Source organism: Streptomyces sp. NPDC051909, from assembly GCF_040681095.1.
Lineage (GTDB): Bacteria > Actinomycetota > Actinomycetes > Streptomycetales > Streptomycetaceae > Streptomyces.
The window spans coordinates 1-55,419 of the sequence record NZ_JBFAYA010000030.1 but is presented as its reverse complement, the minus strand read 5'-3'; the positions used below and the strand labels follow the sequence as shown (position 1 = coordinate 55,419).

The window sequence follows — 55,419 nt, the reverse complement described above, 5'->3', positions numbered from 1 at the left end:
GGGATCGAACGCTTGATCAGCTCCGCCTGCGCCGCGTCGACGTCGCCGGAACAGGCCGCGAGGACCTCGTGCACCCGGTCGGTGATCTGCTCGACCAGGCTGCCGGAGGCGTACCCCGGAGCACTGCGCACCGGCCGCGCCGGGGCGGGCACCACCGGCTCGGCCGCCGCGGGTGCCTCGGGTGCTGCGACCGGCTCGGCGGCCGCGGCCGGGACGGGAGCCAGGAACACCGGGGCGGCGGGCGCCGGTGCGGGCGGCGCCGTCTCCGGAACGGTGGCGGGCGGCGGACCGTCGGCGGGCGCGGCCGCTACGGCTGCCGCGCACTCCTCTGCCGTCAGGTGCTGCGGGAAGCCGTCGACCTCGAGGACCGCCGGCTGCCCGCACAGCACACACGGCCGCGCCGGCTCCTGCAGGACGAGACCGTCCGGCAGCGTGGTCTGGCCTGTCGCCGCGGGCGTCGCGGTGTCGGCGGCCGGCTCATCGGCGGGCGGGGAGGCGAGCTGGACCGGGTGCGGTGCGGCGGGCGCCTGCGTGCTGGTGTGCAGGCTCGGCAGCGTGCCGTGCCGCACGCCGACCGCGTGGGTGGGCCCGGCCAGCAGGTCGAGCACGTGCACCCGGTAGTGCGCGGCGAGCAGATCCACGTCCTCCAGCGACCAGTGGGCCCGGCCGGACTGCTTGCGCGAGACCTGCGCCTGCGACTGCCCCAGACCAGCCGCCAGGTCGCCCTGCCGGTCGCCGGTCAGCGTCATCAGCGCGGACACCGTGAGTCTGAGGAGATCCTCTGTACCCATCATGACTGCAACCCTAAATTCGATATGCGGAATCCGCATAGACATTGCGGAAATCGACTACTTGGGGCGCCGTGAGCATCTACGGGGCGCCCAGCGGGCTCCGCGACACAAGCCGCAGGCCCCGGCACTCCAACGAAAGTCGCTGTACGGCGATCTGACGGCCAACCAGACCGGGCTGTGCCCCGAGAGGCGCAGCAGCCGGGAAAGATCGTCAGAGGGGCGCAGGGGTGGCTTCCTCGGCCTGCGCAGCGGCCACGGCGGCATTCCGAGCGGCCTCCCACTCGGAATCACTCGCAGTGCGGGTCATCTCGGCCTCGATCTTGCACCGGCCGCACAGGCCCTCGGTCTGCACCGGTCGGCCGCAGGGGATGTCTCCGTGTCCCGGGCACTCCCCCGAGATCTCGGGCCCGTCGCAGACGATGCAGAGCGTCCCGTGCATGAGTACGTTCCGCCCGCAGCCGTTGACGCACTCGGGCCGCTCGGACCCGGAGCAGACCGCGCACAGATCCTCGCCCGGGACGGCCAGGGACTGGCACATGCCGTCATCTCCGGCACAGGGCCGATGCCGCCCCTCGCCGGAAGCCTCCGCCTCCAGCTGCTCACGGCGCTTCGCCCACGAGTCCGGGGTGTACGTCGAGTCCTCGTCCCCGGACGCGTCGAACAGGCTGGGGGCGCCGCTCTGGGCGGGGATCCGCGGGATGACGCTCGCCGGGCCCATCGCGAGGAGATCGCGAAGACGGCGGGAGACGATCGCGGCAACCGTGGTGCGCAGCGGGTCGGGCAGTTGCTGGGATACCAGCGCGTGCCGGATCTCCTGCGCGGTGAAACCGGACTCCAGCATGCCGGTGACCACCAGGCCCTGATCCTTCAGGGACTTGGCGTGTGTGATGGTCCACTGGGGTGCCTCCGCCGCAATCGCCCGCAGCACCTGCACCCCGGGCGTCGGGTCCACCGGCATTACGTCAGACATCGAGGCCGCGCTACCACCGGTCTCCTCGCTGCTGCCCTCCGGCGCGGCGTCAGCCGCTGCCGGCCTCTCCCCCGCCGGCAGCGGCCCGTGCTCCTGGTCTCCCTCGATGCCGCCGCCCCCGTCCGTCCCTCCGTCCGGGGTCTTCGCGTGTGCGTCCTCTACCTGCAGGGACGGACGGACGGGGGCGGAGTCCTGGGCTGAGCGGGAGGACTGAGCGGAAGGACTGAGCGGAAGGTCGTGATCTTGCAGGTCATCCCAGGGATCCGGGTTGGATTTCTGACCCGGCGGGTTGGATTTCTGACCCGGCGGGTTGGATTTCTGACCCGCCTCCCTCGCCGGAGAGGCCGGGTTGGATTTCTGACCCGCCTCTCCAGGGGTCCTCTCAGCCGCCTTCTCAGCCCGCCGCTGCGCCGCCTGCTGTGCCTCCCGGGCGATGGCCTGCTGCGCGGCCTCCGCTGCCGGGGCGCGCACGGAGTCGAGCAAGGCGAACGCGTTGCGCGGGCCGGTGTACCCGGGTCCCGGCCTGTCATGGATGCGGATACGCAGAGGGCGGCTCGCCGCGCTCGCCCGCGAGGACGTCTTGATCTCCTCGCCCTCCGGGGTGGTGATCAGCCGGAGCCGCGTCAGCATCCGCATGAGGTCACGGATGCGTCCGAGGCTGGACGGCTCCGCCTTCTCCCCGGGCGTGACCGGCTTCCGCGGGAGCATGTAAGCGAGCTGGAGCAGCGTCAGCTTCCGCACGGGCCCGTGCTTCTCAATCACCAGAGCCCGCATGATCCAGTACAGCCGCACGCCCGAATCGCTGAGGTACGGGCACAAAGGGATCCAGTCGTGGAGCTGACTGGTGTAGAACCCCGCGAGGTCCGGCCCGTCGAGCTCGACGCCCTGGCTCTCGTCGGCGTCCTCGGCGTACTCGTCGTACCCGCTCACCGGACCGCCACCGCCGTCAGCGTCCCGCTACCGGCCACGAGGCAGGCAGAGCGCCAGGCGCCGCTGTCTGGCGTATCCGTGTGGCCGGACTCGGGGCCCTGTGGCGTGTCGCGCCTTGCATCTCGTACGCTCAAGGAGAGCGCACCTCCACTCATCTCGTGTGCTTTGGCCGATCACCGGGCTCCACCCCGGAACCGGCCCCTACAGGCCCCGCCTCGTGCGGGGCCTGCTGCGTTGTGAGGTCCTCATGCTGGTGCACGCCGCGACATGGCCAGGCAACTTTCGAGGGAACCTCAGCGTGTCGCCCCTATGTCGACCGCAGGGACGTGGTCCAGCGCAGGATGGTGGCGCCGCCCGCGACCTTCACGGCCACCTCCACGACCCGGTCGTCCGCCATATAGACGGTGCGGACCACCTGTGTCACCACCACGTCGCCGGCGCTAAGGCCAAGCGCGGTCTTCTCGGCCTCAGTGGCGAGTCGGGAGGTGACCTCTTCCAAGACACGGTCCTGGGCAACGCCGAGACGTTCGGCTGCCAGCTCGCGCGAACCCCCCGTGGACACAGGCTCTGCGAGTTCCGGCGTTACGGCCACTACGTAGGCCGGATAGAACGAACTGCTGATGTGGATCGGCACGCCGCCGCGGCTGACGACTCGTCGTCGCACGTGGACAGGCGTACCCGGGGCCACGTCGAGACGGGGCGCGACCAGCTCATCCGCCCCGACGGTGCCCACCTCCAGGACGCGGGAACTTTCCCCGCCGCCAAGGGCCTTACCCGTGGATGCGTGAAGCGCGACGCGCGCTGCGATGTTGTTGCTGATCGGACCCGCCACGACCGTTCCGACGCCCGACTTCGGAAGCGTCAATCCCTCGGCCTTGAGCACGCGAAAAGCCCTGTTCACGGTCGTCTGCGCTACACCGAAGCGCTCGCCCACCTCGCGCATGGAGGGCATCGTTTCGCCCGGCTTGAGCACGCCGTCTTGGATCTGCTGACGGTAGTGCGCCGCGATCTCCGCGTATCCGACTGTCTGGGCCATCCCGGTCATCTCCTCTCTGATGACTCGTGCCGCCCTCGTCGTCGAGTGCAGCGCTACACGTAGAAGCCTATGCCATGTAAACCCATAGCGCTACCACTAGCGATATCTATCGCTAGTGGTCTACCGTGTCTCTCGGAACACACGGCACTCCACAAGGAGAGTCCGGGGATTTCATGCGCTGACCTGCGAAAACGCGGCAGCCCGCCTAGTGCAGTACTAGGCGGGCTGGTGCTCGGGAGCGTTGCACCGCTCCCGAGCGCTGTCGGCCACATCCAGGGTGATTGGAGAACCGACATGCTGATTGTGACTGACCCCCCAACTTGGAGCGGGGGGGCGCGATGGGCGATCACGTACGTCTACTTCGGCTCCACGTCGAAGACGCGGTACGTGGCGTCGATCGGTGAGGCTGAGGCGCACCAGGTGATCGGTGCGAACGTCGTGGCCGGCTTCGAGCCGGTCGTGTTCACCCACGACGCGACGGACCGGCAGCTGAGGACGCCGAGCGGCGAGCAGATGAAGGTCATGACCCTGAACGGCCTGGTGGGTGTGGTCAGTGCTCTCGTCTTCGTCCGGAGCTCCGGCCGCGAGCACCCGGAGCCGGCCGTAGTCGAGGCGCGCCGTGCGCTGCCGCAGGTCTCGGCCCTGGCGCCCCGCGGTGAGGCGGCGACGTGCCCGGTGCGTGGTGCTGACGAGCTGCGGGTGCACGCCTACCTGGGCCGTCTGGGGGTGGCGCTGTGAGCCAGGACAGGGCGCGCGAGGACAGGTGGCTGTACGCGGTGCCGGAGCAGCGCACCGAGGAGCAGGCCGGTCAGGGCGGCCGGGACGAGTGGCTGGACGAGCTGTGGTCCGACCCGGCATACGCCCCGCTGGACTCGATCGCTGACCGGGCGCCGTCGGACGACGACGCGGTCGACTGGGAGCGGGTGCGTGCGGCGGTACGCCGGGCGCGTCCGGTCCGGACGCTGACCGTGCTCGGCGCGGGCGTGCTGCCCGCCCTGTGGTGGGCGCACGGCGTCGCGGTGCCGCTGTCCGTCGAGATGTCGGTGGACACGGCCTGGGCGGCCGGGGTGCTGGGCACCGGGATCGCCGCGGTGGGAATCGCGACGGGCGGTCGGGTGCGCCGGTGGGTGTCGGCCGCCCTGCTGATGGCCGCGATGGGCGGCACGTTGATCGCTGAACCGACCCGCCAGCTGGTGACGGCCTGGATCGTAGGAGCCTGACGATGGACTTGATCACCTTCACCCACGTCGTCACCCGCGCCGGGGCCGCCTTCGGGTTCTTCCTGATGTGCGTGACCGCGATGGCCGTCTACTACTCCCGGGGCCGCAGCCTCAAGGCCCTGAAGAAGCGCAGGGTCTGGCTCCCGTGGGCCGGGGCCGCGCTCACGATGGTGATGGCCTCCGCCGTCACCGGTGGCCTGCTGGGGAAGATCTCCGGCGGGTTCACCGGCACCGGCAACGCCGCCGGCGCCACCGTCGGCAACGCCGCGATCGGTCAGGCCGGCGCCGGGGCGGTCCCCCTGTCCACCGGAGAGGTCCTGTCCTACTCCGGGAGCTGGCTCGCCCTGGTGATGGTCGTCGGGCTCGGCCTGTTCATCTGGTTCGCCAAGGGCTGGGGCGAGCGCGCGCTGGCCCTGTCCGGCGGCATCACCGGCGCCACCTGGGGCATCACGGCCGCGGTCGGCGGCTGGGCGTCCATGCTCGGTGTCCCGCTGCTGTCCTGGCTCGGGGAGGTGCTGATCGGATGAAGGGCCGCACCCGCTCCGGCGCCCGCCACCTCGCCCTCTTCCTCGCCCACTGGGCGGGCGGACACACCGTCTCCTCCGAGGAACTGCTGCGCCGCATCGTCAAGCAGCGCGCCGACGCCCACCAGGAGGTGCTGGAGGAACACCGCCGCCTGGTCCTCAAGGCCCACCGCAAGGCGACCAAGCTCGCGCGGATCGCGCAGGAGGACGGCGGCCTGACCCCGGCCGCCAAGGCACAGCTCAAGGCCGCCCGCGCCGAGGCCGAACGCCACACCACCGCGCTGCGGGCGCTGGGCGAGTTCGAGGTGCCGGACCTGGACCCGGGGCAGGTGCGCCACCGCCGGCGCCGGATCGCCGCCGCCCGCTGCGCGGTGCTGGCGGCCCCGGCCGCCGGGATCGCCACCCTGTCGGTGACCACCACCTGGTGGGCCGCCCCGGCCGCCACCGTCCTGGGCGTGCTCGCCTCCTGGACCCGCGGCCCGCGCCCCTTCGACCTGACCGTGCGTCCGGTCCCGGCGGACCTGATCGCCGCCACCCCGCTCGTCCTGCTCCCCACCCCGACGGAGTCGGCTCCGCCGATGCCGTCCACCGCTCCGGTCGGCCTCGTCCCGGCTCCGCCCGCGACGCCGCCTGCTCCGGTCGGGGCAGACGCGACGATGGAGGGCGCCGAGGATCTGGTGCTGGCCCTGTCCAAGGCGCTGGGCGCGTGCCGGGTGATCCCGCGCGGTACGCGGGTCACGCTCCTGGCCGCGCCGGAGGTCACCGCGGAGCGGTGGACGGCCGTGGTCCGTCTCCCGGACGACACCGGCGCCACCGTGGACCACGTTGTGGCCGCCCGCAAGAACCTGGGCGGGGAACTCGGCCTGGACCGGGCCCGCCTGCACGTCGAGCAGGTGGCCGGCGCGGACGACAAGACGCTGCGCGTCTCCGGCTTCACCGTGGACCCGTTCGCCCAGCCGAGGCTGTGCACGGCGGACATGCTCGGCGGGGTCGACGTGTGGGAGCAGGGCATCCCGGTGGCGTTCGACGCGTTCGGGCGGCTGCTGTACCTGCGGCTGCGGGACGTGTCGATCCTGCTCGGCGGCTCCTCCCGCTCCGGCAAAGGCGCCGTCCTGCGCCTGATCATCGCCGGGTGCCTGCTGGACGCCCGGGTCCGCCTGCACCTGGCGGACGGCAAGCACCCCGGACAGCACCGCTGGAAGGGGCTGACCGACTCCTACATCTACGACCCGGACAAGCGCGCCAAGCAGCTCGCGAAGCGCCTGGAGTCCCTGGTGGCGGAGATGGGCGAGCGGGCCGGCCGCCTGGCGGCGCTCGGGGTGGAGTCCCTCGCGGAGCGCCCCGACCTGGTCGGCACCGAGGGCCTGACCCTCGAAGTCGTCGTGATCGACGAAGTGTCCGCGTTCACCATGGACCCCAAGCACGGCAAGAAGATCACCAAAGCCCTGATCGACCTTGCCGCGAGGGGGCTGGCGTTCGGGATCGTGCTGATCCTGGCCACGCAGCTGTCCACCGCAGGGGTCCTGGACCGGCTGGTCACCTCGAACGTCGTGTGGCGGTGGTGCATGTACGCCACCGGCGCCGACGAGTCGAACACCATCCTCGGCAAGGGCATGGCCGGGCGCGGCTACTCCGCGCACCTGCTGGATCCCGAACAGCGCGGCTCCGGCCTGCTGCTGGCCGAGGGCCGCGTCTCCACCGTCCGGTCGCTGTGGCTGGACGGGGACGACATGGCGGCCGTCCAGGACATGGTCCGCGCGCTGCGCGCCAAGCCCACCGACCCGGCGCCGGCTTCGTCCCAGGCACCTGTTCCGGCGCCCTCACCGGCTCCGGCCGACGAGGAAGCGGTGGAGGCTGACTGGTCGGTCCTCGAATCCTGGCTCGCCGCCCCGGCCTCCGAGGCTCCGCCGGCTGCCGGGGCGGGGGGCGAGGACGTCCGGGCACAGGCTCTGCGGATCATCCGGCAGGCCGGCCCGGACGGCATCAAGCGGGCCGCCGTCGCCCAGGCGGTCGGCGCCTCCCCGACCACGGTCGGCGGGTGGCTCAAGGCGTGGGCAGAACAGGGGCTGATCGAGGCCCTGGGCAGCCCCCCGCACACCCGCTACGCCGCCGCTACCGACGAGCGTCAGTAGCCGCCAGCAGACCCCGGTACCTACAGACGAGTGCAGGTCAGAGCGCTGCACACCTACTGACGAGCGTCGTCAGTAGCGGGTCGTCAGTAGCTCGCCGGTAGATCCGTCAGTAGATCCCCGACCGCCTGGACGCTGCCTGTCCGTCCCCGTTGCCACCCGGCCCCGGGGACGGGCCGGGGAGCCACCAGACGGCCCCAGAAAAGCCCGAAGCGCCCCCTCCTACCGCCAAGCAAGCGGGGGCGCCCGGATCCCATCCCATCCGGAACAGGAGTTCCCATCATGGCACTTCGCCGACCCAAGGTTGAGCCCAACGACCCCCGGCTCGAGGGACACGAGACCGACTACTCCTCCAGCCGCGGCGGCTGGACGAAGCGGTCCGAGCCCACCAGCAAGCCCGGCTCCGGCAACGGCAGCGGCGGACGCCTCTTCGGGAGGAAGTCGTGAGCCGGCACACCCGGCCGTCCTGCCACGGCCGCCCGATGAAGCTCGACCAGAAGACCAAGCAGTGGGTCTGCCACCGCTGCGGCGGCTGGACCACCCGCCTGGTGGCCTGGATCGGAGGGGCGCGATGACCACCCTCCTCGCCCTGGCCAGGGCCGCACGGCACCTGTGGCAGTGCTCCGGCTGCGGCACCTGGTCCGACACCCCGACCACCAACGGCAAGTGCGCGAGCTGCCACAGCTACTGCGGCGCCTGGAGGCCGAAGTGATCCTCATCCCGCACGACATGCACACGTGGGACGCCGGCGACATCCAGAAGTGGTTGAGCCAGGCTGCGGCCGACCCGGAAGTCTCCGCAGCCGAACTACGCCTCGCCCGCCAGGCCGCCGCCCACGCTGCTGCGCACCTCTCGCGCAGCTGACGGACCGACACCCTGCCGCAGAAGAGCACCCCACCAGGGGCAGGCCACTGCGGCCCGACGGGTCGGGAGCCACTCCCGACCCATCCCCACCTACGAAGCGGGGCCAGGAGATCGCACCCTCCGGCCCCGCCCTACGACCACGGAGGTACCCGTGACGCAGCTCGAAACCTACCCGCAGGCGGTGAACGGGACGGTCCGCCCGGCCGTTCCGCAACCCGCGCCCGCCGTTCCGCACACGACCGGAACGGCTCCGCTCGATGGGGCCGGTGCTCCGCCCGCGCCCGAGACGGGGGAGACTGCCCGGGTGCAGGACTCGCAGACGATCACCAAGAACCCGGCCGCGTCCACCGCCGACCGTGAGCCCGGCGCGACCATTCCGCTCGCCCGCAAGGGCGCTCCGCCGCGCGAACAGGCCGCACCGCCCGAGCCCGGCGCCACCCCGAAGCGCTGGTCGGCCCGCGCCATGCGATGGGTCATCGGCGCCTCTGCCGTATGCGCCGCCGTCGTCGCCGGTATCGGCTTCGTCGGCTCCTACGACGGCCTGCGCAGCCTCGCCCTGCGCCACGGCTTCGGCGACTTCGCGTATGCCTTCCCGGTCGGGATCGACGCCGGCATCGTCGCCATGTACGGCCTGGACCTCGTCCTGGTTTGGCGGCGAATGCCCAAGCCCCTGCTCCGGCTGATCGCGCACATGCTGACCGCCGCGACCATCGTTTTCAACGCCGCCTCCGGCACCAAGCCGGTCGAGGCCGACCCACTCGGCGCGGCCATGCACGGTGTCCTGCCGGTGCTGTTCGTCGCCGTGGTCGAGGCCGTCCGGCACCTGATCATCCGCACAAACAAACTGGTCCTTGGCGCGGAGTCGGACACGGTGCCCCTGCACCGCTGGATCCTGTCGCCCTTCAAGACCTGGAGCCTGTACCGGCGTATGAAGCTGTGGCAGGTCACCTCGTATGCGCGGATGGTCGAGATGGAGAAGGACCGGACCGTCTACCGGGCCTGGCTCCAGCACAAGTACGGCCGGGGCTGGAAGAAGAAGGCCGGCGCCGAGGCCCTGCTGCCCTTCACCATGGCCTCGTTCGGTCTGAGCGTGGACGAGTCCCTGGCGCTGCCCCGCAAGCAGCAGGAAGACGAGGACCGCCGCCAGGCCGCCGAGGCCGAGCGGATCGCGGCCGCCGCGGCCGCCGAGCAGGACCGCGCCCTGGACGCCAAGGAGCGCAACGCAGACGCCCGGATCCGTGAGATGGCCATCGACGCGAAGGTGACGACGGCCGAGCACACGACGACCGCCGGCACCCTCGCCGCCGAGGCCGAGGCGAAGGCCGCCGCTGCCGCTGCCGTCGTGCAGGCGGACACAGCCGAGCACACCGCCCGACTCACGGCGGAGGCCGAACGCAAGGCGGCGGAACGCGCAGCGGCAGAGGCGGAGCGGATCGCGCAGCGGGAGGAGCAGGCTGAGAAGACCGCCGCCGAGGCCGAGGCCGAGGCCCGAACCCTGGCCGCCCGCCGGGCCGCAGAGGAGCACGACCGGGCGATTGCCGAGGCGGCCGCCACGGTGAAGAAGAAGGAGGCGGAGGCCGCCGAGGCCGACCGGAAGCAGGCGGCGGAGGCCGCCGCAGCGAAGTCGGAGGCGGAGCGTCTGGAGGCGGAGCGTCTGGAGAACATCGCCCGGCAGAAGACCGCGGAAAGGGTGGCCGCGGAGGAAGCGGCTGCCGCAGCTGTCGCCCGCGAGACCGCCGCCCGCGCCGAGCTCGCCGCGCAGGAGGCCGAGGACATCGCGCGCCTCTCCCCCCGCGAGCGCGCCGAACGGAAGGTCGCCCGCATGATCCTGGCCGCCCACGCTGCTCTTCCCGACGACCAGCGCCCCGCCGTGCCGGACATGTACGCGGTGTCGCTGGAGGAAGTGGGCGAGGAGATCGGCGTCTCGCGCACCGTCGCCTCAGAGCGTCGCCAGGCCGCCGCTGACCTCATCGCCGGTGGATACGCCGGCTGACCGCACCGCCACACGCCGAGGGGCGGCACCCACCCGGGTGCCGCCCCTCGCCGTTCCAGCGCCTGCCCCGACCCCGGAAAACCGGCTGCTCGGTGTCAGGGGGTCCCGGTAGACTGGAGGTTGCGATCCCCGGCCGGTGAACATCCGGGGAGACCAGTTGTTCTGCGTGTGTCTGCAGCAGTCCGCACATGTCCGTGTAGGAGCCAGACCCCAGGCAGCCAAGCCCACCGTGCGCCTACCGGCAGCGCTCGGCATGACCACCCGCACTTATCCGCGGGGTGGCCAGGCTGGCTGCCGTCACGGCGTCTGTGCGTGGTCACCCCTGATCTCTGGGAGACACCGCATGGACAACCGCAGCACCCGCCTCGTCATCATCGGCCTGATCGCCGGCATCGCCGCGCTCGTCGCCGGAATCTTCTGTGCCGCGACCGGCGACCCCATCAACGACGCCGTGAAGTCCGGCGCCTACACCTTCGTGGTGGTCGCCGGGCTCGCCCTTGCGGCGACCAAGGACCACAACTCCGCGTCGTGACCGGCACCCCGGCATCGGCCCGTGTAGGCGCGGCCCGTCCGCCCCCTACCTGCACCCGGGCCCAAGAGGTGGGGCTCAGCTGAGCCCCACCTCTTGGGCGTGCCCGGGACTGGGTGGGCCTGCTGACCGTTCACCACATGTGTGGCGGGGGAGCCCCCTTGGCGGGCGGCGGGCACCTCGAAGGGATCTTCACGGCGTAAAGACGGTGGGGCGTGACGGGGTGCACGGCCCCGCATCTTTACGGCGTAAAGAGTGGGGAGCGTCCGAGAGCGGTGCCGCGGTCGTTAAGCTCCGGCTCAAGACGGAACCAGTACCACCTTCAGGAGCGACATGGCCGGCGCGCAGAACAGCGGACTTTCCGTGGCGGAACGGCGGAGGCTGCGGGAAGCCGAACGCCTGGCCGCCGCCGGTGGCGCCAACACCGGCGAAGGCGGCGGTGTGGCGGGGCGGGATGTGCCTCTCACAAGCCTCGCATACAACCCGCGGAACGCTCGTGCGAGCCTTGACGCCGTCGAAGGGCTCGCGGCCACCTTTGAGACCAGCGGTGTCCTGCAGCCCTGCGTCGTCATCCCTGCCGCCACCTTCGTAGCTGCCTTCCCCGAGAACGACGACGCCGTCGCCGACGCCGACTACGTCGTCATCGGCGGAAACCGACGCCTGGCCGCGGCTCACCACGCAGGGCTGAAGGCCCTGCCTGTCCACGTGAACACCAAGGCCAAGTCCCGCCGGGACATCCTCATTGCTGCCGCGACGGAGAACCTGGCCCGCGAAGAGCTCAAGCCGTTTGAAGAGCTCGCCACGATCGAGGAGCTGAAGGCCGAGTTCGGGACCTACGATGCGGTGGCCCATCAGCTCGGGAAGTCGCCCGGGTGGGTATCGCAGCGCCGTCGGCTCCACAACCTCCAGCCCGAGGTGCGCGAGGCGCTGGAAACCCGTACCGACGGAATGACGATCGAGCTCGCCCGCGACCTCGGAAAGATCAGGGACCGGGACCAGCAGCTCAAGGCCTGGGAGGACCAGCGCAGGCTCGCCGCCAAGCGCGCAGAGGCCCCCTCGGAGAAGAAGCCGGCCAAGCCGACGAAGAAGGTCCCGCCCCAGGGCGGCGCCGGCACCGGCGCCGCCCTGGACGGCGAGACGGTGGCGCGCCGCGACGCATGCCTCATGGCCGTCGTGGCGCTCACCGGTGATCTCCCCCGCGTGAGCATCATCGCCATGCAGTCACCCGCCGCGCCGGACGAGGCTGTCGCGCTCGCCTCCCACTGGCTCGGCGAGGCCGGCGCCAGCGCCTCGGCCCTGCACCTGGCCACGCTCGCCGGCGCCGAAAGCTCCGAACAGCAGCAGCAAGCCGCCCTCGCCCTCGCTCTCGCGCACTGCGAGCTCCACATGACCCGCACCAACGGCGACGATGCCGCCCACGCCCGCGCGTTCACCGACTGGCTGGAGACGCACACCGACTACCAGCCCACCACCGACGCCGCGCTCGCCCCGACGGCGTAGACCGGAGACGACCGTGACTAACGCCCCTCTGGCACTCCCCGAGGACACCGGCCGCAAGACCCGTGTCCTGACCCTCACCAACGGCTCCGCCGGCTCAGGGAAAAGCACCTTCGCCGCAGCGGTCGCCCACGCGGCCGCCACGCACAAGAAGAAGGTCTGCGTCATCGGGATGGACAGGCAGCGGGACGTCTCGCGCCTGCTGGGCTACGACGACCCGGACGGTGACGAGGAACTGCCCACGCTCTTCGACGTCGTGGACGGCGTCTGTTCGCTGGCCGAGGCCGTCGTGCCCGCCCGGCACAGCCGGACGGGAGAGCCGATCGCCGGCCTCTCGCTCGTCCTGGAGTCGAGCAAGCTCGACCGCCTTGACTTCAAACTGGCCGAGCAGACCGCCCGAGAACTCTGGCTGTTCAAGCTGCTGCCCGAGCTGCGCGGCCGGTTCGACGCCATCCTCCTGGACTGCCCCGGTGACCTGAAGATCGGAACCGTGGGCGCGATCATCGCCGGGGACGAAATCGTCGGCTGCACGAAGAGCCAGGAGAAGGAGGCCCGCGGCCTCACCGAACTGGAAAGCAAGATCGCCGAGCTGCACGCCGACTACCAGTTCATGGGCATGCGCAACGCCCTCGACTGGGTCGTGATCGGCGAAGGTGTCACCAGCGACTCGCAGGGCAAGGTCTACCGCGACATAGAGAAGCAGATCCGCGAGGCGTACGGCACCCTCGTCGTTGACCCGACCGTCCGCAACGACGTCAAGGTGCCCGAGGCCTACTCCGCATCCCTGCCGGTCACCCTCTACAGCCCCAAGTCCGATGCCGCCGTGGCCTACACCAGGATCGGACGGCAGATGAAGCTCTACCGCTGAGATCTTTACGCCGTAAAGAATCGGCAGCTGGCGGGGCCGTGACAGGCTGCGACGCTCGCGCTTCTCCTTGAGGGCATCCCCGACTCGGGGATGCCCTCAAGACGTTGGTCGGCCGAACGAAGTCGCCCCGCTCCGGACACCACCCTTTGTGCTGTGCAGGCCAACACGAACGGCCGACGACGGCTAGGGTCGTCTGCGGCCCGCGCCGGTATGGAGTGCGTGGGTTAGGCCCGGCGCCCGGACACGTGTCGGGGGCAGTACCGCCGGGCCGCCCCTACTTCGAGCCGCCCCCGCCCTCGGCAGGCGGCGGCCACGCCTTCAGGACGCGTTCGGTGCCGTCGGGTAGCACCTTGGCGAGGACGACGGTCACCGTCGACCCGGGCACCCCGTACAGCCCGACCCACTCGGTCCACCGCGTCCGTGCCGGGCCTTCGGTCGCCCATGTGCCAGTGACCCGCGGGCCGCCCGGCCTCCACTGGACGGCGGTCCTGTACTGCGGCACGGCGGCTCCGGTTGGTCAGCGCAGACGGGTGGCGGTGACGACCTGGTGGCGAGTGGTGCCCTCCAGCACCTCCACCACCAAGTCCTCGACTGCGGTCGAGGTGTAAGGATCGCCCGCACTTGTGGCGGCCGGTTCGCCGGGCCCCGCGTCCGCGAGATACGCGGCGACGGCGCGGGCGAGCGCGGCGGGGAGCCGCTGCGTGAGCACCGCCCGGCCGTCCGCGAGGCGGACGGCGAGCATGCGCGGCTGCGTGGGGGTGCCGGTGAAGCCAACCACAACCGCGTCTACCGTCTCCGCGTGCCGGACCTTGACCCAGATCCGGCCGCCCTTGTAAACGCTCGCGGCCCGCTTGGCCACGATCCCCTCGATCCCTTGCGCGCGCAGGGCCTCGTACCAGGTGGTGGCGGTGTCGTAGTCGTCGGTGGCCGGCACCGGCTGGATCGGCGGACGACGTCGGCGAGGACGTCGAGCAGCAGCCGGCGCCGCTCGGTGTACCGGCGGCCGCGGACGTCGCCGAGCACCGGGTGGGCGAGGAGGTCCCACACCACGTACGAGGCGGGCAAGCGCTCGGCGAGCGCGCGTGCCCGGTCGACCGTGGACGCCGCACGGGCCTGCGCGGCCGCGAAGTCGAGCTTCCCGGCATTCCAGATGACGGCCTCGCCGTCGAGCACCGTCCCGGGCAGCAGCCGCATCCCCGCCACCGCTAGATCCATCCACGGGGAGGTGACGACCCGGCCGGACCGGGCGTAGAGCCGTACCGACTCGGCGGTGCGCTCCATGATCATCCGGTGGCCGTCGAATTTGGGCTCGTACCACCACACCCCGGGTCCGTCGTGCGGGAGGCGGGGCACGGCCTGTGCGAGCGCGAGCGGCACGGGCAGCTCCATACCGCCACCCTCACCGCGGTGTCCTCCCGGAGCTCGCCCGGCTCGGCCGGACGGGAGCAGCGGTCACGGCGGCCCGGAGCCGGTACACCTCCTTCGGTCCCCTCCCGTGCGGGCCGGTACGCCTGGTGGATGCTGACGTACCGGCCCGTGGTGTGGTCCCGGCGGAGAGTCCGCAGGGCCGTCATGTCCGCGCGGCTGCCACGGTCTGGTGGTGGAGATGGGCGGCGGAGTCCCTGAATCTCGAGGTGGCGGCTGCCAGCAGGTCTCCCCTGCGCAGCATCGTCCGCCGTCGGAAGGGCAGTGGACGATCGCCAGACTCGTGTGTCAGCAGGCCGTCAAGCTCCGCGAAGAGGTTGTGCGTCGCGGCGTCCAGTGCATCGGTTGCCGAGCCGATGAGCGGGTGCACAGGCGCCTTCGGCCTGGTGGCCCGGGTCCAGGCGTTCAGCCACTCCTTGTGGAGCTTGACGGGCATCCCGCAGCCCTGGAGGAAGGCGGCCATCTGCCGCTCGTCCACGGGCAGCATCTGCCGGTTGAGGATGCGGGAGATGCTGCTGGTGGCGATCATGTGCTTGCCACCGGCTCGGCGCTGCATCTCACGGTAGGACGGCGCTCCATAGTTCTGGTGGATCGCAGTGAGGCCGTCGGCCAGCTGATCGGGCGTGGAGATCGTGGTGGCCAGGACCCTGGTGTGCCCGCCGCGCTCGTCACGGCGGGCCTTGAGCCGGAGGCCCATGGCCGTGGCGACCGTGCGCTGGTCGCTTCCGCAGGCCTTGAGGAAGGCCTCGACAGTGTTCTGCGCCGGGATGGACTTGCCCGACGCGGCACGCTTGAGCGTCGCGGCGGATATCCCCGTCGCAGCCTCCAGCGCGGCGTAAGTCAGCCCGGACGATGCGCGCTCGGCCCGCAGGAGGCCGGCGAGCATCCCCCGGTGCCGCACGGTGTAGTCGACGGGGTTCTCGATGCGTCCCATGCCCGCCGCCTACTGGTTGTTGCCGAGGAAGAAGGCGGCCAGGCCGACGGCAAGGCGCCGCCCGCCGGCAACAAGGACAACCACCGTGACGACGCCGATGGCGGCGCAGTAGCCAAGGAGCCGGACGATTTCGTTCGTCGGCATGCCAGCAAGGGCCAGGACGGCCCCGAGGACGGGGAAGATCGCGATCAGCGCGAACGTGAGCGGCAGCGACAGCCGGGCCTGGTCCGGGGCGGGCGCCGGGACGAGACGGGCAGGAGTGGAACTGGACACGGAAGTGCCCCCTTCGGTGAATCGTCGGGCGAGGACGACACCTCGCCCGACGTACTGGTGACTGCAAAACGTGTGAGCGTGACGAGAGTTGGCGCTCTCCGCTCACATCATGATTCTGTCAGGCCCGGCACCGCTACGCCGAACGGGGATTGCCCGGGGCGCGGGTTTGGTTCACTGGCGTTCCCAGCAACACGCTTGCAGAAATTCGATGGGGATTTCGCCGCCCGAATTCTGATAGGAAATCAGTCCGACCCTCTCACCAGCGGCTCTTCCCCGTAGACCCTCGGCGTAGCCGCCTCCAGGTGTCATGTGGTGACAGGGCCTCGATGTGACATTCCATCAGCACGGTGGGGTTTGGTTCACACACGCTCACCTTGAGTTGGCGCGGTGATGCCCGAGGTATTACACATGTAGCCACGGTGCTTGTGCACCGGACTTGATCCCCCTGAACTACTGGTGACTGCATACCGACTGAGCAGGGATTTCGGCACCCATGTTGGCGCGTGGGAGTCACTGAAGGCCGTCGTCTCGCTGGAGACGGCGGCCTTTTGCTGTTCTCTCCGGCCGATGGGGAAGGCCTGCGCCGAGATCGGCGACGGCCCGCGTATCGGCTGCCGGCTCAGAGTGTCTGGCCTGCTGTGTCCGGCTGATGGTCGGTGCGGGGGGTGTCGTGGGGCCGGTTGCCGCGGATGGTCACGATGGTGTCGCGCAGTTCGGCGGCGGCCTCGTGTTCGTGGCCGGAGAGGCGTCCGGCGATCAGGTAGGCGGCGCGGGCGGCGCACCGCAGGCTCTGCGCGGCGTCTGGGTTGCCGGCGGGGCGGGGGAGCGGGATTCCGCTTGCTCCGGAATTCGAACACGTGTTTGTGTGTAGGGGTGGAAGACCGCACCATCCCCGACGACCTCGTCCGTCTCCAGACCGCGTGGACGGCCACCTACGCCGCGCTCGCGCATGCTGGCTCCGGCAGCACGACCGCGCTGCGGCGGCGCCTCCTGCGCCTGTCCGTGGCGCTGTGGTGGCACCCCTGGTGGGCGACGTCGGGAGCGGGGCCGGCCGCCCGAGTCGAGCTGCGCGACCGTGTCCGCGCCGAGCACGACCAGGAGGTGAGTGCGGCATGACCCCGCCGTCCGTGATCATGCATGTGCGCTGCCACCCGGACACCGGCCCGGAGGCCTACCGGGACCTGCTCGACGTCCTCGGCGAGTTCTCCCCGGTCGTCCAGCCCGTACCGCCCGGTGCCGGCCTCGTCCAGATCGGCGGCGTCCTTCGCCTGCACCGCACCGACCCTGGCACCCTCGCCGCACAGGCCCGGGTCCGCGCCCTGCTGCACGGCATCGACGTCCACATCGGCGTCGCGGACACGATCGCGACCGCCGCGACCGTGTCGGCCCGTACCGGCCCGTCCGGGGTGCTGTGGCTGCCCGACGACCGCGCCGTCCACGCCTTCCTGGCCCCGCTCGACATCGGGGCGCTGTACGGCGTCGGCACCAAGACGGCGGAGGCCCTGCGCCGGTATGGGCTGCATACCATCGGTGCCCTCGCCGCGCAGCCGGAGGACGTCGTGTGCCGGCTCGTCGGCAAGTACGGCCGGACCCTGCGCCAGCGGGCCCGGGGCATCGACCCGCGCCCGGTCGTCCCGCGCCGCCTGCCGGCCGCCGCGACTCTCTCGCACGCCTTCGGCCGGGACATGCTCGATCCCGTCCTGCTGCGCGCCGCGCTCCTCGACCTCGTCACCGAGCTCGCCGAGAAGATCCGGGGCCGCGACCAGATCGCCCGCGCCCTCACCCTCTCCGTACGGCTCGCCGATGGCTCCCGCATCGAGCGGACCCGCCGCCTGCCCGCGCCCTCCGCCCACAGCGACGACCTGCGCACCGCCCTCTGGCAGATCTGGGACGGACTCGCCTTCCAGCGCGCCCGCGTCCGCGGCTTCGTCCTGACCGCCGAGGAGCTGGCCCCGACCGAGTCCGGGCCAGGTACACAGCTGTCCCTCGACCCCGAGCGCGAGGCACGCCACCGCGTCGAACCGGTACTCGACAAGATCAACGCCAAATGGGGCCGGATACTCGTCCGCCCGGCTGGCGCCTACCGGCAGGCCGGCTGAACCGTTCCGGCGGAAGGGGCTGTTCACCCGGAGTCGGCGTGCCGCCTCCCCGATCCGGCTGGGGAGGTGCGGCACGATCGGGTCATGACCGAGGAGGAGTACGACGAGCTGAAGCAGACCGCGGCGGCCGAACTCGGCATGCACTACGCGCCGGAGTCGCGGACGCCGATGAGCTGGACGAGTTGATGGACGAGAACTGACCGGCTGTCCTGTGGAGCCCTGTCCCGCGCGCAGCAGCCACGGCTCGTTGGCTACACCTCGTCGGCGGTGGCGCCGGCGCCGAGCGCGCGGCGCGAGCTGGGGGCCAACGGGCGGCGGGGCCCGAGCACACCGCGCCCGCGCAGCTCGTCGAGGTCGGGCAGATGAACGGACGGGAGCGCGTTCAGATCGGCCTGGGCGGCGCGGATGGGGGCAGAGGCCTGCGGCCCGGGGCCGAGGGTGCGGCGTACGGTCACGCGGCAATCGTATGACCGAGCCCGCCTCGCCCCGCCGGCCGACCGGCGCCCCCACTGATCCGAACTGATCCCGATCGGTGCGTAACAAAACCCGCCCAGCGCCCCATAACTCCCTCACTAAGCGGGAGTTGCGGGCCTTGCCCCTAGACGAGTCATTCCGAAGTGATCAGTGGTCGTAGGCGGTCAGGGAGCGGGTGACTGGCTGGCCGGTCTTGTGGTTGTGCCAGACGGCAGCGGCCAGGGCGAGGACGCGCTGGGCGACCCGGACCGCGACGCCCTCGAAGGTCCGCCCGCCGTGTTGTTCCAGGTCGAGTTGGCCCTTGAGGGTGTCGTTGACCGACTCGATCAGCTGCCGCACCGACTTCAGCAGCGACTCACCCGCCCGCCGGGTCTCCCGCTTGAACGACGGCCGTAGCAACTGGGCTCCTCGCTGGGCCAGATCGGCCTCGAACTCCCGGGAGGCGAAGCCCTTGTCCGTGATCAGCAGCAGGCCCGGGCGGCCAGTGACCGCCTCGGGTTCTCGGTCGAGCATCGCGGTCAGCACCTCGCGCTCGTCCAGTTTCGGGTTCGCCAGCGCCCACAGGATCGGCATCCCGGCCGGGGTGCACACCAGGTACAACCGCAGGCCCCAGAAGAACCGTGAGTGGCTGGCGCAGTACCCGTAGCTGGCCCAGCCCGCCATGTCCGACCGCTTGACCGCAGGACGGGAGCGCGCGCACTCCACCGGCGTCGAATCGACGATCCAGTGGTTGTCGAACCAGAAGTCGGTGTCCGTCGCGAGGAGCCGTATCGCCTTCTTGATCAGCGGCAGGGCGGCCCGCAGCCGTTTGTTCCAGCCCGGCTGCTGGGGGATGTACGGGAACATCGTGCCCAGGCGCGAGCGTACGAACCGCAGCCACCGGGACTCCGAGGCGAAGCCGAGCATTGCCTGGGCGACAGCGAGCGTCACCAGTTCGGAGTCGGTCAGCCGGGGCGGCCGGCCCAGCAATCGGGTGTCGGTGATCTCGTCGTCGATCTTCACGTACAGTGCGGTGAGGAGGGTGTCCAAGTCGGTCTTCACAACCTGATCATGGACACCCTCCTGCTCGCGGTCGGTGGCGGCCGCCACGGCTGGCTACCCTGGCCCGCATGCCCACGCTCTCCCTTGCCCCGCTCGGCTTCTCCCCGCAGGAGATCGCCGAGGTGGTCGATCTCTACGCGACCAACCCCGAATACTGCCGCGCCGCCGGCGAATACGATCCCGAGCACATCCCGGCCGACCGGGTCGAAGCCGACCTGCGGGAAGAGGCCGACACTGAGGGCTGCGAGGTTCTGATCGCCCGCGACGAGGACGGACGACTCGTCGGCCTTCTCTGCCTGCTTGACCGTCATCCCGCCGACGACCAGCCCTGGATCGGACTGCTGCTGGTGCACGGCGACATCCACCGCCAGGGCATCGGCCGACTGCTGGCCGGACTCGTCGAAGAACGCTTCCGGGGCGAAGGCCGGGACGGCATCCGGCTGGCCGTCCTGGAGAACACCCCGACCTCCCTGGCCTTCTGGAGCGCCCTGGGCTGGCAGGAGATCGACCGCCGCGCGGACAACCAGCACGGCCGCCCATGCATCGTCATGCACAAACAACTCGCCTGAGCCCTTCGGAATAACTCGTCTAGCTGTGCTCCAGGCCGTATTCAATACCCCTGACCCAGAAAACCGCAGGTCAGGGTATCGAATACGGCCGTTGTGCTGTCCACGATGACGGGGCTTGCGCGGCTAACCCCCAACTCCGTTTCAGTACGGATCCGCACCGCTCGGTGCCACCCGTCAACCGAGGGAGACCGCCGTGTCCACCACCCACCTGCCCACCCCCGCCTCCGACCCGCGGCCGGCGGCCCGCCCCGCCTCGGAGCCGGCCCGCCCGTGGGCGGCGTACGGACACCGCTTCGTGACCGCCGTCCTCGTCCTGGTCGTTGGAGGTGACCTCCTCCACGACCACCCGGGTCTGCGGGAGGTGACGGCTGCCTTGGCCGGTGTGGTCGGCGCCGTCGCCGGCGTGCTCGCCCTGGCCCGCCGCCGGTGACCGGCATCGGGTGCCGGCAGTCCCGCGACCGCCGGCACCCGACGACCGTTAGCCGGTCATGACCACCGACTACACCGCCCACGCCGACCTCGACCACGAGGACACCGACGCGGCCGCCGCACTCGACATGGAGGCGGCGGCCGCGGCCGAGCTCGACGCGGCCGCCGAAGCCGGCCACCGCGCCGCCACATGGCTCCGCGCCCTACCCGGATCCGCGGACGGATGGGTCGGCGACCTGGCCGACGCCGTGGAAGAGGCGATGTCCAGCCTCGACCCCGACGACCGGGACGACGTCGCCGCATGGGGCCTCGGAGGCGTCGCCGAAGGCCTGCGGGAACGGCTCGACGTCACCTACACCCTGGCCGGAGCGGACTGGCTCACCGCACAGCAGAAAGCTGCGGTGCTCGCCGTGACCGGATGCGTGCTCGCCATCCCCAAGACCCTCGCCAACGACCCGCAAACCACCCTGGACCACGACCTCGCGGTGCTGTGCGACGTCCTTGACGCCGCCACGCGACTTGATCAATGTCGATGAGTGTGGGGATCACTCGCGGCGCGGTGAACGGAGGGAAGGCCACCATCGGCGAAGGCCCGGAGCTGCCCGCGTTGCCGTTTTCCCTCCGCAATGCGGTCGCCGAGTACCCGCCAGCCCGCCGACCGCCAGTAGCAGGCGGCCAGCGCGACCGTGTCAGTGGGCGTTCACCAGTACGTTGAGGGCATGGCCGAAGACGAGACCAGCGAGCCGCCGGGGCTGGTTCGCCGGTGCCAGGAATGCAACGAGAACAGCTGGACGGTGCCGTACGAGTCACCACGTGGGAAACCGAGACTCTTCTGTTCGGAGGCGTGCAGACGGCGCTACAGGAGGAAGTTCACGTTTCAGCCTGAACCAGATGAAAGTCGTGAGTGTGCCCACTGTGAGGGGCGGTTCATTCCCCGAGCTCGGACTGGTCGGCCGCCGCTGTACTGCTCCGCCACCTGCAAGCAGGCCGCCCATCAGCAGCGCAAGCTGGAGGACTACCGCTCCTGGTCTCAGACTTCCGCCATCACCGCGCGGCTGTCAGACCTCCGGGATGACATCCACACGGGGAGAACGCGGGCGTCCATGCAGGAACTGCTGGACCTTGAGGCAGGGCTGAAGTCCCTGCTCACGGTTGTGCAGTACAGGATCCATGCTGCATCCCTGGACGAGCCGCCGGACTAGCCGCTGTTTCGTCAATGACGAAACGACGCCGGATAATTGCATGGCACCCCAGCAGGCCAGAACATCTTTCTAGCTCGCCCCGCGAGCCAGGAGCCCGAACCACTCCTTAAGGAGAGGTGTCGGGCTCATTCGCATGTCAGGAGCCCTGCGCCCCTCCCGCAGGAGTGGCTGGCTCCTGGCACCTCCGCCCGGGGCTTACGAGCAGAGCCTGCTCGCCCCCACCTGGACAGTGCGGCGAGCAGGCCCGAGCCGAAAGGCACAGGGATGAACACCTGGCATCTCGACCTGAACGTCATTGTCTTGCTCCTGGTCGGCCTGCTGGCTGCATACGCGGCCCACAAATGGAAGGAACTGGCAACGCCCATCACGGTGGGCGCGGTCGTGGTGACACTTCTGGTCCTCCTCGTCCAGGGGCAGGGAAGCGGAGCGGCTGACCAGCGCAGCGAACAGCCATCAACCTGCGCCACGGAGCGCTGCAACAACGACGGAGTCGGCGGACCACGCCCACCGATCACGGAGCATCAGCCGTCCCGCGGTGACGAGTCGCCCGGTCAGTGAGCACGCGGGAACCAGGCCGGCATGCGGCATAGGGTCGACACGATCACGGACGAGGGGGACACCGGTGCTGATCGACATTGCGGCCCCGTGGGATGGGATGGACCTGCCCGGCTACGCACTGCCCGGGGGCGGCGGCGTGCTCGCGGCGCTCGCCGTCCTGGCGTACGTCGCCAACGACAAGGGCAAGGGCGGAAGCCGTCGGCCGAACGAGGAATTCAACCGGGCCATCGAGCGCGTCGTGGGCGGCTTCTTCCGCGGCATCGGCCGGTACGTCGCCGGCCGGGACCTGAGCGGCGAGCCGCGCAGCACGGCGACCTGGTGGCGCTCGGGCATCCGGACCGACGGCGGCGACTCGGTCGACGACGTCGCCGCCGTCCCCGCCCCACGCGCCGCCGAGCCCGCAATGTCGCTCGCGAAGCCCGCCACCGGTGCCCGGCCGTCCCCGGTCCTGCGCGCGCTGGCGCTGCCCTTCCGGGCGCTCGGGAGCATGGGCCGTGCCCTGGCGGTGTGGGGCTGCTGGCCGCAGGCGGCCCGCTCCCTCGTACGCCTCGCCCCCCTCCCCGCCGCGTGGGGCCTGTGGCGGCACCCGGACGCCACCGTGACCGTGCTGATCGGCGCCGCGGTCGTCGTGTTTCTGGTCGCGCTCGCCGGGCCCGGCGGATTCGCGTGGTGGACGCCGCGCACGCCGACCGATGACGAATTGCTCGGCCCCGCGGTGTGGGCGGGAGCCCGTCAGGTCCTTCGACTTGACGAAAATGAGCCTCGCGGAAAATGGCTCAGGCTCGATGGTGACCTGTCAGGTGAAGGGGCCCGGATCGTTCTGCGTCTGCCCCTGGAGTGGATGGGCGGCAAGGACTCCATGGGCGCCCTTCAGCATGTGGTCGACACCCGCGTGCCCGGGGAATGGGTGGCGCAGTGGGAGCGCTCGGGGGCGAGCCAGTACGTGCAGTGGACCCGGAAGCCGAAGCCCGCTGAGAAGCCGGTCCTGCCCGCCTACGTGGAATGGAAGCCGACCGGTAACCGGTTCGAGGTCTTCGTGGGTCAGGCCATCGAAGGTAACCGCATTGTGGACGTGATGGTGCAGACGCAGAGCGCCACCCCGCACTGGGGTGTGGGCGGGGATACCGGTTCGGGTAAGTCGACCGTTCTCTACATTCCGATCGTGCACGGCCGGCAGCACGGCGAGCTGATCGACATTCTCGACACTAAGCAGAACAGTCTCATCGAGGCCGAGGGGCATTCCGGTGTCCGTGTGCACAAGACAGTCCGGTCGTGCATCGGTGCGTTCGGCGAGTTCATGGTGTCGATGATGGCGGCCGAGGCCGCGATGGGTAAGGACGCGGCACCGGGTGCGCGGGCGCAGCTCATTCCGCGGCTGCTCGTCATTGACGAGCTTCCCACTCTGATCAAAATGGCCTACGTGTGGTGGCGGTACGGACTCAAGGGGAAGGGAACGCCTCCCTTCCTGGACTGGTTCTCGATCATCCTTCTCCAGGGCCGGTCCAGCGATCACCGTATCGTCGTCGGAACGCAGCAGTTCGCAAATTCGTTCTTCGGTGGCACGATGGAGCGCTCTCAGATCGGCACGAAGATTGTCGTCGGACTTCAGGACCGGATTTCCTGGGGTGTCGCGTTCGGACAGTCCACCCCGGTCGTCCAGTACGACACGACCGTGAAGGGCCGGGGCGCTTTCGCGGACAAGCGGCAGGCTCCCGACGCGGACCATCTGTTCGTTCGGGAATTCCAGCCCGCCTACATCACGCCCCGGGTCGCGGAACACCTCGCGGCGTGCCCGCCGGCGCCCGCGTGGTTCGATGCCGGCGAGATCGCCCCGTGGATCACCGGCGACATCCTGAAGGAGGCCGACCTGGTCGCCGCCGTGGGCGCGTTCCTCCCTGGAGGCAAGTACGGGCCCGACGCCCCGTCCTCGGTCACACCCGCGGCAGCGGCGGGGCAAGCGCCCCATTCGGCCAGCTCAGCGCATGTGACCGCAGCGCCAGGCACGGCTGGTGTGACTGCTCGTGTGACCGTGGCGGGTGCCAAGGGCGAGGCCGCCGAGGACGCTGCCCTGCCCGAGACCTACTCGCTCGCCGAGGCCTGCGCCGCGGGCATCGTGCCGTGGAAGCACTCCACCGCTCGCCAGTACAAGAAGCGGTCGGAGGAGCGGGGCATCGCCTTCCCCGAAGGGGTGACGGACGGCCGGACCACCTACTACACCGAGGAAGAGCTGAAAGACTGGGTCGCCCGCTGGCAGGAAAGCACGCGGGCCTGACACGACATCGGGGACCCGAATCGTGCCGGAAGAGGAAGACGTCACGGCTGCGGCAGAAGCCATCATAGGCCGAGCCTCGAAGCGACGCAGCGCAGCGGATTTGGTGACGTCTGCGGGATCCGCCGTGACGCTGGTCGGATTCCTCTCCGGTTGCCCTTCCGGGTACTGGTGGGGCGGCGACCGCTCCCGCATCCCCGTGATCGGGGAAACGCTCGCATCCTGGGATGTGGAACCCGCCAGTAGTGTCTATGCAGACTTTCCCGGACTCCTCGTCGGATGGGTCACGCTCGGAGGAATGGCGTGTCTGGCAGCCGTCATTCTGGCCACCCTCTGGCCCCTTGCGCTCGATGTGATCCGCAGAGAGAACCCATTGAACCGCTATACGTCACTGCGCCCCATGAAGGGGCGCCGCGGATAATCTCCGGATCGTGACTTCCCTCTGCGCGAAGAGCCGCGCAAGTGTGGGAATCCAGCGCGTAGGAATGGACTGCCGGCCCCGCTCCACATCGCTGTATGTGCCTTTTCCTCTGAGGTGAAGAGCTCTTGCCACATCCGCCTGCCGCAGACCTGCGGCAAGACGGAGACCGCGCAGCGTTGACTCTTCGGATAATTCCTCGATCAGCTGCCCCGGGGAGACCCCCAATAGAGTGGCGAGCCGGGAAAGTCGGTGAGGCAGGGGTAGCGCACGCGACGCCTCCCACGTGGTCACGGTGCTGCGGGAGCAACCCACTGCCAGCGCCAATTCGGATTGTGTGCGGAATCCCTTTTTGCGGCGGAGTTCCCGAACGAGCGAGCCCCGTATTTTCACCGCTACGCCCCCGCTGTCCGGTCGTTGTGCTGCATGGGCCCGCACTGTAGTGCTCGCCCCTCCGGGACGTGAGTGTCCGTACTCATGACGCCCGCCCCCAGGGGAGGCAGAGTCTCCGGAATGCCCTGCTCGGGGCAACTTGACTGCTTACGAACTTCTTTGACCACCTGTCAACAGCAGGTCTAGGGTCAGTGACCCGACGTATACCTAGGGGGAGGTTGCGGGGAAATGCCGCCACTTGGACCGACCGCCCGGCGCGTGCTCGGACTGCCGGACCCGGGGGACTGGGAGCGGAAGAAGCAGCGGAAGAGGGCGAAGCAGGGCTTAGCCCCGCAGAGCGCCGTGCCGCAGCCGGCCGTCAACCCGTGGGAGACCGCGGCCCAGCAACTCTTACAACAGCGCACCGCCCCGACCGCTCCCGCGCCCGCCTTGGACACCCGCCCCGCTGCGGAGCATGCCGCGCCGTGGGCCACCGTCGAGGAGCGCTCCGGCTCGGCGTTCGCCCGCCGGTTCGGCCGCGGCGTGCTGTGGACCCTCGTGGCCGCCTTCGCCCTGCTCGGCGCGAAAAGCGTGCTCATCCCGAAGAAGGCACCGGACCCCGTCGAGTCGGCCGCCCCCGCGCAGCCCGGCCCCGCCTACCCGGCCGACGAAGCCCAGGCCGTCGCCTCCCGCTACGCCCGCGCCTACCTGTCCTGGGACGAGGCCACCCCCGAGACCCGGGCCGCCTTGCTCGCCGCCGTGATGCCCGACGGCGCCGACACGAAGGCGGGATGGGACGGCAAGGGCAAGCAGGACGTCCTGGCCGTCGAGCCGGGCACCGTCACCCCGGCCGCCCAGAACCAGGCCCGCGTCCGGGTCGACGTCCTCGTGCGCCCCGCCGGCCCGGCCGCGCCCCCGAAGCCCGGGGCACCGCCCGCGCCGACGCTCCCCGCCCACTGGCTCGGCCTGGACGTCCCCGTGGTCCAGGCCGGCGGCCGGGTCGTCGTCACCGGCCCGCCCGGCATCGTCGGCGTCCCCAAGACGGGCCCCAAGGCCCCGGAACTCGCCGGCCCCGAGGCGGACTCGGCCTTCGGCGAGCAGACCGCCGAGACCGTCACCAAGTTCTTCACCGCGTACGCCGCCGGCGACACCGAGGCGGTCACCGCCCCGGGAGCCTCCGTGCCCCCGCTCCCGGCGGGCGTCTCGCTGGTCGACGTCGCGTCCTGGACCGCGGACAAGGGCAGCGGCGCCGACCGCAGCGGCACCGCCCGCGTCAGGTGGCAGATCGGCGGCGCCCAGCTCGAGCAGACCTACCGCGTCGAACTGACGCGGGTCGCCTCCGCGGACGCACAGCGCTGGCAGGTCGCCGCCGTCCACGGCGGAACCGCGTGACCGCCGCCCTTCCGCCCTGCCCCGTCTACCGCTCATCTTGAAGGGGAAACCCCATGCACCACGACGTCGTGACGCTCGCCGCCCTCACCGACGGCGCCGCGCTGAGCAGCTGGGTCCTGCTGGTCGTCGGCAACCTCTTTGCCGCGTTCCTCGGGCTGCGGGCCTTCCGCCACTTCCTGAAGGACGACTGGGGCGGCATGATCACCATGGCCGTGGCCGCCGTGTTCGTAGCCGGTTTCGTATGGTTCCCCGGCGAGATGCGCGGCCTGCTCGGTGACCTGTGGGACAAGATCCGGGAAGCCTGAGATGCGCACCGGCACCACCTACACCCGCCACTTCGACATCGAGACCCGACAGCACGAACTCCTCGGGCTCGACCTCGGCGAAGGAGCCCCGCGCCGCGCCCTCGTGCTCGGCTTCGTGCTGTACGCCGTGTGGACCGGCGGTCTGCTGCTGCTCTTCGGCCTGCCGTCCCGGGTCACCTTCACGGCGTACTTCCTGCCGCCGCTGCTGGTCGCCGTCCTCGGCACGCAGCGCAGCCGGAAGAACGACCGCCGCTGGAACATCACGAACTGGGCGCTCGCCATCCGCTACCTGACGCTCGGCCACCGGCCGATCGTGTGCGGCGGCCGGCGCGCCGCGACCCGCAGCGAGTGGATTCCGCGCCGGGCCCGCTGGGGTGCCAAGGGCGATGCGCTGCGCCGTGAGTCGGTACGCCGGCGCCGCGAGTACGAGACGGACACCGATACGCCGGTCATCACGGCCGGCGCACCGATCACGCTGGATGCCCGGCCCCGCCTGTACGGACCGGACGCGGTCTACCGGGCCCGCGGACGCGGCGGACGCACGAACACGGGGGAGACGACGGCATGAAGCTGATCGAACGGATCGGGAACTTCCTCGGGGTGGGCGGCGACCGCAGCGCCCCGGCCCCCCACTACGTCGCCCTCGCGGACGGACTCGTGGTCACCACCACCCACGCGGAGGCCTGGTTCACGCTGTCCAGCAGCAACACCGACCTAATGAGCGAGAGTGCGCGAGACGGCGAACTGGACGAGGCCGCCGCCGCGCTCGCCAAGACCCTTGCGGGCAGTGACGTGCAGCTGAAGGTGCTGTGGTCGCCGCTGGTCGCCGGCGACTACATGGACGAGGCCGCCCGGCTATTCACCGCCGGCGGGTGGCAGGAGTGGGCCGGCATGCGCGTGGAGCGCCTGGACCACATCGCCCTGCCCTCCCGGCACCTGCTGATGGGCGTGCGGATCACCGAGCGCACCGGCCAGGCGGCCGCGGCCGGCCGCCGCAGCGTGGCCGGCGCGCTCGGCGTCGCCTCGACCGCCGTCAGCAACAAGGAACTCGCCCGGCTGGACGCCATCATGCGCCGGCTCGGCCGCCGCCTGGAGGCGACACCGTGGCGGGCGCAGCCGGCCGCCGTCGAGATGCTGGCGTGGATGGTCGCCCGCGAGCAGCACCGCACCACCCCGCTGCCCTCGGCGACCGGGGGCCTGATCACCGGGGCGAAGCTCGCCGCGCTCACCCGCGGCCGCGTCCTGCCCTTCCCCGACCACCTGCGGGTCATGGACGCGACCGGCCAGACCACGGCCTGGGTCGCGATCCTCACCATGTCCGGCTTCCCCGAGACGATGGAGAGCCCGGGCGCCGGCGAATGGCTGCGCGCCCTGTCCGAGATCACCTACGTGCCGGACATCGATGACAGCGACCTCGACGACGACGTCGACCCCGCCAGCCTGATACTGCCCGTGTCGCCCGAAGCCTCGCTGCGCTTCAAGGTCATGCCGAAGCGCGAGGCGATGAAGAAAGCGGACGAAGCTCGCCGCCTCGCCAAGGAGCAGCGCCGCTCGGCCTCGCAGCACTCCGCCGAAGACCCCGGCCGCGCCGTCGAGGAGACCGAGGGCGTGATGGCCGGCCTGATCCGGGACATGGGCCGCGAGGACGTGACCCTGGTGGAGGACCACCCCCGCCTCATCGTCACCAGCACCACTTCCCTGGACGACCTGCGCGCCCGCGTGGACGCCGTCGTCACCTACTACGGCGGCGCCGGCATCGAGGTCGGCGTGGGCGAGGAAGAGCAGCGCGAGCTGTGGCTGGAGGTCCAGGCCGGAGACCAGCTCCGCGTGCCCGACCTCGGGCACACCCGGGACGTGACCGCGCTGGCCGGCTCCTGGTGGTGGGGCGGCGCGAAAGTCGGCGACGACGAAGGCCCGATCGTCGGCTACCTCACCGGCTCCACCCCGGGCGTCTACCGCAACGATCTGACGATCGGCTCGGAGAAGGGCGACGCCACCACCACCCTGTTCAACGGGCGCTCCGGCCGCGGCAAGACGCTCTCGCTCATGATGAGCATGCTCGATGCGGCCTTCCGCGGCGCCTTCGTGCTGGCGCTCGACTTCAAGGGCGACATGGGCGGCGTCGTCGCCGCAGGCCGCCGCTACGGCCTCAACGCGCACCTGATCGAGACCGGGCCGCGCTTCGCCGGCGTCGCCGACCTGTTCAAGCTGCTCGACAAGGAAGGCGCCGAGCGCGCCCAGATCGAGGTGCCCGCACAGCTCGGCATCGCGATGCCCCCGCACCTGCGTGCCCGCGGCGCCGAAACCCCGGTGCAGCACGCGGTGAACCAGGTGATCGCGCAGGGCGATCCAGCGACGTGGAAGGTGATCGACTACCTGCGCCGCTCCGAAGACCCGCTGGCGCGGGAGACCGGCGAAGCGCTCTTCGAACTCTCGCAGACGGCGATCGGCTCCCCGTTCATGGGTCGCCCCGCCGAGGGCGCCCCGCCGCTGTCGCCCGAGCCCGGTATCTGGGTGGTGCAGATCCCGGGTCTGTCCCTGCCCGGCGCGAACGATGACCGCGAGGACTGGAATGTGCTGCAGCGCATGTCCGTGGCGCTGATGCACTCGATGCTCGCGTACGGCATCACCACCGCCGGCCGAAAGGATCTGCGCGGCCTGCGCAAGGTCGTGGCAGTCCCCGAGGTCCACGTGCTCACCGCGACACGGGAAGGCGCCGCCTTCCTGGAGTACATCGCCCGCGTGGGCCGGGCGCTGTCCACGGCGCTCGTGCTCGACACCCAGGACCCCCAGTCCCTGTCCCACCTCGTCGGCGTGGTGGAGCAGTTGACCACCGTGGTGGGCTTCCAGCTCACCAACCCGGTGCAGCAGGACGCGCTCGCGGAGCTGCTGAACCTGCCACCCGGCAAGCACACTCGCGACCTCATCCAGTCCATCGGCCTGCAACCCGACGGCGAGGTCCGCCACGGACACGCGATCGTCCGCGACCGCCGATTCCAGACCGCCACCGTTCAGTGGGACATCCCCACCGCCGAGCTGCTGGCCCTGCTCGACACCACCCCCCGGCTGGACGACGCCGGAGACGACCGTGCCGCCCGGTACGAGGAGGTCACTGCATGAACCGCCGTCACGCTCTCGCGCCCGCCTTACTGCTCGCCGCCGGCCTCGCCCTCACCGGATGCAGCGACACCGCCGACGACCCCAAAAAGAAGGAGACGGCAGATCCGGCCGCCGCCGTCCTCGCCGTCGCCCGCGACTACCAGCAGGCCGCCAACGCCGACGACTGGCGCAGGGCCTGTGAGCTGAGCACCACCCGGCTGCGCCGCGGCACCGTCGAGCAGTGCGCCACCCGCCTCACCCGCGCCCCCTCGGCCACACCCACCACCAATCCGTCCTCGACGCCGTCCCCGTCGGCCTCGACGTACGACCCGCCGACCTACGCCGACGGCTCCACCATGGAGCCCTTCCCGACGAGGCCGACGCCCTCGGGCCCGGAGCGCGCCTCCACCGGGCCGGTGAAGACCGAAGGGGCCCCGGTCGACGTTCCCGCGTCCGGCAAGCACCCGGCTGGGATTGGTGTGCTCCTCAGCTACACCGTGACCTGGCCGACCGAGACCAGCACCGTGCGCACGGCCCTGCGCGTCGTGAAGGAGGCCGGCGTGTGGCGGGTCGACCAGAGCGAGGACGTACAGGACGGCGACGCCGCGCACGGCGACCCGATCCGCGACGCACTCGTCGGGGGGTAGAAGCCGTGGCCGCACTCTCCACACGTCTGCCGCTGCGGACGCTCGCCATCCCGGTCCTGTTCGCCCTGACCACCCTGATGGTGGCCTCCGGGACCGCCCACGCCGAGACGATCGACCCCGTGGGCATCGGCGACCTCCTGCCCTCCCCGGAGACGACCGTCCCCAAGGGCCAGGGGACCCTCTACGAGGAGTACACCAACCCCAACTTGTGGATGCTCGACTCCGACTTCGGCCGGTGGGACATCCTCGACCCGATGGGCGACACCGTCGCGAGAATCCTGATGGCCATGATCGTCATCATCGGCACCGCGGTGGTCGTCATCGTCAAGTGGATCTTCGGACTCACCTCGGTACCGGAACTGCAGGGTGCGCTCACCAGCACCATCGGCGGCGCCGCGAAGGGACTGTCGACCACACTCCTGCCGGCCGCGCTCGCGGTCGGCGGCCTCGTCGCCTTCGCCAAGCACCGCGAAGGCGGAGGAGGCGGTGGCCTCAGCCAGATCGCGTGGGTCTTCGTCTCCGGCGTCGTGTCCGTCTCCCTGCTGAGCACCCCGCAGGTCTGGGTCGACGGAGTCGACACCACCCGGCAGGTCGGCGCCTCGGTCGCACTGAACGCGACCGCGGGCGGGATCGCCCAGGGCAAGCAGGAGTTCCCGTTCAAGCTCGGCCACGAGCCGACCTACACCGGCAACGGCCGCGACGACATGCTGCGCCGGTCCAGCGACGCCGTATGGCGCGCCTACGTCGCCGATCCCTGGTGCCTGGCCGAGTTCGGCTCCCTCGAAGCCTGCCAGAAGTACGGCAAAGACCTGCTCGACCAGGGCCCCTCGGTGGAAGCACGCAAGGAATGGCTGCAGGCCAACGTCAAGGAACAGACGGTCGGGGCGGACTCGGCGAACTGGCGGGCCGGCCACAACCCGGTGGGCCGGATCGCCGTGCTGATCCCCGCCCTCATCGTCCTGCTGATTTTCGCGGCCCTGGTGCTCGCGCTCGCCTTCGCCTCGCTCGCCTCCCTGATCGGGTCGCTCATGCTCCTGGTCGCCGGCGTCGTCTTCGCCTGCCTGTGGGTGATCCCCGGAAGGCCCCGGCAGTGGGGCCTGCGCTGGTTCGACCAGCTCCTGGGCCTCACCCTGCAGTCCTTCATCGCCACCATGACCCTGGGCTGCGTCCTCGTCGTCCAAGTCGTCAGCACGCAAATGTTCTCCACGTTCCAGTGGGTGCCGTCCGCCGGCCTGTCGATCGCGGCCGCCGTCATGGCGTTCAAGTTCCGCAAGATCATGGAATCGATCGTCGGCGTCGCGGGCGCCACCTCCTCCCCGATCGGCACCATGCTCGGCATGATGGCCACCCGCAGCGCGACCCGCGCCCTGCGCCGTCGCGGCCGCGGCGGACGTGGCAAGGGCCAGCACAACGCCCCCGTCCGCACACGCCCCGGCGGCGGATCCGCGGGCGGGAGCGACGGAGGCGGAGGCGGCGGGGGAGACAACGGCCCCGGCACGGGTGGAGGCGGCGGCACCTCCGGTGCCCTCGTCGGCCGCGTCCCGTTCCGCCGCCCAACCCCCCTGCCCGGCGGCTCAGGCCGCAGCGCGCAACCCGACCGTGTGCCCGAGGAGAAGGAGCGCCTCGCCGGGCCCCCGCCGTCGATTCCCGACGACCGCACCCGCAAGACACCCGCCCCCGTACGCGGGCCCGGCCCGCTGCCCATGCACGCGGCCACCCGCACCGGCGACGTCGCCGCGACCGCCAAGCCCGCCAGCAACGCCTCGGCCAAGCCGGCGGCCCCCACGGGCGGCGCCTCGACCTCGACAGCCCCGACGGGGACCTTCCGGCAGGCGCCGGCACCGGGCGCTCCCGGCCCCCGCGCCATCGAGGCCCGCGTGATCCGCGAGAGCACACCGCCCACCCCGCAGCACACCGAACCCACGCCCGGACGGCAGCGCGCGACGCAGCCCCCGCCGCCCGCCCGCCGCGCGGCCCCGGCCCGCCGCACGACGCCGTCCCGGCCCGCCCCGCGCCGCCCCGCCCGCCGCCGCGACGTGCCCGCACAGAGGGAGGGGTAGCCCATGGCCAAGGACGACCAGCCCCGGACGCCGCAGGAGTTCCGGGACCTCCTCAAAGCCGGATACGACTACCCCGAGGAGGTCGACGACGAGCGCGGCCGCCGCCGCCGCCGCGCCCGGCGCGCACACCGCCAGGCCGAACGGGCGCGCACCGCGCAGTGGATCGCCGAAGAGCGGCGGCGTGAGCCGATCAGCGCCCGCGCCGCCCTGCTGATCGTGGCCGTGCTGCTCGGCGTCGGCGTGTTCGCCCGCCTCGGGCCCGACTGGATCACCGGCCGCGACGAAGGCGCCGGCCACGTCGCCGCCGCTCCCACCGCAGCCCCGTCCGCGGCCGACGACAAGCCGCCCGCCCCCACCGCCCCGGCGCCGTCCCCGCCGGCGCCGAGCGCGACGGTGGACCTCTCCGACCCGGAGACCGTGGCCGAGCAGTTCGCCCGGCACTACCTCACCCGCAACCCGCCCGAGGACCAGGACCACACCGGCGCCGTCCGCCGCGCCGCACCGTGGGCGACCCCGGCCCTGGTGGAGAACCTGAGCCAGAGCGACGACCCCGCCTTCGAGCGCCTCGTCTCCCGGGGCGGCATCTCCACGGTCTCCACGGTCACCGTGAAGCCCGCCGGCGGACAGCTGCCGCCGGACAACCCGCTGCGGGTCTGGCGCACCGTCACGGCGAAGGTCGACGTCGTCGGCTACACCACGTACTCCGAGACGACCGTGCTGCAGTGCGAACTGACCGCCACCGACGGCCAATGGCGGGTCGCCCGGGTCCTGGGGGTGTAGCGCGTGGAGGGGAGGGACGCGCTCCGCGCGGCGGCCGACGTCGCCGGCACCGGGGCCAAACTGAAGCTCGCCATACCCGCAGCCGCGGTGTTCCTGATCTTCCTGATGATCACCGGCCTGCTCGGCGGGGGAAACGCGAAGGCCTACGGCGACTCGTGCGGCGACCGCGGGCAGCCCGGAGCCGACCTCCCGGGAAGCTCCGGGCCGGGCACGGGACAGAATGCCGACGGCAGTCTTCGAAAGAAGCAGATCGAAAACGCCAAAGCCATAGACAAAGTTGCCGAACACGGCGGAATGTCGGGTCAGGCAACCCTCGTCGGCCTCATGACCGCCCTGCAGGAATCACAGCTCCTGAACATCGACTACGGCGACCGGGATTCACTCGGACTCTTCCAGCAGCGCCCCTCTCAAGGATGGGGAACACGCGAGCAGATCCTCAACCCCGAATACGCCTCGAAGATGTTCTTCTTCGGCGCCGACTCCGGCAGCCCACGCGGCCTCGCCGACATCCGCGGGTGGGAGTCCATGCCGCTGTGGAAGGCCGCGGCCACCGTCCAGCGCCCAGCCAAGGAGTACGAGAAGCTGTACGCAGGTCAGGAAGGCGCCGCCCGGGAGATCGCCGCCCAAGCGGGCCTCAACCTGCTGCGACAGGCACAGACCGGCCCCGTCCAGCCCGGCGGAGGAGGCACCGGCGCCCCCGGCCCGTCCGGCGAGCCCGCCGGCCCCGAAGAGTGCTACCCCGACGATGGCGGCACCCCGGGCAAGCCCGGCGAGCCCTTCCACGACGGCGCCGCGAACTGGCCGGCGAACGTCAAGAACCCGCGATCGACCGCCGACGCCATCACCTGGGCGAAAACACAGGCACCCAACACCGGACAGCAGTGGTACCGACTCTGCCTCGCATTCGTCGCCAGAACCTACGGATGGTCATACTCCGGCGTCAATTACGCCATTGACCATTACAAGGAAATGCCCCCGTCCATGAAACACGACAAGGACCGCAACCCCCCGCCCGGCGCACTGATGTACTGGGACACCGGACAACGCGCCGGGCACGTCGCCGTCTACCTCGGCAACGGAGAAATCGCCAGCAACGACATCCGACGGCCCGGATACATCGACGTCGTCCCGGCAACCGACATCGAAAAGAAGTGGGGAGCCACCTACCTCGGGTGGGCCCCGCCGTACTTCCCCAAGGGCGGATAGAGGGAGCACGATGCCCATGAACCCCGACACGGTCCCCGCCGAGCCGGTCTACACCGTCACCCTCACCGCCACCGGCGCGTACATCGACGGCGAGCCCGTCCCCGGCGCCTCCGCCGACCCCGAAGCCTCCCGCCGCGCCGCCCTCGCCGAGATCTACGTCAAGGCCGCCTTGCACGGACGCCCAGTCCGCTTCCTCGCCAAGGAACCCGACGGCACCACCTGGCCGATGATCATGAACACCGACGGCAAGGTGCTCACCCTGCAGATGCCCCACCCCGCACCGCCCCCGCCCGCCCCGGCGCCCGCGGCTGCCGTACCGCAGCCGACACCGCCCGCGGCGCCGGCCGTGCACGCCCCGCCCCCGACCACCCCCGCCGTGTTGCCGGCGCCTGACTGGACCGCGCCCCTCCCACCCGAACACCAGCCCCTCTATGCCGACCTGCGCGCCGCGGAGAGCGCCGGCGACCCGTCTGCCGCAGCCACCCTCGCCGCCAAGCTCGAAAACGAGCTGTCGCACCGCTACGGCCCGCTCCACCCCCACACCGTCAACATCGCGACCCTCCGCGCCTCCCTCGCGCTCCGCCAGGGCACCGACTGGTACGACACCGTCGAACTGCTCGTCCACACCGCGTTGCGCCGCCGCGAGGCCGGCGCCCAACCCGTACAGGACACCCTCGCCGCCGCCCGCAACGCCCACGCCGCCTGGCGCCGCCTCACGCGGGAGGACGCCGAAGGCGCCGTCGAACTCGCCCCCCTCGTAGCCGGGATGCTGGAACAATTCGGCGAGGACCGGCGTACCCGAGACGTCCTGAAGTGGGTCGAGGGCAACGCGATGGCCATGGGCAACGGCTAGACGCGGCCCTCCTGTCGCAAGGACCCCCCGCGGGTGCCAGCCCGGTAGACCTACGCGGGCGTCACCCGGACGGGCCGCAGCTCGGGTCTGCACTCTCCACCTTGAGGCAGACCCCAGCCCGGCACAGCGCACGACGCCGTCACCCATGCGGCGCCGGGGACGGTGCGCCCCTGCCCGCCGCCGGCGCCGGGCTCGGCACGTTTGACCTCCAGCGCGGCGCGGCGGTCACGGGAACGCAGCACGGCAACGACGCATTCGCCGGGCGGCGCCTGCCCACCTGGGAGTTGGTCGACAAGCTCGCAGGTGCGCTTAACTCCGATCCGGACGACGTCCGCGAGCGCTGGGTGAAGGCGAGAGGCCGGCCCGCCGCAGCCTCCGCAGTGGCCGACTGGCTCACGTCCGTACGCACCGAGTTCATGGCATAAACCCCCTCGTCTGATCCCCCTCGGTGGCCTCGCCGACCTTCTTTCGACGCGCGCGGTCTCCAGAGGAGATGCCTTGTTGTAGGGGGTTGCTGTGCAGGGGGAACCGGCAAATGTCACACGCCAGCTGAACTTTTTTGTGGAAGGAGAATTGAATCCCTCAGGCAGTGCGCTGACCAGCGGAAACGTGCCCGCCCTCGCCGCAGCGGCCGTAGGGTCGCTGACGTCGGAGCCTCGAAGGCGGACTGCCGGGGGCCGGCCGTCGTGGAACCCGGTGCGCGCTCGACCCGGAAGTGGCCCACCTAGACCGTCGCGTGCCCTTCCCCTGTGGGGCGCAGGCGAGCCCCTGCGGGGTCACCCGGCAGGGGTCTCATCCTTCCCGTTCTCGGGCTGACGGTTCTTCGGCGACGACTTCAGGGCTGGCACCACTTCTGAGGGGGCCCGCCGCACCGAGATCACCACGGCCTGAGTAGAGATCTCAAGCCCTGCCGTTCTGGCCGCCCGTCCAGTCTGGTGCCGACACCTGGTCGGCGCGCTCCATGAGGCGCTGCACCACTGGGTCGTCTGCGCCGAGGAGCTGGGTGGCGCGCGTGACCGCGTACTCGAAGGCCTCCCGCCGAGTGCTCGGGACATAGGAGTTCCTGGCCTGCCGTTCCGCGTAAGCGACGACGTCGGCGAGGCTTTCGTACTGCGCCGCCTTCTCGTGAAGCTCAGCGATCAGACCACTTGCGGGGGGCGCATCACGCTGGCCGGCCGCAGCGTCCCGCAGCCGCCGGAAACGCTCTTGCTGCTCTTTCACGGCCCTGTTGTCGGCGCCCATGAACTTGGCCGTCAGGAGTTCCACCAGGTCCATCAGTGCTTCGCCGTGCGGCAGGTCCGGGCGGGAGAACATGGCGGCCACCCCGGACTTGCTCCTCTGGGTGACGTAGGTACCGGACTTCCACTCCTCGATCCACAGCTCCGACATTCGGGGGAGCGAAGGTTCGCCAGCCCTCCGGTGCAAGGCGTGCAGCTCGTCGTTCAGGACCTTCATCGGCCCCGGAGGGAGCCTCGGCTGCTTCAGCTTGGGCACGTCCGCACCACCCTTCCAGATTCTTCCACAGATAGCTGCAAACCTTACACCGGCGTACTTCTTCAACTGAGGGCCGTCCCACCTCCTCTGGCGGGCCGTCAAGGCCCCTCTGGGGTGCGGGGTGTGGTGCATTCTGGGTGCACGCACCGGGAACGGGAGGACGTGAGGCGCTTCACGTCCTCCCCGGCGGGACTTCCGGCTGGTGCGTGGGGGACTCTGTCTCCCAACGCTGCCCGTACCGCAGAGTGCCCGGCGCTCGTCGCTGAGCGGACGCAGACTTCCATGCTGTCCCGGACACACAAAAAGAGCCCTGCACCGGCAAGTTGAGGTTGGACGCCCTATGCCGGGGGCTCTCTGTGTGCCCTCACACAACCCTGAGAGGAATCGATGAGGAACCCCTTCATGATGTCGACCCCGGCTGCCGGGGGCAAGACACGGCTCTCCGTCCAGGTGGTGTTCTACCTCGTGATGTGCGCGGTTGGCGGGGTCGTCTCCGCCGCCGGTCGGACAGCGTGGGGCGCGGTCTGGTCATGGTGGACCACGACGTAGCCCTACCGGAGGCCGCCGCCATGACTTGGGCGGAGGCCTCCTCGCCCGTGGCGTCCCGGGGCGGTGCTGCGCTGCCATATGGGCGTGGGTGCACGTCGCCTGCCGCAGGCCGAGGCGACGGCTTCGACACCATCCGCCTCCCGCAGCAGGAAGCGCACGTTGTCCACGGCCGACGACCTAGGGCTGAGCCTCGCCTCCGTGGAGAAGAGTATGAGCCAGCAGTTGTTTACGACTGTGGTCGGCCTACGACGTGAACAGCCCCCCGAGAGGAGCCGTCGACTGAGCCGGGCGTGACCGCACGGCTGTACGCAACGGCCCCGCCGAACCGGCGGGGCCCTCTGCGGTTACGCGGCCGGGGTGTAGTGGACGATCGTGTTCTCGCACGGGCCGACGGCGTAGGCCTTCAGGGTGTCGATCTCGCCCTGATCGGCGGACAGGCTCCACCGGAGCTTCGTGGCGGCCCACTCGGACAGGTAGCGGCAGACCGCTTCAGGGGCGGGGGGCAGCCAGGACTGCGGGTCCTGGTCGGCCTTTTGCCGGTTCGACCGGGCCGTGACCGCGACGAGGCTCGTGGTGGCGTCCTGGTCGTTCGCGTACGCCTCGCGGCGCTTCGGCGTCCAGGCGCTCGCCCCGGAGTCCCAGGCCTCGGCCAGCGGCACCATGTGGTCGATGTCCAACTTTCCGGGGTCGTCGACCAGCTGCTCGTCGTAGTACGACTTCCACAGCCCGCCGGACAGCTTGCAGCCGGCGCCGACCGTCGGGACCTCGATCGCCTCGGCCAGCAACACCTCGTTGCGGGTGTTGCAGCCGTCCGAGAGGTCGAGGCCGGCGTTCCAGTGCTTGAACTTGTCGCGGGTGTATCCGTCCCGGGACTCATCGGCGATCGGCAGTTGCTCGACGGCCTCGGTCAGGGTGAGCACTTCGGCGGAGGCCGGCTCCTTCGGTGCGGCGAGTGCGCCGTGCGGGACGGCGAGAGGGGCCAGAGCGAGGGAGAGCGCGGCGAGGCCGCGCACCATGTTCTTGATCACGACGGCAGGGATAGCGGTCGGCACGGCCGCAGTACAGGGAAGCCGTCGGGTGACGAGCCGTTCGGGGGAACGGATTCACCGGAAGAATCGGTGCGCCCGCGACGCCTTCGTCGATACGGGGTAGCACCGTGCTCCCGGGGCTTCCTGGCGGGCGGGCCGGACGTGTCGGCCTCAATTGGGGGAGTGTCTCCAGGAAGTGCAAGAGCCGGTCCGAGAGGACCGGCTCTTGTGCAGTCTCGCGCGCCAACGCGATCGTGCGGGAAACCCTGCTAGGCGGCTGAAGCCCATTCTGAGGGGTCGGTCGGATGGTGACAGACGCCGTGATCCGCAGCAAGGGACAGTGGGACAGAGTCGCGGGATTCTCCCCCGCTGCCCGAAGCGACCACACAGGCCGGACCGCCGAGCAGAGCATCCGTCAGCACATCAGTCCTGGTAGACGCGCTGCGGATGCGATACGGCGATTGATGTCCCACCGTCCCACCTACGGAACGTCATGACGGCACCACGCCGTGCTGTGAATTCGCTGCTCGGACACCGCGCATCAATGTCCCCCGATCGGCTCAAGCTGCTGGCAGCATATGTCCGCATCACCTGTCTCGGGCGGCGCCAACCGTCCCGCAGACAGCGCTTTACCGGCTGAAGCCCGGCCCCCGGTGCGCACTTTGCCGGGGGTCTTCACCTCGTCGCGGGGGAACCCGCGAACAGGACTCTCTTGGGGAGATATGACACCGCATTACCCTGCAGCGACCCGGATCGGACCGCGGGAGACCGTCGTCTTGAGCGTCACCACGGTCTTCTTCTCGTCGGCGGTGCTGCTCGCCGCTCTCGGCTTGAACGTCAACGAGATCTTGATTCTCCTGAGCGGCACCGCCGGCGCCTCGGTCGTCACGGCCACGGCCATGAACCTTGCCGTCGCGGCCCGCACGGCCCGGGAGGCCGAGCGCGAAGCCGTGGCGGCACTTGCCCGCCTCGTCGGTCAGCCGTGACGGGAGGAGCAAGCCGTGGGGCGCACCTCAAACCCGATCCCGAACCCGAACAGTGTCACCGGCCGGCTCGCCGCACACCTGCGGGACGGCATGGCCCTCCGACGCCTCACCTACCGCCAGCTGGCGGCCACCACCAGGTACCACGCGACAACCCTGCAGCGGGCCGCCGCCGGCAAGTACGTGTCCAGCTGGGAGGTAGTGCGGGAGTTCGCGAGTGCCTGTGACCTTGATCAGGAAGTCGTCCGAGGACTGTGGAAGGCCGCTTATAGGGAGCGCCAGGGCCGGCGCGGCCCCGAGATCAAGCCGGTCGGGGTGGAGCAGATCAACAGCTACGCCGAACTGGGCGTCTTCCTGGTCGATCTGCGGCAGCGGAAGGGCAGCCCGTCGTACCGGCTGATGGAGCGGCGGACGCTGAGCCACTGGAAGTGGTTCGGCCGCCTGCCGCACTCCACCGCACAACGGATCGGATCCCGGCAGACCTCCCGGCCCACGCTCAACCAGGTGAGGGCCTTCCTGGTGGGGTGCGGCATCGCACCGGAGCATCACGGTGACCTCGTACGGGCATGGCACCGAGCCAACACCCGGTACCTGGAGGACCGGGCCCGGGGAATGGGGAAACAGCCCACCACGGAGAACACCGCGGTGACGAAGATTGTCCTGGAGCACAGCGCGCTGCAGACCGCCCATGATCTCGGATACGCCCCCTTGGAGCCGTTCCGCGGCTATAGGAGGCCGTGGTCGGTCATTTGCCGGTCCTGCGGGAAGAACCGGCGCATCCGGCTGGACTGGGAGATCCAGCGCCAGCAGCGGGAGGCTGGCTCCTGGGACATGCGCTGCCGAGCCTGCGCAGACCGCCCTGCTCCTCGTCCGGCGGCACGGATCCGCATAGGCCTGGGCCTCGTTCCCATTCCCGATCCGCCTCGTGCGGCTCTGGTGTCCGGGCGTGGGACGGCGCGGTGAAAGTGCGACGGTGCCGAGCACGGGCATGCAGTGCGACTTGATGGCCAGCCCCACGCCCTCGTAAGCCGACCTCACATCGAGTGGGGTCGCTGCACGGACGGACCGGTGCGCGGGCACGCTCGTGTCCTGATGAATGAGGCCGCAGGACGAGGGGCCAGAGCACTTCGCTGGTCGAGGCTGGCTACGGGGGTCGGTGCCTCAACCGGTGTCGACATCGCACGTCAGCCCATGCCATGGTGGCCCTAGCATGTCGTGTGCCAGGGTCGTTGAGTCTGGTACACGCAAACCGCCCCCCGTCCCGTCGGGCGGAGGGCGGCCGAGGCGAGGAACCCAGTGCCTGCCAGAGCGAGGGTTCAACGCCTTGTTACGCAGCCGGTCGGCCGGTCACCTGGTTCACCACCAGGGGCCGGCGGCCTGCCCGTGGGCCAAGGCCCAGAGCATCCAACCCCAGTACGTGGCGTAGAACCCCGACCCGATGACCTTCACGGTCACGGGCAGCGCCTTCGCCCACCACTCAAGCTGGACCGGCTTTCGGCGATGACGTCCCGCCATGGAACGTCCCCTCTCTCGACGTGGAGCCCTTGGGACTACCGGGGGCCCCGGACCGGGCTCGGAAGCCGGGTGTCCGGCCTCGCTAGCGGGAGGTCGGAAAATCCGCACCCGTGCCAGGTGTTGAGATCGGGAGTCCCGGAGGACTCCGCCGAGGAGATTGCATCACATCCCAACTCCCCTTCGCTGCCCTGTCGGTGTGTCACCGGATGACAATCCGCGCAGGTCAGGGTGCTGATGTATGTCGTATAGGAATCCCCTTTTGCTATACCGAAGCACCAGAATTTCGGATCCCTGAAGGCAGTGACTCGTTCAGTGCGTGGCCGGTGAGCAGGGCCGTTGCGGTGACGTCCAGCGACGATTAGATGACCGCCAACGGCTTTCAGACGGCCCTCTACCGGTTTTGAATATCTGTCGGCATATGCCAAGCGGGTATGAGTGAGCGTAAACCCCACCTACTGTGATCTGCGACACACTCTAGGTCTCGAGGTGCACGGGGCCGACGAGGACGGCCTGCTGCCCGCCGGCGGAAGGCCGTCGCGGAGACCGCGTACCCCTGCGACGCGGAGTCCGTGATGAAGAGGGCGATGCCCGTCGGTACGGGCGGTCTCCTCGTCGCGCCCAGGACGTGGCCGCGAGTACGCCTGCGGGGCACCGGCTCGTACGCTGGTCAGAAATGGGATCACACGCAGGCGCCTGCACCCTGGTTATCCACAGGCCTGCCGGGTCCGTGCAGTGGCCCGTACGCTCGGCGGCGTGATCAAGTGCATCGTCTTTGACATCGGCGAGACCCTCGTACGTGACGACCGCTACTGGGCGCGCTGGGCGGACTGGCTCGACGTCCCCCAGCACACGCTCTCCGCGCTCGTAGGCGCCGTCGTCGCCCAGGGCCGTGACAACGCCGACGCGCTGCGGCTGCTGAAGCCGGGCATCGACATCGGCGCCGAGTACGCCGCCCGCGAGGCCGCCGGCCGCGGCGAGCACCTGGACGAGGCGGACCTGTACGACGACGTCCGCCCGGCGCTCGCGGCACTGTGCGGGCTCGGCGTGCGCGTGGTGATCGCCGGGAACCAGACAATCAAGGCCGGCCGCCTGTTGCGGGACCTGGAGCTGCCCGCCGACCTGGTCGCGACGTCCGGGGAGTGGGGGTGCGCGAAGCCGGCCACGGAGTTCTTCACGCGGGTGAGCGACGCCGCAGGCGGCGCGCTGCCGCACGAGACCGTGTATGTCGGCGACCACCCGGCCAACGACACGCTCCCGGCGGCCGCTTTCGGGTTGCGGGCGGCGCATCTGCGGCGGGGACCGTGGGGGCACCTGTGGGCGGACGAGATTGCGGTGGCCGCGGCCGCCGACTGGCTCGTCGACTCGCTGCACGACCTTGTCGAGATCGTCCGCATGGAGAACGGGCTCTAGGACTTGTCCGGACGTCCGCGCCGACGACAAGCGCGGCCGGGGCCGCAACAGCAGGTTCCCTTCCCGATCTACCGGCTCTGGGACCTGGAGGCCGAGGGCCTGGACGAGGACGGGGCCGAACGCTACGGAACCGCCCTCCAGCTCCGCGACTGGTGGGCCGAGTAGGCGCAGGCGATGTTCGGCCGGCGTACGACCGATGGGATCCGACGCCTGCGCCGACATGTCGGCTTGCATGGCGACGGCTTCGGGGAACGCGCCAGGCAGTTCGTCTACGAGCAGGCCGTGCGCCCTGTCTGGCGTCGTAGTAGACCTGCTGCCGAAGGCGGCCCAGGTCACTTGGCCCACCCCACAATGGTCAGCACCACGGTCACCAGTCCGAAGGCAACCACGGCTGCGAGGGTCAGTGGCTGGACCAGCTTGGGCCGCATGTGCACCACGACCGCGACACCGCCAGCGGCGAGCACGATCACAGCGACGGAAAGCACACCGATCAGCATGTAGATGGTCTGGATGGTTGTCATACCTGTCCTCCTGGCAGTCGAAAAAAAGCCCTCCCTCCCGGCACAAGATGTGCGGTACACGGAGTGGGCGACTGCAGGGTGGAGGACCGAGGGGTTAGCCCCGCAACTGGTGTTCCGGTCCTGTACGCGAGCGACTGGGCACGGGCTGCCGAGCCTTCCACCGCTAACGACGCGAGGGCATCGCTGAGCAAGCGCCCACGAACGAGGGCCAATGCACGGTTTCGCAGCGCTGGCCGGTGAGCCCTCGCTACGGTCAGAGGCATGGCCGCTGACAGCCCGCGGGAGGTGGGCGAGCGGATCGCCGCCCGCCGCCGCGCCCGCCGCCTGACCCAAGTCCAGCTTGCGAACGCTGCGCGCGTCTCGTATGCGACCGTCCGCGCCGTCGAGCGCGGCGCCCGCCAGCCCAGCGACGACGTCCTCGAGGCTCTCGCCGCTGCCCTCGGCATCGACGCCGCCCGGCTGCGCATCGGCTACCGGGGTACCGAGCGCCGGGTGCACGCCGCGCTGCCGGAGCTGTCCGCAGTCCTCGCCGGGTACGAGATCCCCCAGGGCCCGCCCACGGCCGGCCCCGGCGAACTCGCGGCAGCTGTGAAGACGGCGGCGGACTGGCGGCTCGGCGCCCAGTACGGCCGTATCGCCTCCGTCATCCCGGGCGTGCTCGCGGACGCGATCCGCTACGTCCACACCGAGCCGGCCGCCGAACAGCCGGACGCGGCCCGGATGCTGGCGTCCGCGGCCCGCACCGGGGACGCGATCGCGTACAAGTACGGGGCCCATGACCTGTCGGCCCGGCTGATCGACCTGATGCGCTGGGCGGCCGACCGCTCCGCCGACCCCCTCGTCACCGCCTCCGCCGCCTACGTCAGAACCGAACTGTTCTTCTCCGCCCGCGCCCACGCAGTCGGGCTCGCCGCCCTGGAACAGGCCATCGACGCGGCGCCCGCACCGACCTCCCGCCTGAAGGCCGCCGCCCGCGGCGCGCTGCACATGCGGGCCGCGGTTATCGCCGGCCGCGCCGAGAACGTGGCCGCTGCCGACACCCACCTCGACCACGCCCGCGCGCTCGCCGCGCTCGTCGGCCGCGAAGGCACCTACCTCGGCACCAGCTTCGGGCCGGACTCCGTCCGCATCCACGAGGTCTCGCTCGCCGTGAGCCTCGGCCCCCGGCACGTCGAGCGCGCCCTGCAGGCGGCGGGGCAGTGGAAGCCGCCGGGCAGCCTCCCGGCAGAGCGCCGCTCCGGGTACTACATCGAGCTCGCCCGCGCCCAGGACTGGGCCGGGCTACCGGGCGACGCGTTCGAGAGCCTGAAGGTCGCGCGCGCGGCGGCGCCCCAGCACACCCGCGAGCACCCCTGGGCCCGCGAGGTCGCCGCCGGGCTGCGCCGCCACTACCGCGCGGACGCCGAGTTGCTGACACACTTCGCCCAGTGGATCGGCGCCGTCTGAAACTGCTACAGCTTGTAGCAGTTGTGGCCGCCCGCACGCTGCACGATCTCCCTGCCGCATCACACAGGGAGGTGAAGGACGGTGACTACACCCGTTCTCGTCGACGGCCACGTCAGCCTCGCCCGGCTCCACGGCGCCGCGTGCTGGCACTGCGGCGCCGTCACCCGGACGCTCGCCCCGGCCGGCACGGTGGTGCGGCCGGGCTCGAACCGCCGGTGGGCGGTCGTCTCCTGCGGCTGCCGCCCCGCCCTCGCGCCGCAGCCGCAACCGGGCGATGACGGCACCGGCCCGGCGTGCACGAGCTTGCCCGGCGTGGGTGGTACGCGGTGACCGCCCAGAGCCGCGCGGGCAAGGTGCTGCTGCCCCACTGCACTCCCGAGTTCGAGCTGCACAGCTGGTGCAAGCCCCAACCCGTCTACACCCGCTATGGCGACCAGGCGCTGCCGGGCCGCCGCTGCGACTGCGAGTGCCACCGTCCGAGGCCGAAGGCGGGCTGAGGACACGAGAACCGGGCCGGTCGCGCCGACGCGCGCCTTCGCCGCCCCGGCGCTGACCGAACGTACGAGAGGACGGAGGCAGAACGGTGATCACGACGGCGAAGGACCGCGAGCGCACCGAACGCGAACTCAACGAACTACGGGCCGGCGAGGCCGCCGCCGCAGCCCTGCAGGAGGCACTGGCCCGCGTCGGCATCGTCGTCCCGTCGCTGCGGCCGAGCCTCCCGGTGAACGGCACGGCGTTCGTCGAGCTCGGCGGCTGCAGCGCCGGCACCGCCGTACGTCTCGCCGAAGTTCTCACGGCTGCCGCGGACGCGCTGCCCGAACTCCGGGCCGACCGGTGACCGCCGAAGCGGTTGCCCGGACGCCGCGCGTCGCCGCGACCGTGCGCACCGGCGACGTCGTCCACCTGGACGAGGGCACCGCCCGCACGGTGTGCGCTGGCACCACCATGGGCAGCCCCATAGGGGGCCTCACCCTCGCCTTCCTCTTCGAGGACGGCGGCACGCTCCGCACGGCCGCCGGCGCCGAGGGCCACGAGACCAACCGCAGCGGGATGAACCGCAACCCCTTCGTCGCCATCCAGGGCTACGCGATCCGGCTCGAGGACAAGACCTGCAAGCCGGCCAAGGCCAATCAGAAGCCGGTCAGGCGCACGGACATGTTCATCCAGAGCGAGATGCTCGCCGACGGCTCGCAGAAACTCGACACCCCATGGGACCCCGACACCTGGTGGGCCTGGGATGGCCCCGGCGACTACAGCTCCAACGGCTGCATCAAGCTCGCCCCCAATGACCTCAAGGACCTCTTTGCCTACCTCGGCCGGGCTGGCTGGCCCAAGAACCTGACCCTCCGCGTCGGCTGACACGGTGGCCCCTGACGCTGGGGCCGAGCCGTGATGACGTCGCGCGCCCTAGTTGCGGGTCCGGCGGCGTTCCTGGCGATCCTTCCGCCTCCGCTCCTCACGCCGACGACGGCGCTCTTCACGCCGACACCGGCGGTCTTCACGATCCTTCCGCCTCCGCTCCCCACGCTGGTCCCAGAACCGCACAAAGGCCATCCAGATGTCGCGCTTGTGCTCGGATTCGGTGGGAAACAGGACCATCATCAGGATGATGAGGCCCGGCACAACGATGCCGAACACGGCGACCACGGCTACGACCGACCACGGGGCACCAGCGTAGGCAAGGGCACCGGTGCCGGCGCCACCGCCGATCATGACGGTGCCGGCCACCACACGGGTGCTCTTCGGGGCGGGGGGCGCCGGCTGCTGCAGGGGAGTGCTCACCGGGCCGCCCCGTTCGTGGCTGCGTCCAGCTGCCGGCTGCGCTCCCACTCGGCCTCGACCGTGGGAGGGACGGGCAGCTTGCCGTCCCTCCGCAGCGCCTTGACTCTGGTGCGGAAGGTGTAGAGCGCGTTGTCCACGTCCCCGAGCTTGATCCCGAGCTCCTCGGCGATCTCGCCGCGGGAGTACCCCTCCAGGGTCATGCGCCAGACCGCGCGGTTGCGAGGCTTGAGGTCGGCGATCATGTCGGTGAGCGTCGAGTACAGCTTGGTGACCTCGTCGGGCACCGAGTCCTCCAAGAAGGCCGACTCCTCGGCGGTCTGACGAAGGACTCCCGAGATGATCCAGCCCCGCATGTGCTCGTTGGCCGCTGCCACGAACCTGTCCGTGCGCTCCCGGCGCCAGCCGTAGAACACCCGGGGAAAGACCAGCCCGCACCGGCCGACGAAGAACGACGCGAGCGACTTGTGCTTGCCGCTCTTGCCCGGGTTGGCCGCCGGGTTGTATCCGCCCTTCCTCAACGAGTTGGGGAGGGTGCTCATGGCCTCGCTGATGGTCATGGTGGCGATGACCGCCCGGTCCTCGAAGTTGCTGTGCAGGGCCGAGCGCTCGTCGGTGCTCAGCACCAGCGGCGTCGGGGAGCTCGCGACCAGCTGCATGAGCTTGTAGGAGTCGCGCATCGCCGTGTGCAGCGTCTTGTAGGCGTACAGGTACAGCTCGTCCGCCAGCTGCTTCCAGTCGCGGCCCCGGAATCCCGCCGTGACCACAGCGGCGACGCGGTCCACGTCCCGCTGGATCTCGGCCGACAGCTCGTGCTGGCCGCCCGCAGTACCCAGGATCACGGTGTCCTGGCCCCCCGTCTCAATTTCGCGCATAGCCTTCCTTGTTGGTCCCGCCCCTGCCAATTCTGTTAAGAGTAGCGGAAGCTTGTCGTAGTGCGGTCGCCCGCTGTATGCGCACGAACCATCGTCCGCACTAAGAATCCGGAGAAGAATCCGCCCAACTTTTCAAAAGTTGGGGCTCCGGCCAGGTCCACAGAACCCTGTCCGGCACGTGTCCGGACAGGGCCTCGGTCCCGTTCCGGGCGCTGTCCGGACAGCAGCGGACAGCAGGTCAACGGCCTCGTACGATGTCCGGCACCAACCTGCCCACCTGGAGGTCCTGTTGACCGTTGTGGAGGACTTCGCCCACCACCTTCGTCACCTGCGGGCCATGGCCGGCGATCCCTCGGTGCGCCGGCTCGCCCAGCTGACCGGGTTCGGCAAGACGACGATCAGCGACGCGTTTGCCGGGCGACGCCTGCCCACTTGGGACGTCGCCGCCCAACTGGCCGGTGCACTCGCCGCCGACCATGACGACCTCCGTGAACGCTGGGCGAAGGCGCGAGGCGGAACCGGGACGACCGCCGCGGCCGCGGTGCCCGACTGGCTGACCTCCGTACGCTCCGACATCCCCGACCTGACCGGCGCCCAGGGTTTCGAGAAGGCCTGCGCCGCGGCCACGTCAGACCCGAAGCCCACCCTGGACATCTGCTGGGGAGTCCTGCGGGTCGGCGCCCTGCAGTTCTCGCACCGCTTCTACGGCGACATCCCGGGCAACTGGTCCTCGAACGTGGTCGACACCTACCGCAGGGCCGAGGAGGACGGCCTGCTGCCCGCCGGCTGCAGCGCCGTCGCGGAGACCGTGCACCACTACTACGTCTCCTCCAACGTCAACCCGGGGGAACTGCCCTCCACCGCCGAGCTGCTGCAGATCGTCGTCCTGTCCTACCGGCTGGCCTGGCAGGCCCGCGACCTGGTCACGGAGCGAGAACCACAGTAGGAATCCTCTGCCATCACGTGATCAAGCCCGGAGGCATCACCTAGGCCCCCAGGTTCTCTCGGAGCGGTGCCCGCAGCGCAGGCTCAGGGATACCGTGGTGTGCCAGACCTGTTCCACGCCCCCCCCGGGAGCCACACTCATGAGCGACCAGCCAGCCCCTGCTGACACCGGCCGGGAGCAACTGCCGGCCGCGGCTGCCGATGGACTGCGCGCCTACGCCGCCCGCACCCGCGCCCAGGCGGACCAGCTCGCCGCCGTCCTGGAGGACATCGCCATCAACGGTCTCCCCTCCGTCGACGAGTGCACCCCGTGGGAAGAGCTGCGCGAGCAGCAAATCGCCCGCCTCGCCGCTCAGCGCCCCGCCGTCGCCTGATGGCACCCCAGCACCGTGCGCGGCGCGCCCGGATCGCATTCTCCGACTCCGCCGCCAAACAGCTTGAGGCCATCACCACCGAGGCCGAGCTCCACGCCCTCGACCGCGCCCTGGTCGTCATCTCCGTCGACCCCGAAGCCGGCGAACCGATCCCCGGCACCACTGACGGCCCCCAGCTACGCCAGTACGCCGACGAGGTCGAGCGGGTCCGCGTCCTGTACTTCGTCACCGCTCTGCGCACCGTCGTGGTCGTTGCCTACATCGAGGTCTGACGTCGCGCCGACTGCTGTGCGGACGTGAAAGAGCCTCGGTTCGTTAGTCGGTCGTCTTGGAGCGGTTTCCGCCGGCAGCGAGGATGCGCTGTCGTCGCCATGCTCGGCGAGGGCGTCCGCGGGTGCCCTTGATGAGTGCGTCCGGATGGAGCAGCTCGGGGAAGCGTCCCTGGGCGAGTGCGCTGGTGAGGCTGGCGGTGGTTGTGTATCCGAGCAGGGGTGCTGCTTCCGCGGCGGTCAGGAGGTCATCGGCTTGGCCGGCATCAAGGGGCTCCGGGGCCGCGAGAGGCGGGCGAGTGGCTGACTTCGGACGGGTGTTTCCCTTGCCCGGTCGGCTGGCGCCCCACGAGGCGATGGTGCTCCGTCGCCACCACATCGTGTTCGGGCGTCCCGGTCGGGCCGTTGCGCCGGGGATCTTCCCGGTGACGTCCGGCTCGGGGAAGTAGCCGGGGCGTTCCTTCAGGTAGGCGTGGATGGTGGTTACGTTCTTGTAGCCGAGGAGAGCGGCCACATCGCTCGCGGAGAGCAGCTCGTCGGGGTCGCCGGCGGCTGGCATGAGCGACGCGGCGGGGTGAGCGGATCGTGCCGCGAACCATTGGGCGACCTCGGTCCTCGCCCAGTACTGCTTTCGCCCTTCCACGTGGTGGACGGCAGGGAAGCCGGTCGTCCCCCTGTCGCGGGCCCATTCGCTCAGACGTGAGCGCGAGCCGCCGAACTCCTCGAGGATCTGCGCGGCGTCGACCAGCTCGCCGGGCTCCGGCTGGTTCATGGGTGCTCCGTTCCTCTCCGCAGACGAGACAGAATTTCGATAATGATAAATAAATGGTCGGGGGTGGACAAGGGGAACGCTCGACTTCCGCTTCGGCAGACCTTTGGAGCGCTGCCTACCCGTAGTAGTTTTGGAAAAAAGCCGCAGGGAGGACACCCGTGGTCGAGATACTCGACTGGGACGAACCCGACTACTGGACCGTGGCCCACATCGCTTCCGCCTACGGTGTCAGCGAGACCACCGTCACCAAGGAGTGGACGAAGTGGCCGCACTGGCCGGCCGCCGCGGAAGGCCTCGGGAAACGACGTTCCACCAGAGGTAGACCCGCAAGGGTCTACCCCCGTCAGGCAGTGAAGGACGCCGTCGAGCTACAGCGCTCGAAGACCCCCGGCGCCGGCCCCGCCCTTCCACCGGCACGGCAGTGGCCGCGCAAGGACAGGGTGACGCTCGCCGAGATCGCTCGCCGGCTGGACCGCGACTACACCGAAGTCCGCAATTACCCCCGGCTGTATCCGTCAGCAGCGAACAACCCCTTCCCGCCCGTAGGCCCCGACGCCATGCGCGCCTGGGGCGACGTCGCCGACTGGCAGGCGCGCCGGCCCGGGATGGGCAACCGCCGCATCACCCGCGCATCCGAGACCGCGACCGACGAAGGAAAGGCCACCCCATGAACGCCGAGGCACCGTTTCACCGCATCAAGATCCGCGTGGCCGCACTCATCTCCAACGGCGACGAGATCGCCCTCATCAAACGCGTGAAGAACGGCACCGAGCAGTACACCGTGCCCGGTGGCAACGTCGACCCAGGCGAGCCCCTTCCGACCGCCCTCGCTCGCGAGCTGAAGGAAGAGCTCAACCTCGACATCGAGCAGGCCGACACCGCCCCCCGCTTCACATGGCTCCTCGACGCCATGGTCAGCCGCCCCGGAAGCACCCCGCCCCGCAAACTCCACATGGTCTTCCGCCTGAGCATCAGCGACCACGTCCGCGCCGCCCTGAACCCGACGGAGCACGACGACACCGCCGGCGCCGGCGAACTCGTCTGGATCCGATGGCAGGAGACCAAGGGCATGGCCCTCTTCCCGCCCGTGCCCGTGGCGGACCTCGCGGCCCCGGACACCGACTTCGACGCCGGCGCCGCGCTCCTGCCCGGGCTCGATGACTCCAACTACAGCTGGATCTGATCCGGAGGGGCGCAGCACTGGGGCGCGCCTTGTGTGGCAGGCGCAGCGAAGGCCGCGCGCAGACAGGGCGCGGAGAGGGCGCGGAGAGGGGGGCGCGGCCGGTCGCGGTGAAGGTGGGGGAGGCCCACGCCACCAACACCGTCCCAGCCCCCAGTTCATCATCGGCCGGTGGCGGGACGGCGTCGGCGCCGCGCGCCTCCCCCACCTTCACCCCGCCGTTCTAGCTTCGTGTGGCGCGTCGGTCTCCTTCGACGGGAAGCCCTGACGGCCAGCGGCGGCCCTGGGGCGCAGCTAAGCCCCTCTCCCCCCGCGCAGCGGGTGCCGAGGCGCTGCGCGCCCTCGCAGCGCGGCCCGGACGCTGCGCGACCGGGGAGCGGGGCGGAGGCAAGGGCGCAGCCAGGCCCTCTCCCCGCGCAGCGGGTGGTGTGGTGCTGCGCACCACACAGCGCGGCCCGGGTGCTGCGCACCCGGAATCTTCCCCGCGCAGCGGGATCCGAGGGGCTTGCGCCCCTCGGAAGGGGCCCGGGCGCTGTGCGCCCGGGGAGTGAAGCGGGCCGTTACGCTGCGCTTCACGGGGGCGCAGCGGGGCCGAGGCGCAAGCGCCCCGGCGAAGGGCGGGCCGCTTGCGCGCCCGCCGCGCCGGTATCGTGAGCCGTGGACCGGACCCGCTGCAATCGGGTCCGGCCCACTTGCCCCGCCTAACCGGCGCGGCGCGTCAGCGGATCACTCGGCGAGGAGCCCGGGGAACGCCCGCCGGGACCGTCCCCGCTCAAGCGAGACGTGCTCGACTTCCGCCCCGGTCAGCTTGAAGCGCCGCAGCGGTTCGCCGGTCGTCCGGTTCGTGTTGCGCAGGTGCCGGGGGTCCAGCTCTTCCACGACCAGCGAGGGCAGGGCCGCCGTGGTGTTCTTCCCGCCCGCGACCGCCACGGACAGCGGCCCGTCCGGGGCGAACGGAATCGGCGCGATCCGCCAGACCGTGCCCCGGATGCTGGACAGGCTGACTTCCCCGTACCCGCGCTCCTCGCGCGGGGTCATCGGCTCATCCGGCACACTCACCAACCCCCGGAACTGGCCCTGTCCGCGTCCCTGGTTCACGATCTGCCCCGTGTCGATGGTGAACTCTCGGGAGAACACCGTCGACGCGGGCCACCCCGCAGCGTGCAGTGCCTCCGTGTACGTCTCCACCAGCGGCAGCACACTGCCCCGGATATGCTGCGCCGCCGCCCGGTCGATGACGTCCAGGGCGTTCGCGCGCTCCGCCACCTCCCGCAGCAGGCTGCGCACGTCCGTCCACGTCGCGGCGGGGAACGGCTCACGCCGCCCGATTCCGCGCCGCGCCTTGAATGCGAGAAGCGCATTCAGGAACGGCCGGCTGGCATCGGTGTACCCAGAGCGCTTGCGGGTCTCGGTGCGGGGATACAGGTGCAGCGCGGTGAAGCGCCCGTCCTCGGCGAATGTCGGCTCGACGGCCCAGTACGGGCCGTCTGCGTTGGCGAACTGCCACACATGCACGGTCCGCGTCTCGTACGGCACGCCCAGCGTGCCCGCCAGCGCCGCCCGCACCGTGGCCGGGGAGCCGTCGAGCCCGTCGCCGGTCAGGTGCACGTACTCCCGCCCGCCGGTGCTGAACACCGGCTGATTGCCCGCCCCGAGCCTGACGACCCGCGCCCGCTCCATTGGAGCCGCCGGAGCCGCCATGCTGATCAGCAGATGCGGCCCGGACGCGATGACGTGGTGTCCGTCCACGACGGCCTCACTCACCGGCCCCAACCCGACCAGCGGCGGGAACCGCAGCTCTACGGCCGCCGTCGCCGCACCGTGCCCCAGCACATCGAACACCGGCCGGTAGGTCCGCAGCAGGTTGGCGACGTCCGCCGTGAACTGCTCCCGGCTCGTGCCCTCCCCGGGTCGGTCCGTCCAGCCCAGCGTGTACGGCGTGAGCGACACCCGTACGCCGTCCAGTACATCCCCGTGCCGCTCGGCGATCCGGTGGTGCATCGCCACCAGGTCCGGCGCCGCCGACGAGTAGCCGACGCTGGAGATCCGCACCCGTGCCCCGAGCCGACCGGCCGCCAGCGACAGGTAGTCGTCCAGGTACGGGTAGCTCATGATGTCGTTGTCCAGGTACGGGAACACCGTGCCCGGACGGTGCGCATCACGGCCCCGCGCGACCCTCAGCCCGCGCTCGTCGGCCACGGTGGCCATGCCGTCCATGAGCGCGTAGAGGCCCGGCCGCGTGAACTGCCAGACGTCCCGTCCGGCCACCTGCGAGCAGAACCCGCAGCGGTTGAAGCACCCCGTTGCCGGGGCGAGGTACTGAAGCCGCGTCAGCGCTTCATCCGGAAGCGTCCGAAGCTGTGCGAGCAGAGACATCACGATTCCTTCCTGTCGATGGAGAACCAGCGGTCGAAAGCCGCGAGCACGGCCCGACCGTGGTCGGAGAGATCCGAGGGACCGGAGAACGGGGAGGCCGGACCGGCGGTCAGCCCCTCAGCCGTGGCCAGCTCCGCGCCCGACTCACACGCGGTGCCCGGCGCCGGGGCGTTGGCGATCAGCACCCACCCCGCGTCGCTGTCCGCGTCCGCCGGATGCGCGCCCGGCCGCTCCCACACGAGCCGGTCACCCACGAGCCGGTACACCCCGGAGCCGGGGAAGTCCGGCCGCGTGGTCACAGCCGACCGGGCACGGATCTTGAGGTAGTACGGGCCGACGCTGCCCCCGGCCAGCGAGCAGCCGTTGAACGCATCGGGGGTCGGAAGCCACGTCGGGCGGTGCCCGAGCATGACCACGAGGTGGGCCACCGCCAGCGGCGGCACGCCCGCAAGCTGGTGGTTCACGCCCGACACCTCGGTCGTGCCCTGCTTGCGAGCGTTGATCTCGTTGATCACCGGTCCGTCCGCCGACCAGATGAGATCGATCCCCCAAAGCCCGGTCATGCGGTGTGTGTGCCACGCCCACTCGCCCAAGCGAGTGGCCGCCTCGATCACGTCCGCGACACCCCGGGCAGGGAACGGTGCGCCGGACCAGTCGTTGCCCGCGCTCTTGGCCGGTCCGATGCCCACGTCCCCCACGCCGATGGCCTTGCGTGAAGGGCGGTCCACATAGACCAGCACCCCGCCGCGACCATCCGGCACGGATAGGACGCTGACGTTCGAACTCCAGCCGTCCACGAATGCCGAGACCCGCCACGGTCCGGCCAGCGTCGCCGCCCGAGCCACGTCTGACGGGCCGTCCACAAACACCGTGCCGCGCCCGCCCGCATCGTGCGCCGATTGCACGACCAGCCGCTGCGCGCCGATGTCGGCCCGCAGCCGGGGGAGACTGGGGAGGCGTTCGGCGTAGGTCCGGCCGGGGATCACCATGCGGCGTGGAACTCCAGCCGCTCGCAGGATGCGGCCCAACTCGGCCTTGTTCTCCACTTGCTGACGGACCCCCACCGGCAGTCCGGCCACGGCCCCGGCAGGCCCGGCAAGCGGTTCGAGCTGTGATGCGGCGTACCAGCCGGATACGACCGGCGCGGCCATGCCACGGAGGCGTTCAGCAGCCTGTCCCGCGATGGAGTCCCACCACGAGTGCTTGTGCTTCCCACCGCCCCTTAGGCCGGTGCCCGCCTCAGCGGCCAGCACGTCACCAGGCACCGCAGGTGCCCAAGGCGAGTAGCAGCCGAGGGACAGCGCCGGACGAACTGAGGAGATGGGAGCCGGTCCGGTGTAGGCGACACGACCGCCGGTTGTCTGCCGGTCGAAGGCGACCAACGGTCGTCCAGCAAGTGCCGTGCTCAGCACGGAACTTGCCTCTTCGGAACGGCTACCGAGGATGCTCGGTAGCACGTGAGAGGGATTCAAATTTCCTCCGGTTCTACTACGGTTGAGGGCATGGAAATACGGTGCGGCTTCCGACCGCCCTTGCCTTCTTCGATAAAGAATAAATACTCGGAGGGGGTGCTGTCGACTACCCGACCCATGGTTTTTCTTGACGCATCGTCAGATAGTTTTGAGCGGGCCTTTCGAGTAAGCATTTTGAGGTTTTGTCATGAGGCTTTGCGGGCGTGGCCCAAGCGGCCGGCACTTTGCATTTCGGGCCTAAAGAGGCCACCTCTTTTCCTCTAGTGGCATAGACCATTTATGATCTCGCCTGCCGAGTGAAAACTACGCTATGTAACTTCCTTGCAGGTGGCCGGTTGGGTGGACATGGGGCCGGTTCCGGTTGCATACTGTTGTTGCTAGGGAGCGCGGGAGCGCGACCGGAGCCCTTCGGCCCCGCAGGGGACGGAGGGAATCCCCTCCGGGTATCAGCGGCCGATTAGCTCTCTGACCAGCGAAAACGCCCCGCGCAGCGGGGCGTTCAGCCCACCGGCGGCCGCGATTTTCCGGGCCGCGTAGCGGGCCGGCCGAACTGGTCGCCGTCACCGAAGGTGACGGCTCGTCAGGGTCACTCCGACCGGCGCCGCGCAGCGGCGCCGCAGCGTTGGGAGTGACGCAGTCACTCCGCGTCGTGTCTCCGCAGGAGACCGCGCG

At 70.6% G+C, this 55,419-nt stretch carries 64 protein-coding genes (1 of these 64 only partly in view); 44 read left to right on the top strand and 20 right to left on the bottom strand.

Annotated features, from left to right (window positions below; genetic code table 11):
* The 3 genes from AB0M18_RS31950 to AB0M18_RS31940 all read right to left on the bottom strand — a co-directional run.
* Positions 1-749: the 5' end (the start) of an acyltransferase gene (locus AB0M18_RS31950; protein WP_365764237.1), read on the bottom strand. Its footprint begins 841 nt before the window's first position; only the first 749 of its 1,590 coding nucleotides appear in the window; the start codon lies at positions 747-749; its stop codon lies beyond the left edge, outside the window.
* Positions 750-1,002: 253 nt separating this feature from the next.
* On the bottom strand, positions 1,003-2,691 hold the full coding sequence (locus AB0M18_RS31945; protein WP_365764235.1) for a hypothetical protein: 1,689 nt from the start codon (positions 2,689-2,691) through the stop codon (positions 1,003-1,005).
* A gap of 307 nt (positions 2,692-2,998) precedes the next feature.
* The gene (locus AB0M18_RS31940) at positions 2,999-3,727 is read right to left on the bottom strand and encodes a GntR family transcriptional regulator (protein ID WP_365764233.1); all 729 of its coding nucleotides are present in this window, start codon (positions 3,725-3,727) and stop codon (positions 2,999-3,001) included.
* A 294-nt stretch (positions 3,728-4,021) separates the two neighbouring features.
* On the opposite strand from AB0M18_RS31940, the gene AB0M18_RS31935 reads away from it, so the two are divergent.
* The 12 genes from AB0M18_RS31935 to AB0M18_RS31880 all read left to right on the top strand — a co-directional run bounded on the left by AB0M18_RS31935 (position 4,022) and on the right by AB0M18_RS31880 (position 13,351).
* Positions 4,022-4,465 carry a hypothetical protein gene (locus tag AB0M18_RS31935; RefSeq protein WP_365764231.1) on the top strand — a complete coding sequence of 148 codons (444 nt, stop codon included), beginning with the start codon at positions 4,022-4,024 and terminating at the stop codon, positions 4,463-4,465.
* Positions 4,462-4,947, top strand: coding sequence for a hypothetical protein (locus AB0M18_RS31930; RefSeq protein WP_365764229.1), 486 nt, complete (start codon positions 4,462-4,464; stop codon positions 4,945-4,947). Before AB0M18_RS31935 ends, AB0M18_RS31930 begins: the two co-directional genes overlap by 4 nt.
* A gap of 2 nt (positions 4,948-4,949) precedes the next feature.
* Entirely contained in the window at positions 4,950-5,474 is a 525-nt protein-coding gene (locus tag AB0M18_RS31925) for a hypothetical protein (protein ID WP_365764227.1), read from the top strand.
* Positions 5,471-7,603, top strand: coding sequence for a helix-turn-helix domain-containing protein (locus AB0M18_RS31920; RefSeq protein ID WP_365764225.1), 2,133 nt, complete (start codon positions 5,471-5,473; stop codon positions 7,601-7,603). The genes AB0M18_RS31925 and AB0M18_RS31920 overlap by 4 nt, the downstream gene beginning before the upstream one ends.
* A gap of 279 nt (positions 7,604-7,882) precedes the next feature.
* Complete coding sequence (locus tag AB0M18_RS31915; protein ID WP_365764223.1) at positions 7,883-8,047, top strand: hypothetical protein; 165 nt, start codon at positions 7,883-7,885, stop codon at positions 8,045-8,047.
* Positions 8,044-8,175 (top strand): hypothetical protein, encoded by a 132-nt coding sequence (locus AB0M18_RS31910; RefSeq protein ID WP_365764221.1) that lies wholly within the window; start codon positions 8,044-8,046, stop codon positions 8,173-8,175. The genes AB0M18_RS31915 and AB0M18_RS31910 overlap by 4 nt, the downstream gene beginning before the upstream one ends.
* Entirely contained in the window at positions 8,172-8,312 is a 141-nt protein-coding gene (locus AB0M18_RS31905) for a hypothetical protein (RefSeq protein ID WP_365764219.1), read from the top strand. The genes AB0M18_RS31910 and AB0M18_RS31905 overlap by 4 nt, the downstream gene beginning before the upstream one ends.
* Positions 8,309-8,464, top strand: a complete 156-nt coding sequence (locus AB0M18_RS31900; protein WP_365764217.1) for a hypothetical protein — start codon at positions 8,309-8,311, stop codon at positions 8,462-8,464. The genes AB0M18_RS31905 and AB0M18_RS31900 overlap by 4 nt, the downstream gene beginning before the upstream one ends.
* A gap of 151 nt (positions 8,465-8,615) precedes the next feature.
* Positions 8,616-10,457, top strand: coding sequence for a DUF2637 domain-containing protein (locus AB0M18_RS31895; protein WP_365764215.1), 1,842 nt, complete (start codon positions 8,616-8,618; stop codon positions 10,455-10,457).
* A gap of 343 nt (positions 10,458-10,800) precedes the next feature.
* A complete protein-coding gene (locus tag AB0M18_RS31890; protein WP_365764213.1) occupies positions 10,801-10,989 on the top strand; it encodes a hypothetical protein in 189 nt (62 codons plus the stop codon).
* 330 nt (positions 10,990-11,319) lie between these two features.
* On the top strand, positions 11,320-12,486 hold the full coding sequence (locus AB0M18_RS31885; RefSeq protein WP_365764212.1) for a ParB/RepB/Spo0J family partition protein: 1,167 nt from the start codon (positions 11,320-11,322) through the stop codon (positions 12,484-12,486).
* A gap of 13 nt (positions 12,487-12,499) precedes the next feature.
* Entirely contained in the window at positions 12,500-13,351 is an 852-nt protein-coding gene (locus tag AB0M18_RS31880) for a ParA family protein (protein WP_365764210.1), read from the top strand.
* A gap of 274 nt (positions 13,352-13,625) precedes the next feature.
* On the opposite strand, the gene AB0M18_RS31875 is transcribed toward AB0M18_RS31880, so the two are convergent.
* The 5 genes from AB0M18_RS31875 to AB0M18_RS31855 form a co-directional block, all read right to left on the bottom strand.
* Entirely contained in the window at positions 13,626-13,853 is a 228-nt protein-coding gene (locus AB0M18_RS31875; RefSeq protein WP_365764208.1) for a hypothetical protein, read from the bottom strand.
* Between the two features lie 15 nt (positions 13,854-13,868).
* Positions 13,869-14,093 carry a hypothetical protein gene (locus AB0M18_RS31870; protein ID WP_365764206.1) on the bottom strand — a complete coding sequence of 75 codons (225 nt, stop codon included), beginning with the start codon at positions 14,091-14,093 and terminating at the stop codon, positions 13,869-13,871.
* 44 nt (positions 14,094-14,137) lie between these two features.
* Positions 14,138-14,740, bottom strand: a complete 603-nt coding sequence (locus AB0M18_RS31865; protein ID WP_365764204.1) for a hypothetical protein — start codon at positions 14,738-14,740, stop codon at positions 14,138-14,140.
* A 181-nt stretch (positions 14,741-14,921) separates the two neighbouring features.
* Positions 14,922-15,710 carry a helix-turn-helix transcriptional regulator gene (locus tag AB0M18_RS31860; protein ID WP_365764202.1) on the bottom strand — a complete coding sequence of 263 codons (789 nt, stop codon included), beginning with the start codon at positions 15,708-15,710 and terminating at the stop codon, positions 14,922-14,924.
* 9 nt (positions 15,711-15,719) lie between these two features.
* Entirely contained in the window at positions 15,720-15,983 is a 264-nt protein-coding gene (locus AB0M18_RS31855) for a hypothetical protein (RefSeq protein ID WP_365764200.1), read from the bottom strand.
* An 873-nt stretch (positions 15,984-16,856) separates the two neighbouring features.
* On the opposite strand from AB0M18_RS31855, the gene AB0M18_RS31850 reads away from it, so the two are divergent.
* Together AB0M18_RS31850 and AB0M18_RS31845 are read left to right on the top strand one after the other, a co-directional pair.
* Positions 16,857-17,099: a hypothetical protein gene (locus AB0M18_RS31850; RefSeq protein WP_365764198.1), complete on the top strand. Its 243-nt coding sequence runs from the start codon at positions 16,857-16,859 to the stop codon at positions 17,097-17,099.
* Positions 17,096-18,082, top strand: a complete 987-nt coding sequence (locus tag AB0M18_RS31845; protein WP_365764196.1) for a hypothetical protein — start codon at positions 17,096-17,098, stop codon at positions 18,080-18,082. Before AB0M18_RS31850 ends, AB0M18_RS31845 begins: the two co-directional genes overlap by 4 nt.
* Positions 18,083-18,333: 251 nt before the next feature.
* Here AB0M18_RS31845 and AB0M18_RS31840 read toward each other — a convergent pair whose 3' ends face one another.
* Together AB0M18_RS31840 and AB0M18_RS31835 are read right to left on the bottom strand one after the other, a co-directional pair.
* Positions 18,334-18,537 carry a hypothetical protein gene (locus AB0M18_RS31840; protein WP_365764194.1) on the bottom strand — a complete coding sequence of 68 codons (204 nt, stop codon included), beginning with the start codon at positions 18,535-18,537 and terminating at the stop codon, positions 18,334-18,336.
* Positions 18,538-18,703: 166 nt separating this feature from the next.
* Positions 18,704-19,597: an IS982 family transposase gene (locus AB0M18_RS31835; RefSeq protein WP_365764192.1), complete on the bottom strand. Its 894-nt coding sequence runs from the start codon at positions 19,595-19,597 to the stop codon at positions 18,704-18,706.
* Positions 19,598-19,665: 68 nt separating this feature from the next.
* On the opposite strand from AB0M18_RS31835, the gene AB0M18_RS31830 reads away from it, so the two are divergent.
* The 6 genes from AB0M18_RS31830 (at position 19,666) to AB0M18_RS31805 (ending at position 24,627) form a co-directional block, all read left to right on the top strand.
* Positions 19,666-20,166, top strand: a complete 501-nt coding sequence (locus AB0M18_RS31830) for a GNAT family N-acetyltransferase (protein ID WP_365764190.1) — start codon at positions 19,666-19,668, stop codon at positions 20,164-20,166.
* A gap of 193 nt (positions 20,167-20,359) precedes the next feature.
* Positions 20,360-20,596 (top strand): hypothetical protein, encoded by a 237-nt coding sequence (locus AB0M18_RS31825; RefSeq protein WP_365764188.1) that lies wholly within the window; start codon positions 20,360-20,362, stop codon positions 20,594-20,596.
* Between the two features lie 58 nt (positions 20,597-20,654).
* The gene (locus tag AB0M18_RS31820) at positions 20,655-21,131 is read left to right on the top strand and encodes a hypothetical protein (RefSeq protein WP_365764186.1); all 477 of its coding nucleotides are present in this window, start codon (positions 20,655-20,657) and stop codon (positions 21,129-21,131) included.
* Between the two features lie 183 nt (positions 21,132-21,314).
* The gene (locus AB0M18_RS31815; protein WP_365764184.1) at positions 21,315-21,797 is read left to right on the top strand and encodes a hypothetical protein; all 483 of its coding nucleotides are present in this window, start codon (positions 21,315-21,317) and stop codon (positions 21,795-21,797) included.
* A 264-nt stretch (positions 21,798-22,061) separates the two neighbouring features.
* On the top strand, positions 22,062-22,355 hold the full coding sequence (locus AB0M18_RS31810; protein WP_365764182.1) for a hypothetical protein: 294 nt from the start codon (positions 22,062-22,064) through the stop codon (positions 22,353-22,355).
* A 64-nt stretch (positions 22,356-22,419) separates the two neighbouring features.
* Positions 22,420-24,627 carry a hypothetical protein gene (locus AB0M18_RS31805; RefSeq protein ID WP_365764180.1) on the top strand — a complete coding sequence of 736 codons (2,208 nt, stop codon included), beginning with the start codon at positions 22,420-22,422 and terminating at the stop codon, positions 24,625-24,627.
* A gap of 385 nt (positions 24,628-25,012) precedes the next feature.
* Here the strand turns inward: AB0M18_RS31805 and AB0M18_RS31800 are convergent, their stop codons facing one another.
* Positions 25,013-25,435, bottom strand: a complete 423-nt coding sequence (locus AB0M18_RS31800; protein WP_365764178.1) for a helix-turn-helix transcriptional regulator — start codon at positions 25,433-25,435, stop codon at positions 25,013-25,015.
* Positions 25,436-25,663: 228 nt separating this feature from the next.
* On the opposite strand from AB0M18_RS31800, the gene AB0M18_RS31795 reads away from it, so the two are divergent.
* From AB0M18_RS31795 to AB0M18_RS31750, 10 genes are all read left to right on the top strand, one after another.
* Complete coding sequence (locus AB0M18_RS31795) at positions 25,664-26,806, top strand: conjugal transfer protein (protein ID WP_365764175.1); 1,143 nt, start codon at positions 25,664-25,666, stop codon at positions 26,804-26,806.
* A 53-nt stretch (positions 26,807-26,859) separates the two neighbouring features.
* Positions 26,860-27,111, top strand: coding sequence for a hypothetical protein (locus AB0M18_RS31790; protein WP_365764173.1), 252 nt, complete (start codon positions 26,860-26,862; stop codon positions 27,109-27,111).
* Position 27,112: 1 nt separating this feature from the next.
* The gene (locus AB0M18_RS31785) at positions 27,113-27,679 is read left to right on the top strand and encodes a hypothetical protein (RefSeq protein ID WP_365764171.1); all 567 of its coding nucleotides are present in this window, start codon (positions 27,113-27,115) and stop codon (positions 27,677-27,679) included.
* Positions 27,676-30,231 (top strand): ATP-binding protein, encoded by a 2,556-nt coding sequence (locus tag AB0M18_RS31780; protein WP_365764169.1) that lies wholly within the window; start codon positions 27,676-27,678, stop codon positions 30,229-30,231. The genes AB0M18_RS31785 and AB0M18_RS31780 overlap by 4 nt, the downstream gene beginning before the upstream one ends.
* Entirely contained in the window at positions 30,228-30,857 is a 630-nt protein-coding gene (locus tag AB0M18_RS31775) for a hypothetical protein (protein ID WP_365764167.1), read from the top strand. The genes AB0M18_RS31780 and AB0M18_RS31775 overlap by 4 nt, the downstream gene beginning before the upstream one ends.
* 5 nt (positions 30,858-30,862) lie before the next feature.
* Complete coding sequence (locus tag AB0M18_RS31770; RefSeq protein ID WP_365764165.1) at positions 30,863-32,917, top strand: hypothetical protein; 2,055 nt, start codon at positions 30,863-30,865, stop codon at positions 32,915-32,917.
* A gap of 3 nt (positions 32,918-32,920) precedes the next feature.
* Complete coding sequence (locus AB0M18_RS31765) at positions 32,921-33,697, top strand: hypothetical protein (RefSeq protein WP_365764163.1); 777 nt, start codon at positions 32,921-32,923, stop codon at positions 33,695-33,697.
* A 3-nt stretch (positions 33,698-33,700) separates the two neighbouring features.
* Positions 33,701-34,903: a peptidase M23 gene (locus tag AB0M18_RS31760; RefSeq protein ID WP_365764161.1), complete on the top strand. Its 1,203-nt coding sequence runs from the start codon at positions 33,701-33,703 to the stop codon at positions 34,901-34,903.
* 16 nt (positions 34,904-34,919) lie between these two features.
* On the top strand, positions 34,920-35,756 hold the full coding sequence (locus AB0M18_RS31755) for a hypothetical protein (RefSeq protein WP_365764159.1): 837 nt from the start codon (positions 34,920-34,922) through the stop codon (positions 35,754-35,756).
* Between the two features lie 101 nt (positions 35,757-35,857).
* Entirely contained in the window at positions 35,858-36,181 is a 324-nt protein-coding gene (locus AB0M18_RS31750; RefSeq protein ID WP_365764157.1) for a hypothetical protein, read from the top strand.
* 475 nt (positions 36,182-36,656) lie between these two features.
* Here the strand turns inward: AB0M18_RS31750 and AB0M18_RS31745 are convergent, their stop codons facing one another.
* Together AB0M18_RS31745 and AB0M18_RS31740 are read right to left on the bottom strand one after the other, a co-directional pair.
* The gene (locus AB0M18_RS31745; RefSeq protein ID WP_365764155.1) at positions 36,657-37,250 is read right to left on the bottom strand and encodes a hypothetical protein; all 594 of its coding nucleotides are present in this window, start codon (positions 37,248-37,250) and stop codon (positions 36,657-36,659) included.
* 893 nt (positions 37,251-38,143) lie between these two features.
* Positions 38,144-38,827, bottom strand: a complete 684-nt coding sequence (locus AB0M18_RS31740; protein ID WP_365764253.1) for a DUF1524 domain-containing protein — start codon at positions 38,825-38,827, stop codon at positions 38,144-38,146.
* A 776-nt stretch (positions 38,828-39,603) separates the two neighbouring features.
* On the opposite strand from AB0M18_RS31740, the gene AB0M18_RS31735 reads away from it, so the two are divergent.
* Together AB0M18_RS31735 and AB0M18_RS31730 are read left to right on the top strand one after the other, a co-directional pair.
* Positions 39,604-39,813 (top strand): hypothetical protein, encoded by a 210-nt coding sequence (locus AB0M18_RS31735; protein ID WP_365764153.1) that lies wholly within the window; start codon positions 39,604-39,606, stop codon positions 39,811-39,813.
* Between the two features lie 15 nt (positions 39,814-39,828).
* Entirely contained in the window at positions 39,829-40,773 is a 945-nt protein-coding gene (locus tag AB0M18_RS31730) for a helix-turn-helix transcriptional regulator (RefSeq protein WP_365764151.1), read from the top strand.
* A 393-nt stretch (positions 40,774-41,166) separates the two neighbouring features.
* Here AB0M18_RS31730 and AB0M18_RS31725 read toward each other — a convergent pair whose 3' ends face one another.
* A complete protein-coding gene (locus AB0M18_RS31725) occupies positions 41,167-41,325 on the bottom strand; it encodes a hypothetical protein (protein WP_365764149.1) in 159 nt (52 codons plus the stop codon).
* Between the two features lie 753 nt (positions 41,326-42,078).
* Between AB0M18_RS31725 and AB0M18_RS31720 the strand changes: the two genes are divergently transcribed.
* On the top strand, positions 42,079-42,735 hold the full coding sequence (locus tag AB0M18_RS31720; RefSeq protein ID WP_365764147.1) for an HAD family hydrolase: 657 nt from the start codon (positions 42,079-42,081) through the stop codon (positions 42,733-42,735).
* 3 nt (positions 42,736-42,738) lie between these two features.
* Complete coding sequence (locus AB0M18_RS31715; RefSeq protein ID WP_365764145.1) at positions 42,739-42,900, top strand: hypothetical protein; 162 nt, start codon at positions 42,739-42,741, stop codon at positions 42,898-42,900.
* A 167-nt stretch (positions 42,901-43,067) separates the two neighbouring features.
* On the opposite strand, the gene AB0M18_RS31710 is transcribed toward AB0M18_RS31715, so the two are convergent.
* Entirely contained in the window at positions 43,068-43,256 is a 189-nt protein-coding gene (locus AB0M18_RS31710; protein ID WP_365764143.1) for a hypothetical protein, read from the bottom strand.
* A 261-nt stretch (positions 43,257-43,517) separates the two neighbouring features.
* Between AB0M18_RS31710 and AB0M18_RS31705 the strand changes: the two genes are divergently transcribed.
* The 5 genes from AB0M18_RS31705 (at position 43,518) to AB0M18_RS31685 (ending at position 46,064) form a co-directional block, all read left to right on the top strand.
* Positions 43,518-44,702 (top strand): helix-turn-helix transcriptional regulator, encoded by a 1,185-nt coding sequence (locus AB0M18_RS31705; RefSeq protein ID WP_365764141.1) that lies wholly within the window; start codon positions 43,518-43,520, stop codon positions 44,700-44,702.
* Between the two features lie 81 nt (positions 44,703-44,783).
* Positions 44,784-45,032 carry a hypothetical protein gene (locus AB0M18_RS31700; RefSeq protein ID WP_365764139.1) on the top strand — a complete coding sequence of 83 codons (249 nt, stop codon included), beginning with the start codon at positions 44,784-44,786 and terminating at the stop codon, positions 45,030-45,032.
* Positions 45,029-45,199 carry a hypothetical protein gene (locus tag AB0M18_RS31695; protein ID WP_365764137.1) on the top strand — a complete coding sequence of 57 codons (171 nt, stop codon included), beginning with the start codon at positions 45,029-45,031 and terminating at the stop codon, positions 45,197-45,199. Before AB0M18_RS31700 ends, AB0M18_RS31695 begins: the two co-directional genes overlap by 4 nt.
* 86 nt (positions 45,200-45,285) lie before the next feature.
* Entirely contained in the window at positions 45,286-45,543 is a 258-nt protein-coding gene (locus AB0M18_RS31690; RefSeq protein WP_365764135.1) for a hypothetical protein, read from the top strand.
* Positions 45,540-46,064, top strand: a complete 525-nt coding sequence (locus tag AB0M18_RS31685) for a hypothetical protein (protein WP_365764133.1) — start codon at positions 45,540-45,542, stop codon at positions 46,062-46,064. Before AB0M18_RS31690 ends, AB0M18_RS31685 begins: the two co-directional genes overlap by 4 nt.
* A 48-nt stretch (positions 46,065-46,112) precedes the next feature.
* On the opposite strand, the gene AB0M18_RS31680 is transcribed toward AB0M18_RS31685, so the two are convergent.
* Positions 46,113-46,433 (bottom strand): hypothetical protein, encoded by a 321-nt coding sequence (locus tag AB0M18_RS31680; protein WP_365764131.1) that lies wholly within the window; start codon positions 46,431-46,433, stop codon positions 46,113-46,115.
* A 50-nt stretch (positions 46,434-46,483) separates the two neighbouring features.
* Positions 46,484-47,359, bottom strand: coding sequence for a sigma-70 region 4 domain-containing protein (locus tag AB0M18_RS31675; protein ID WP_365764129.1), 876 nt, complete (start codon positions 47,357-47,359; stop codon positions 46,484-46,486).
* Positions 47,360-47,657: 298 nt separating this feature from the next.
* Between AB0M18_RS31675 and AB0M18_RS31670 the strand changes: the two genes are divergently transcribed.
* The 3 genes from AB0M18_RS31670 to AB0M18_RS31660 all read left to right on the top strand — a co-directional run bounded on the left by AB0M18_RS31670 (position 47,658) and on the right by AB0M18_RS31660 (position 48,950).
* Entirely contained in the window at positions 47,658-48,305 is a 648-nt protein-coding gene (locus AB0M18_RS31670; RefSeq protein WP_365764251.1) for a helix-turn-helix domain-containing protein, read from the top strand.
* Between the two features lie 139 nt (positions 48,306-48,444).
* A complete protein-coding gene (locus AB0M18_RS31665; RefSeq protein ID WP_365764127.1) occupies positions 48,445-48,678 on the top strand; it encodes a hypothetical protein in 234 nt (77 codons plus the stop codon).
* Entirely contained in the window at positions 48,678-48,950 is a 273-nt protein-coding gene (locus tag AB0M18_RS31660) for a hypothetical protein (RefSeq protein ID WP_365764125.1), read from the top strand. The genes AB0M18_RS31665 and AB0M18_RS31660 overlap by 1 nt, the downstream gene beginning before the upstream one ends.
* Positions 48,951-48,993: 43 nt before the next feature.
* Here AB0M18_RS31660 and AB0M18_RS31655 read toward each other — a convergent pair whose 3' ends face one another.
* Complete coding sequence (locus AB0M18_RS31655) at positions 48,994-49,719, bottom strand: hypothetical protein (RefSeq protein ID WP_365764123.1); 726 nt, start codon at positions 49,717-49,719, stop codon at positions 48,994-48,996.
* A gap of 158 nt (positions 49,720-49,877) precedes the next feature.
* Here AB0M18_RS31655 and AB0M18_RS31650 point away from each other — a divergent pair, with 158 nt between their 5' ends.
* Both AB0M18_RS31650 and AB0M18_RS31645 read left to right on the top strand, forming a co-directional pair.
* A complete protein-coding gene (locus AB0M18_RS31650) occupies positions 49,878-50,390 on the top strand; it encodes a hypothetical protein (RefSeq protein WP_365764121.1) in 513 nt (170 codons plus the stop codon).
* Positions 50,387-50,902 (top strand): NUDIX hydrolase, encoded by a 516-nt coding sequence (locus AB0M18_RS31645; RefSeq protein WP_365764119.1) that lies wholly within the window; start codon positions 50,387-50,389, stop codon positions 50,900-50,902. Before AB0M18_RS31650 ends, AB0M18_RS31645 begins: the two co-directional genes overlap by 4 nt.
* A 723-nt stretch (positions 50,903-51,625) precedes the next feature.
* On the opposite strand, the gene AB0M18_RS31640 is transcribed toward AB0M18_RS31645, so the two are convergent.
* Together AB0M18_RS31640 and AB0M18_RS31635 are read right to left on the bottom strand one after the other, a co-directional pair.
* Positions 51,626-53,275 (bottom strand): hypothetical protein, encoded by a 1,650-nt coding sequence (locus AB0M18_RS31640; RefSeq protein ID WP_365764117.1) that lies wholly within the window; start codon positions 53,273-53,275, stop codon positions 51,626-51,628.
* Positions 53,275-54,426, bottom strand: coding sequence for a hypothetical protein (locus tag AB0M18_RS31635; protein WP_365764115.1), 1,152 nt, complete (start codon positions 54,424-54,426; stop codon positions 53,275-53,277). The genes AB0M18_RS31640 and AB0M18_RS31635 overlap by 1 nt, the downstream gene beginning before the upstream one ends.
* Positions 54,427-55,419 lie beyond the last annotated feature (993 nt).

Bases quoted from the DNA above. Each gene is read 5' to 3' on its own strand.
- AB0M18_RS31940 (WP_365764233.1), bottom strand. From the start codon at position 3,727: ATGGCCCAGACAGTCGGATACGCGGAGATCGCGGCGCACTACCGTCAG.
- AB0M18_RS31935 (WP_365764231.1), top strand. From the start codon at position 4,022: ATGCTGATTGTGACTGACCCCCCAACTTGGAGCGGGGGGGCGCGATGG.
- AB0M18_RS31925 (WP_365764227.1), top strand. From the start codon at position 4,950: ATGGACTTGATCACCTTCACCCACGTCGTCACCCGCGCCGGGGCCGCC.
- AB0M18_RS31920 (WP_365764225.1), top strand. From the start codon at position 5,471: ATGAAGGGCCGCACCCGCTCCGGCGCCCGCCACCTCGCCCTCTTCCTC.
- AB0M18_RS31915 (WP_365764223.1), top strand. From the start codon at position 7,883: ATGGCACTTCGCCGACCCAAGGTTGAGCCCAACGACCCCCGGCTCGAG.
- AB0M18_RS31905 (WP_365764219.1), top strand. From the start codon at position 8,172: ATGACCACCCTCCTCGCCCTGGCCAGGGCCGCACGGCACCTGTGGCAG.
- AB0M18_RS31890 (WP_365764213.1), top strand. From the start codon at position 10,801: ATGGACAACCGCAGCACCCGCCTCGTCATCATCGGCCTGATCGCCGGC.
- AB0M18_RS31885 (WP_365764212.1), top strand. From the start codon at position 11,320: ATGGCCGGCGCGCAGAACAGCGGACTTTCCGTGGCGGAACGGCGGAGG.
- AB0M18_RS31870 (WP_365764206.1), bottom strand. From the start codon at position 14,093: ATGCTCGCCGTCCGCCTCGCGGACGGCCGGGCGGTGCTCACGCAGCGG.
- AB0M18_RS31865 (WP_365764204.1), bottom strand. From the start codon at position 14,740: ATGGAGCTGCCCGTGCCGCTCGCGCTCGCACAGGCCGTGCCCCGCCTC.
- AB0M18_RS31860 (WP_365764202.1), bottom strand. From the start codon at position 15,710: ATGGGACGCATCGAGAACCCCGTCGACTACACCGTGCGGCACCGGGGG.
- AB0M18_RS31845 (WP_365764196.1), top strand. From the start codon at position 17,096: ATGACCCCGCCGTCCGTGATCATGCATGTGCGCTGCCACCCGGACACC.
- AB0M18_RS31830 (WP_365764190.1), top strand. From the start codon at position 19,666: ATGCCCACGCTCTCCCTTGCCCCGCTCGGCTTCTCCCCGCAGGAGATC.
- AB0M18_RS31820 (WP_365764186.1), top strand. From the start codon at position 20,655: ATGACCACCGACTACACCGCCCACGCCGACCTCGACCACGAGGACACC.
- AB0M18_RS31815 (WP_365764184.1), top strand. From the start codon at position 21,315: ATGGCCGAAGACGAGACCAGCGAGCCGCCGGGGCTGGTTCGCCGGTGC.
- AB0M18_RS31810 (WP_365764182.1), top strand. From the start codon at position 22,062: ATGAACACCTGGCATCTCGACCTGAACGTCATTGTCTTGCTCCTGGTC.
- AB0M18_RS31795 (WP_365764175.1), top strand. From the start codon at position 25,664: ATGCCGCCACTTGGACCGACCGCCCGGCGCGTGCTCGGACTGCCGGAC.
- AB0M18_RS31790 (WP_365764173.1), top strand. From the start codon at position 26,860: ATGCACCACGACGTCGTGACGCTCGCCGCCCTCACCGACGGCGCCGCG.
- AB0M18_RS31785 (WP_365764171.1), top strand. From the start codon at position 27,113: ATGCGCACCGGCACCACCTACACCCGCCACTTCGACATCGAGACCCGA.
- AB0M18_RS31780 (WP_365764169.1), top strand. From the start codon at position 27,676: ATGAAGCTGATCGAACGGATCGGGAACTTCCTCGGGGTGGGCGGCGAC.
- AB0M18_RS31775 (WP_365764167.1), top strand. From the start codon at position 30,228: ATGAACCGCCGTCACGCTCTCGCGCCCGCCTTACTGCTCGCCGCCGGC.
- AB0M18_RS31765 (WP_365764163.1), top strand. From the start codon at position 32,921: ATGGCCAAGGACGACCAGCCCCGGACGCCGCAGGAGTTCCGGGACCTC.
- AB0M18_RS31755 (WP_365764159.1), top strand. From the start codon at position 34,920: ATGAACCCCGACACGGTCCCCGCCGAGCCGGTCTACACCGTCACCCTC.
- AB0M18_RS31725 (WP_365764149.1), bottom strand. From the start codon at position 41,325: ATGGCGGGACGTCATCGCCGAAAGCCGGTCCAGCTTGAGTGGTGGGCG.
- AB0M18_RS31710 (WP_365764143.1), bottom strand. From the start codon at position 43,256: ATGACAACCATCCAGACCATCTACATGCTGATCGGTGTGCTTTCCGTC.
- AB0M18_RS31705 (WP_365764141.1), top strand. From the start codon at position 43,518: ATGGCCGCTGACAGCCCGCGGGAGGTGGGCGAGCGGATCGCCGCCCGC.
- AB0M18_RS31675 (WP_365764129.1), bottom strand. From the start codon at position 47,359: ATGCGCGAAATTGAGACGGGGGGCCAGGACACCGTGATCCTGGGTACT.
- AB0M18_RS31665 (WP_365764127.1), top strand. From the start codon at position 48,445: ATGAGCGACCAGCCAGCCCCTGCTGACACCGGCCGGGAGCAACTGCCG.
- AB0M18_RS31660 (WP_365764125.1), top strand. From the start codon at position 48,678: ATGGCACCCCAGCACCGTGCGCGGCGCGCCCGGATCGCATTCTCCGAC.
- AB0M18_RS31655 (WP_365764123.1), bottom strand. From the start codon at position 49,719: ATGAACCAGCCGGAGCCCGGCGAGCTGGTCGACGCCGCGCAGATCCTC.
- AB0M18_RS31645 (WP_365764119.1), top strand. From the start codon at position 50,387: ATGAACGCCGAGGCACCGTTTCACCGCATCAAGATCCGCGTGGCCGCA.
- AB0M18_RS31640 (WP_365764117.1), bottom strand. From the start codon at position 53,275: ATGTCTCTGCTCGCACAGCTTCGGACGCTTCCGGATGAAGCGCTGACG.
- AB0M18_RS31635 (WP_365764115.1), bottom strand. From the start codon at position 54,426: ATGGCCGCGCCGGTCGTATCCGGCTGGTACGCCGCATCACAGCTCGAA.